Genomic DNA, 57,671 nt, shown 5'->3' with positions numbered 1-57,671 from the left:
AATAAATCAATCTATTACGACTTCTAGTGTGTGCGTTTTATCTCAAATTAGCTCTTCTATTATACTCTCCATACTATCCAAAAACTAACTAGATCCGAGATGAACCTCATGAAGCGAACCCAGAAAGAAAAAAAGATAATGGAATTATTTAAGCCTGAGAATCTTGCATGAGTAGCTGGTGAAATAGGCTCCCCTCCTTTTGAGGTTTCTGATGTAGCTTAATGCTTAAAGGATAGGATTCTTTTAACAAGAAAAAGATTCTCGAATCTACTTACAAAACACTAGATGGTGTTGTTAAGGATGGCTTATTAGAAAAGATATCCCGTTACGAGAGGCGACAAAACAAATACCGAGACTAAGTAATTCATCCTGATGTTCATTATGTCATTAGTCGTTATGGATTGCAGGGGGAATGCCATGTTGTGAAATATGAAAATAGCGGAGGAGATTTTATTGAAGGCGAATGTGTTAAGATTAATTAAATAACTGACTTTTTTTAGTATTCACTTAGAACAAAAAGCCTCCGTTAAGAGGCTTTCAAAACGATACTAGTTAATATTATATACGTTTGTTCATTACCACTTATCACGGTAATCAAATGCTACCTGGTAATCGTATTTATTTAGCTCAATTTTATGTTTAAGGTGCTTCTGCAGATAAGGAACCCACGCAGAAATAACATCAAAACCGCCGTTATTGATGATGTTTTCTGTCGGCTTAACGGTTTGTTCAATAACCGTATCATCATCACCCAGATCTGTTGAATATTCTTTTCCAATAAAGTCTTCCGTTTTTTTATCAAACCATTGTAAATGTACTTTCAATCCCATGATATTTATTCTCCTTACAAATATTTTTTGATATTACGTTTTGGATCAGCCGGTTTTATCTGATTACCGGTTTTCGGATCAAAGGCGCCGATATGCTGTCCGTCACTGGCTCGATACCCCTCCAGTTCACCATGCTGAGAGTCCCACTCGTAGATTTTACGGCCTTTGTCTCCGAACCAGCGCGCACGTTTACCACCTCCGCCTTGTTTAGGCGTTTTCCACTTTCCTTCTTTTAGCTCACCCAACCCTTTAATTTCTTCAGTCTTCGGTGCTGGGTGATAATCATGACCTTTTTCTCTAACACCTTGGCGTTTTTTATCCTTAGCCTCATTGACCTTATCTTCAGCTGCTTTTTTCTTGCTCTCAGCTTTTTTGCGACTCTCAACTGCTATCGCTAGCGCTTTTCTCGCTTCATTTAGCGCTATTTCAGGCTCTTTAACCTTCGCGTTATAAACTAATTTGATTGCATTGGCAGGTAATGAAGAATATTTTTTTAACCACTCATCATATTCCGCTTTTTTAGCTTCATATGTTTTTTGTAATGAGGCAACATTTACCTTTAATGTATCCTCTTTCTTCTTCGCAACGTCTAACTCAATAATAGCTTCATTTAAAGCTTGTTTTGCCGCTTCAAGAGGATAAAGCGCAATCCAATCTTTTTTCGCTTGCTCTATCAGTTTTTTTTCATCTTCTTGAGAAAGTTGCTCACTAATTGAAACATATAGAGGTTCATTATCATTACCAAAATCAACAATAGCATGATAATTTTTTAGCTCAATAGAAGGAAGATACTGTGATACTGGAGGCTGAGTATTCACTACAGTTCGTTGCTTCTTCCATTCTTTTTCTTGTTCAAGCTTAATTTTTACAGGCTTCATATTAGGAATAATTTCTGCTGTATAAATACCTTGCATTCCTGTTGGTTTAGCTTGAACAATGGGTACTGAGAGTGCTCCGTTAACAGAAATAACTGTTTTCTGTTTTTGTTTAATTTCATCAAAAGCAGAAGTAATATAGGTATCAACCACAACTTGCTTTTCTTTGATAAATCTCCCTATTTCAGTAGCAATCACTGATGCAGGTAATGTCGATACCTGATAGGCCTTCTTTTCATCATAAATATGTAAAAAACCATGCTTATTTAATAATGCCATTTCCTCCTTCGTAGACATTATATTGTTATTTGGCATTAAACCTTCAATTGCAATTCCCCATGGCGTAAAACGATTTAATAATGATGCCTTACTCACTAATTGTGCGACATTATTTTTAGCAAAATTAAACGCCGTTGTAATAGCTGTTTGAGTTGCACTTAAATTACCACTAGCAATAGTAAAATTAAGTACCCCATTTTTTAGTGGGAATAGAAATACGGTACTACCTACGGGAATAACTGAGGCGGCTTCAGGGCTCTCACTTAAATTTATATTATCGTCATAATATTCGCTATAACCTCCGCTCTCTTTCTCGTGATTTCCAGTTTCATTATCTTCTCTATCATCACGGTCATTATCAGTATATTCAGAATTATCATTTGAACTACTAATACCATCAGTGATTTCAATACGAATATCATTATCATCATAGTCACTCATATAAACTCCTTTTTATATTAGAAACACATAACACCTGTATTTAAATACAGTATAAATTATGAGGCAATAATCTTATTTCGGTTATGTTCGGAATAATCATCATTAAAAACTAACTCATCCTTAAGCTAAGTAGATTTAATCAGTTATCAATTTCTGGTGTCTTATTGGTATCATGATTTTCTTCCTTTCCTTTTTGTCTGAGTTCTTCTTCCTCTTTCTGTGCTTCTTCTATCTCACTCACAATAAGTAGCACTAAAATTAAAATCGCTCATCATAAAAAGGTAAATTGACTAAAATAAAAACAGCCAAATTATTAAAAATAAGAAGCATTACCATTAAAATGGTGTAGAGATAATTTTTCATTAGGAGCTGGATATGACTAAAAAATATTATATTAATAATATGTTCTGGGGCTATTTTATGATGTTGGTGATGGTTTATCTTAATTATAACGATCACACTATTGAAGGTTTATTAATGCTAACTTTAAGCATACCTAGTGCAATTTTTTTTCCTTTCTCCAAAATGCTTATCGAAAAATTCGCATTAAAATATACAACAAAAAAATTCTGGAATACTGGATTATTTATAAATACACCAGCTAAACATGGTGGAGTAGCTCTATACCACTTATTTTGTTTTATATTTTCAATTCCATTTAGCATCATATATCTAGCTCTATATTTCACAAAAAATAGGATAACCGATTAAAATCGATTATCCTATTAGCCTACATATTAAATACCTATCGCACTGCTGACTTTTTCAACCAAAGCGTCGTCAATCAAGGCACCAACTGTTGCAATGATGAGGGCATACCCTAAAATTCCAACAGGTCCACCAATAATTAAACTAAAGGCAAAGGCTGTCAATGCCACTGCTGCCATACCAGCAGTAATTGCAGTGGCTTTAACAAAAAATGGACGCCAATTTCCCGTTTTAACCGCTTTTTTAAATTCAACAAGTAATTCCACGGCATTAATCGCGTGATTGGTATATCCAAGCCCTTTACTAAATTTACCTAAGTTTGAAGCTAACTGTTTTGCATCAATAGATTCTAATGCTTTTATAATAGCAGCTCGATCTTTGGCATTAATTTTATTATTAATATTTTGCCCATATTTTTCATATGTACGTAAAGCATCTTCTACACTTCTGATTGTTTTCCCTTTAGATTGCTCTGCTAACTCTCTAGATAATTGTGCTGCTTTTTTACCAAATTCCTGTATCACTTTCTCGTAAAATGAAATTGTAGATTTCACCCAATTTTTAATATTATTAAACTCTTTTTCCTTCTGAGGACGCGGATCTTTATCCTTAAGTTCAATTGCAGGGAAGCCCGAATAAGCATATAAAGGCGATAAGTTTGAATTTCTAGGAAACACAATAATTGCGTCATTAAATTGGTGTGGATATGGTGCTTCTATTCTTTTGTTTTCTACCTTATTAGGTAATTCTACTTTTTCTGGATATGAGAATTTTTTATTTTCATTTGAGTAATTTTGAATAACATTTCCTTGTAAACCAGGGCCGCTAGAGGAGCTAGTGGGTCTAAGCAAATATTCAATCCCCATATTCTTAATATCTACATGATAACTATTAGCAGCGTCATTAACTTCATATACAGGGACTTTTTTAGTCACTAAAACACTATCTGTGATGTAAGCAAAGCTTCTTTACGTAATCGATTTTCGTCAGCTTTACCAGAGAGAGAAAACAAACCTACTTTTCATGAAATAAGAAGCTTATCTGCAAGACTTTATGAAGAAGAAAAAAGCGCTGAGTTCGCTAAAAAAATATTAGGCCATAAATCCATGCAAATGACTGATAGATATTTAGATGATAGAGGTACTGGCTATACTGAATTGTGAGCTAATAGTGAGCTTTTGTGAGTGTGTAAAAGTAACTTATTGATATACAGTGATGAATATTTAAATAACCTTTTACACAAATAGTTACGAACTATTGTTAATTTTTGTGACAAAACTCGACAATCTACTTAACATTTATTGGAATACATGTTGTTATCTTATTTCTGGTCGTTATCAAATGAAGCTTTTTACACAGAGATAACTTGACTTTTTTGAGATGGTATTGATAATCATTATCAATTGAGAAAATAACTCTGCAACTATAAGGCAATAATAATATGGATATATTTCGCTCTGTAAACAAACTTTCACTTACGGCTTTATGCCTTATGGCATCCGTATTTTTAACAGCACCTACACAAGCAAAAGATAAACTAAAAGTCGTCACCACATTTACTATCATTCAAGATATCGCTCAAAATGTAGCTGGAGATGCAGCTATTGTCGAATCAATCACAAAACCTGGTGCTGAAATTCACGATTACCAACCTACTCCTAAAGATATTGTAAAAGCTCAAAAGGCTGATCTTATCTTATGGAATGGCTTAAACCTTGAACGTTGGTTTGAACGCTTTTTTAATGAGTTACGTAACGTACCTGCTGTTGTTGTCACTGAAGGCATCACACCAATGGCAATTAGTGAAGGTGCTTACAAAAACAATCCTAACCCACATGCGTGGATGTCACCGAATAATGCATTAATTTATATTGAAAATATTCGCAAGGCACTTGTTGAACACGATCCCGATAATGCGGCTATTTATAATCAAAATGCGGCACGCTACGCAGAAAAAATTAAACAGCTTGACGCACCATTAAGAGAAAGACTATCCCGTATTCCACAAGAAGCGCGTTGGTTAGTGACCAGTGAAGGTGCATTCAGCTATTTAACTAATGACTATGGCTTTAAAGAAGTTTATTTATGGCCCATCAATGCAGAAGAACAAGGCACACCACAACAGGTTAAATATGTGATTGATACCGTTAGAGAACACAAGATCCCTGTTGTCTTTAGTGAAAGTACAATTTCAGATAAGCCAGCTAAACAAGTAAGTAAAGAAACTGGCGCAAAATACGGTGGTGTTCTTTATGTTGACTCACTTTCCGCTGAAGGTGGCGAAGTTCCTACTTATATTGATTTGATTACTATTACAGTAGATACAATTGCGAAAGGATTTGGGCAATGAGCAATATAAAAGCTAATCCTACGTTGACTGTTGATAATGCCACAGTGACTTACAACAACGGTCATACGGCTATTTTCGATGCAAGTTTCTCTATCACTGGTGGCACTATTTGTGCCCTAGTGGGTATCAATGGCAGTGGTAAATCCACACTATTTAAAACCATTATGGGGCTGGTAAAGCCCTCTAAAGGAAAAGTGACGTTAAACGGTAGCCCAATCCAGCAGGCGTTAAAACAAAATATGATCGCCTATGTTCCACAAACAGAAGAAGTTGACTGGAATTTTCCCGCCCTCGTTTCTGATGTTGTAATGATGGGACGTTATGGAAAAATGGGATTTTTTCGTATTCCTTCAAAACGTGACCATAAAGTTGTTGAAGCATCATTAGAGCGCGTTGGCTTGTCAGGCTTAGGGCATCGCCAAATTGGTGAACTTTCTGGCGGTCAAAAAAAACGTGTTTTCTTAGCTCGAGCAATGGCTCAAGAAGGTACTGTTTTATTACTCGATGAACCTTTTACTGGTGTCGATGTTAAAACAGAAAATGCCATTATCGAGCTGCTACGCAATTTGCGCGAAGAAGGCCACTTAGTTTTAGTTTCAACTCATAACTTGGGAAGTGTACCTGAATTTTGTGACCACGTTATTTTAATCAATAGAACAGTGTTAGACAGTGGTCCAACTGAAACGACATTTACACAGAAAAACTTAGAGCACGCATTTGGTGGTGTGTTACGTCACATTAGCCTATCGGGTTCTGATCTTCATGATGATGACGATCCTCGTTCACTCACTGTCATTACCGATGATGAACGTGCTGCGGTCTTTTATGGTCATCAAGAAGAACACACTCCAGCGCACCAAAGCCAGCGCAAACAAGGAGATTAGCCATGCTAGATTTACTCCTACAGCCTTTTGAATATAACTATATGGTGAAAGCGATTTGGGTGAGTGCCTTAGTCGGTGCTGTCTGCGCTTTTCTTTCATCCTATCTTATTTTGAAAGGTTGGTCGTTAATGGGGGATGCCCTTTCCCACTCAGTTGTTCCCGGTGTTGCAGGGGCTTATATATTAGGTTTGCCTTATGCAGTTGGTGCTTTTTTTACGGGTTTGCTTGCCGCATTATCAATGACATTTATTCGTCATATCACACGCCTTCGTGAAGATGCCGTTATTGGTTTTATTTTCTCCACTTTTTTTGCCTTTGGTCTGTTGCTGGTTTCGCTTAAACCGACAGCCGTCAACGTTCAGACCATTATCCTCGGAAATATTTTAGGTATTGCTGATGAAGATGTATGGCAAGTTGTGATTATTACAGGTGTCTCTTTCTTAGTTTTATTTTGTATTTGGAAAGACTTGCTGGTGGTTTTTTTTGATGAAGTTCATGCAAAATCAATCGGTTTATCACCACTAAAATTAAAAATTATCTTTTTTACTCTTTTGAGCGCATGTACTGTTGCGGCTCTTCAAACTGTTGGCGCCATTCTTGTCATTGCTATGGTAGTGACTCCTGGTGCAACGGCTTATTTACTCACAGACCAATTCAAACGACTTGCCATTATTGCTATCTGTATCGGCACAATCACAAGTGCAGTAGGTGCTTATCTTAGCTACTTCTTTAATGGTGCAACAGGTGGTGTGATTGTCACAATGCAAACATCACTCTTTTTGTTGGCTTTCTTATTTGCTCCTAAACACGGTATGTTAGCCACTCGCCGTCGTGCTCGTCAGAGTTCACAACAGTTGATTACACAATCTCATCAGCATAAAGGATCAACAAAACCAGAAGAGGTGAAACTATGAATGAGTTGTTGGCGTTTTTCATTGAGCCTTTTCAATACCCGTTTATGCAACGCGCTATTATTGCAGCCATTATCATAGGTATCGCCTGTGCTATTTTATCTTGCTATATGGTATTAAAAGGCTGGTCTTTGATGGGAGATGCAATCTCTCACGCTGTTTTACCCGGAGTTGTTCTTGCTTATGTCACCGCAATCCCGTTAACAGTAGGCGCCTTTCTTTCAGGTCTATTTTGCTCTTTTGCCACGGGTTATTTAAAAGATCACAGTCGCATTAAAGAAGATACTGTGATGGGAATTGTGTTCTCAGGTATGTTTGCAGTGGGTTTGGTCATTTTTGCCAGTGTCGATACAGACCAACATTTAATGCATATTTTATTTGGTAATATTTTAGGCATTACACCTGATGTATTAACTCAAATTAGTATTATCTGTGTAATCACCATCACTATTATGCTTGTTAAGCAAAAAGATTTTATGCTTTATTGCTTTGATCCTAACCAAGCAAGGATTATTGGTTTACCTGTCACATTATTGCACTATGGATTGTTGTCTATTTTGGCATTAACTATTGTTGCTTCAATGCAGGCTGTTGGGATTATTTTAGTGGTCGCCATGCTTATTTCACCAGGGATCACCGCGTATTTATTAACACGCAGTTTTTCACGCATGATTATGTTAGCAATTGTATTTTCTGTCGCATCTAGCGTTATAGGAACATTTATTAGTTTCCATATTGATGGAGCAACAGGCCCATGTATTGTGCTAACGCAAGCTGTATTCTTTATTATTGCGTTACTCTGTAATCAGATAAAATTGGCAAAAATAAAGCGACAAATAAAACCCGCTAACGCCTGATAATATTCTTTATCTTCGCAAAAACGGGATAATCATCCCGTTTTTTAGCTTTATACTTTATTGGTTTAATTAAAGTGTTATTGTCATAGTATAAACATCGCTCGTTATTATTTTATTTGGGTCTACTAAGTAAACAACTTTGCGAGGTGTAAGTATGTGGCAGAATATAGGTCGTTTACTGGAATCAAACTTAGGATTTTCAGCAAAGATAAACGAAAAAATCCACCTTTCTAGTGGCGATATTCATCATACATGGAAAATTTATTATGGTGAAACGCCAGTTTTTGTGAAATCTAATTTGCGTGAATTTCTGCCTAATTTTAAAAATGAAGCAGAACAACTCGAAATGTTGGCAAAAAGTCAAACCATTCGAACACCTCGGGTTCTTGGTATCGGTAATAGTAAAGATGCCAGTTTTCTACTCCTTGAATTTTTGCCTGTTCAACCATTTACACCTCATAGCGCCTACTGTTTTGGACAACAACTAGCAAGACTACATCAGTGGGAAGATCAACCTAGCTATGGCTTTGATTTCGACACCCAAATCGATACAACACCTCAACTCAATAGCTGGGAAAAACGCTGGAATCACTTTTATTCTGAAAAACGTATTGGTTTTCAGCTACAACTAGCTTCCGAGAAAGGCATGATTTTTGGGGATATCGACGAGATAATTCAAATCATCAATCATCGCCTTGCTGATCATAATCCACAACCCTCTCTGCTTCACGGCAACTTATGGCCTAAAAACTGTGCTGCGATTGGTCAATCAGAAGGTACAGTATTCGATCCTGCTTGTTATTGGGGTGATCGAGAGTGTGATATCGCGATGTTACCACTTTGCACAGCAGTGCCTGCGAATATTTTCGATGGTTATCAAAGCGTTTGGCCATTATCAGATAAGTTTTTATCACGTCAGCCTATTTACCAACTCTATTTCTTCCTCAACCGTTGTAATTTATTTGGGGGCGAAGAAAATTATTTAGAAGTCAGAAAAATAATTGATGACCTATTAGCAACACCTTAATAGGAAAAGAAAGAAATAGCTCTGAGATTAAGATACGTAAACTAAAAAATATAACCTCGCCAGATTCAGTTGTGCGAGGTTTATTTTTCCCTTCAGTTAATATCAATGAACCGTCCTCGTTCACTTTAAAGCAGTATTACCATCCTAAAAATTTCATCAAGAAATAACCTATTGCAATAACAACTAAAGGTGACAGATAAAGCACCATAATTTGAGTAAAGATAGTATGTCGCGGTAATTTGATATTTTGTTGCAACTCCTCAGCCGTCACACCACTTTTCATTGCACGTTCGATAATAAGCTGATCTTGTATATTTTCTTTCAAATATTTCACTTGGCGATAAATTCGTAATCCTGATGCGCTGAATGCTAAACCAATAAACATAAAAAGAAAAATGACAAAAAAAGTGATATTTTCTTGGCTAAATCCCATTTGAGTATTAGGGATAGGTGAATTTCTCCAGAAAAAACCTAAAAAAGGTGTGTTAAATTGCACCATTTCCGCTAATACACGAAAAAAGTCATTAATTACGGCATTTACACCATCACCACTTGGGCGTTGTATTGCAGCCAACCCTGTCAATGATACGGCTGTCGAAATAAAGGCAGGAATAAAAATAAGCCAGCCAAGTACACGCTTTAAAATGGCATACAATCCTGCATATTGATAACTCATCACATCCTCACTAGTAGAATTCGTCAATATTTATCTGTTTTGTTTATCGTAGTCTAATTAACGGCTAATACGACAATAAATTAATAGTAGCTATTCTCTCTATTTATTTTACAAAATAAATAAGAAACTGATTAAAAAGATTTTCCTTGTAACTCTTGCTACAATCGCCACTCGACAACATAGACCTTATTTATGGAGAGTAACATGTCTTTTAAATTCCCTATTGAAGCTGCAATATTTGATATGGATGGTTTATTAATCGACTCTGAACCATTTTGGCAGCAAGCAGAACATGAGGTCTTTGCTGAATTAGGCGTCGATTTATCCCTTGCATCGGCAATGCCCGATATGGTTGGGTTAAGAATAAATGAAGTCATTGATTTATGGTATAGAGCATCACCTTGGCAAGACGTTTCAAAACAAGAAGCAAAACAAAAAATGGTTTCTCGTGTTGTCAAATTGGTTGAAGAAACAAAGCCACTATTACCGGGTGTTGAATATGCCTTAGAGCTTTGCAAATCATCGGGGTTAAAAATTGCACTTGCTTCAGCATCTCCTGATTTTATGCTTGAGCGTGTACTTGAGTTGTTTAATATTCGTCATTACTTCTCAGCCGTCGTGTCTGCTGATGAATTACCACACAGCAAACCACACCCTGAGGTTTATCTAAACGCAGCTAAAGCACTTAATCTTGATCCTATCCACTGTGTCTCATTAGAAGATTCTCGCAATGGTATGATTGCTTGTAAAGGCGCAAGAATGCGCTCTATCGTTGTACCAGCAACAGAACAATTTAATGATAAACAATGGGGCTTAGCTGATGTAAAAATTGCATCACTCAATGAGCTAACACAACTGCATTTATTAGGCTAATTTCCATAAATAAAAAGGATATCTTGCCTTGTCAGATATCCTTTTTGTTCTATTTTTAATGTTTATCGCCTCGCGAACCATTTTCTACTTTTAAGTATTCCTTTTATATATTTTGCTTACTGCCATTCGCTGTTATCTCACTTTTTAGTTTCTTATCCTAAATTCGATCATTTTTAAATCAATCAAATAAAATATCCCCGTTATTCCTTAATATTTAAGACAATTTTTATCTTTTTTGTCTGTTAGTTATCGTCAAAACCTTTTATACTTCATTACTGTATAAATGAACAGCAAACGAACAGATATGGAATGACAGCAGAAGGACATCTACTTTTTTCTGTGGCAACACTTGTGTTAGCACAGAAGCTTGAAATAACGCCAGCTCTTGCTGATGGTGATTGGTTTCACATGATCCCTGCTGTCTTATTAGGCTCACTTCTACCTGATTTAGATCACCCTGGCTCTATTCTCGGACGATTATTCCGTATTATTTCTCTGCCGCTATCAAAGCTCTGTGGTCATCGAGGTTTTACGCATAGTTTACTTGCGTTTTGTGGTTTAGCTATTTTGTGGGAAACCCAAGTTTCACCACGTTGGGATATTTCTGCCGATATCTTCCATGCCCTTTTATTGGGTTATCTTAGTCATCTCATTGCAGATATGTTAACTCCCGCTGGCGTTCCTTTCTTGTGGCCTTTGAAAATACGTTTTGCATTACCTATTTTAGGTAAAAAGAATAATAAAAAAGGCGAGAGATTTATCTCTGTTTTGATCCTTGTTGGCGCACTTTTTTTACCTCCACACCTTACTGTTACACTGCCTTCGCAAGTCAACAACTGGTTACAGATGTACCACGATAAGCGCACTAATTTTTAACACCCCCTGACAAAACCCTACATTTTTCTATTTATTTATAAATTCTTACATCTTTTTATGCCTACTTTCCTTGTTTTTATAACCAAACGATTATATAAAATAATAATTAATTATAAAAAGTTATTAACAATCCTGTTACCATATAACGAATTGATGCTGTTATATCCTTTCTTATTACCTAAGAACTCATATCGCATCCAATCGTTGAAATTATATAAATAAAGATCTCGTTGGAGAGTTAAGATGAATTTTCCGTTAATCATTAACGTACTCGTCTTTGTTGTGCTATTACTCATCTTGGCTAAATTAAGTCAACGTCAGTGGAGCCTTTCAAAGAAAGTTCTTGTTGGTTTAGTTTTTGGTGTCGCTTTTGGACTAGCACTACACGCATTTTATGACTCACACGATCCTATTATTAAAGAATCTATTCTTTGGTTTAATATCGTGGGCAATGGCTATGTACAGCTGTTACAAATGATCATTATGCCATTAGTATTTGCCTCTATTCTTAGTGCTGTAGCTCGTTTGCATCAAGCATCATCACTAGGAAAAATCAGTGGCCTAACTATTGGTACACTGTTATTTACCACCGCTATTTCTGCCTTAATCGGTATTGTTATTGCTAACCTATTTGGCTTAACAGCAGAAGGCTTAGTACAAGGTGAACAAGAATCACAGCGCTTAATTGCGCTTGAACAAAATTACATGGGCAAAGTTTCTGACTTAACGATGCCACAGCTTATTTTGTCATTTATTCCTAAAAATCCATTTGCTGATTTAACAGGTGCAAGCTCAACATCGATTATTAGCGTTGTTATCTTTGCAACTTTCTTAGGCATGGCTGCATTGAAATTACTCAAAGAAGACCAGCCTCGTGGTGAGAAAGTTTTAGCCGCGATTGATTGCCTACAATCATGGATCATGAAGCTGGTTCGCATTGTTATGATGCTAACACCTTATGGTGTAATGGCTCTGATGACTAAGGTTGTTGCAAGCTCAAATATGCACGATATCATTCAATTAGGAAGCTTTGTTGTTGCCTCTTATGTTGCTATTGGCTTAATGTTTGTTGTTCATGGATTACTGGTCAGCTTCACGGGTTTAAATCCTATTAAATTCTTCAAAAAAGCGGGACCTTTATTAGCATTTGCATTTACAAGCCGCTCAAGTGCTGCAAGTATTCCGTTAAATATTGAAACTCAAATTAAACGTGTTGGTGTACCTGAATCTATCGCAAGCTTCTCATCGTCTTTTGGTACAACCATTGGTCAAAATGGTTGTGCGGGTATTTACCCTGCGATGTTAGCTGTCATGGTTGCGCCTACCGTGGGAATTAACCCATTAGATCCAATGTGGATCGCAACTTTAGTGGCTATCGTGACTGTTAGCTCTGCTGGTGTTGCTGGCGTGGGTGGTGGTGCAACATTTGCAGCCCTTATCGTTTTACCTGCAATGGGCTTACCAGTGACATTAGTTGCTCTGTTAATCTCAGTAGAGCCGTTAATTGATATGGGACGTACAGCATTAAACGTTAGTGGCTCAATGACAGCGGGTACAATCACCAGTCAAATTATGGGACAAACGGACAAAGCAGTCTTCAACCAAGATGAAGAAACTGAACTTACCGTAAAATAAACGTTATCTACCTCTATTGATAAAGCCAGTTCATTTGAACTGGCTTTTTTTTGTATCTATATTAAGTTACCTATCTTCTATCTATGCAATTCACCAATATCAATAAAAAACCTATAAATATAACAAGGTAAAATCGTGCAAAAAATTATGCGAGTTTTACGTAAACTCTATAAATATGAAAATAGCCAATATGAACCAGAACGCCAAGTTTCACTGTATCCCCTTGATGTTCTTTCAGACAAAGAACAAACCTTGTTATCTGAGGCCAATTGGCAACCTAATATCATAGAAAAATTTGCTGATCACACTGATGTTATTTCGAAATTAAATAGCTTAAAGAATGATCCATTACTCACCCAAAAGCGTTGCTTAGATGCTTTTGTTGCGGGTGTTGGAGGCAGTTATCTTAGAGGTCGTTCTGTTCTAGGGGCTTTTCATAAATTACAAAATCTGCCATTACATAATTATGAAGAAAAACCTCAATATGCCTGCTGTTGGGTTTGTAGTGATGGGGATCAGCAAAAACATATTAATGACAGCTATTTTCAATATTGCCTCTATTACGGTAATTCTTATACGGGCAATCCTTCCTATGCTTACTTGAATTTAAAACATCTACTGACCGTCGCTCCAGTCAGTCCAACACTCGCAGATAAAGAGATCTTTAAGCAATTACTCCATTTATTACGCCAAGCTCCTGAAGATGAAACTCCGGGTAAGTTTGAAAAGCGGTTAAATGAAGCTAAATTAATTTCTGGTGATAAATATACCAAACGAGGTATTTTGCACTCACTTGCCTTAGTTGGTGTTATTCCCAATGCCTATATTCCATTATCTTTGGATCATTGGGCTAATTTCGGCGATATTACCATTGCAGAAAATCAACTTAATAACACAAAAGGTCGCTCTGATATGGAAATGCCGTGGGCGGGCTGGAAAGGCAGTCTTAAAATTGATGAGGAAAAAATGGTGACATACTTTGGCGAGTATTTAGATTAAAGCCCTATTCTTCACAAATAGAAAGCGCCCAATACTTTCATATTGAGCGCTTTAATTTTTTGAGAGTTGGCGATTAAACTCTCAATCTTATTTCAGATACTCACCATTGCGCAGTGCTTCAATACGCTTATCTAATGGCGGGTGAGATAAAAATAACTCGCTGAATGACTTATTACGGCCATTAATACAGAAAGCCATCATGCTACTTTCTTCTTGCGGCTCGTAACTCGTTTTCAAACGTTGTAATGCAGCTATCATTTTCTCACGGCCAACAAGCTTTGCAGAACCAGCATCCGCATGGAATTCACGATAACGAGAGAACCACATTGTAATAATGCTGGCAAGAATACCGAATACAATTTCCAGAACCATTGAAACTCCCATATAGACCCATGGGTTTCCATTGCTATTTTCACTCTCTTCATCATTAGAAATAAAGTTAGCAACAAATTGAGCGATGATACGAGAAATAAAGATAACGAAGGTATTCACAACACCTTGCAGCAAGGTCATGGTTATCATATCACCATTAGCAACATGGCTAATTTCGTGGGCAATAACCGCTTCTGCTTCATCACGGCTCATACTAGCTAACAAACCAGTACTCACGGCCACCAGCGAAGCATCACGACGAGCACCTGTCGCGAACGCATTAATATCAGGTGCGTCATAAATTGCTACTTGTGGCATTTTAATACCGACTTGTTCAGATTGTCGTCTTACCGTATCTAATAACCAACGCTCTACTTCTGAAGTTGGGTTTTCAATAACTTGACCACCCACTGAACGTAATGCCATCCATTTTGACATTAATAGTGAAATGAATGCACCACCAAAGCCAAATAAGCCTGCCATGATCATCAAGCCTTGAACACTACGACCTTGTATACCTGTTAAAGATAAGATGATCCCAAAAACAAACATAACGGCTAAGTTTGTTAACAGGAATAAAGCAATTCTCATCATATTGATACTGTTCCTATTTTATCTAATTATCACATTGCTAAAGCTGTCTTATAAATAAGGCTTTTTCAGATTTTATCAAGCCTTTTAACTTATTTAATATTAAAAACGATATAACTTTACATTTTGATAAAAAAATAGCCAGTGAACACCTAATATTAGGCATCATTTAAAACTTAAGTATAAAGTGTGATTAATAATAGATGATATGAATTTTCTGTTTTGTCGAACGGAAGGAATTTATTTAAGAAAGGCTTGTATTGTTTAATATCATAACAATGGGTTTACCATAAAAAAACAGCGCAAGTTGGCATATAGACGCCATCTTTTACGATAATCGATAGACCAGCTATCTCTGTATTTTTATGCACGACTCACAATGTATGCAAGTCGTGCATCTGATACGAGCAATAAACTCAATTAACGCTATAGATTACATTTTAAAACGATATGTTGTTGTCATAGAGCCAGACAATGAGTGAGCTCGTTGTGAGTGACCATCATAAAGTTTTGGTGTGGTATAGTCGTTTTCTTGCTGGTGGTGCCAGCCAATACCACCGCTTAAAGAAACAGAAAGATTCGCGGTTGGTTTCCAGTAGCTAAATAAACCAAACTGTCCTTGTTTTAATCTTTCGCCAGAATAGCTGAATTCACTATAGTTGGTACGCGCGCCAATAGACAGCTCTTTGCTAACTCTGTATTCAGCTTCCAATGCACCCATAACCTCACCATCACGTACATAGTCGATATCGGCGTAAGCTGGTGAGTTAAAGCGTCCACGGGTATTACCAATTGGGTTACGAGCAAATTGACCAACACCATTAGCTTTTTCTGCATCGGTATACGTCACGCCTGTACGTAATGTCCATGGTGACTCAGGAATGCGCCATTCCATAGTACCTGCAAAGTGCCATGCGTCATTATCAAAGTTACGTTTACCCTTATTGGCATCACTTAATGTACGTTTACCATCACTGCCGTAATCATGATAATAAACAACACCGCCAACAGTAACATCTGAGGTTAATTTATATTTTGCTTCTAAACCATGTTGACGGAATACATCATCCGCTTGACCATAGAAATAAAATACTTTTAACGGTTTGGAGTTGTAGTTAATGCCACCCGTAAGAACATGATCGATATTATGTCTAACACCATTACCATCACTGAAATACATTCTGTCGATATTTGGGCTATCACGACGCATTACTTTTCCGTCAAGGAATAGTAAATCTAAGCTCCAGTCGCCCATTGCTGTATTAGTTGCATAACCATTGTAGCTGTTTAATGATAAACGCTGTGAGTTTGTAAAAATACCGGTATTTTTCAGTGTAAACCACCCTGCTTTACCGTTAATTAATACAGGATCTAAATCGAATTTAACTTTTGCAAAACGTTGACCAATTTTGTTATAGCCTTTTGCATCGCCATCATCATTATATAAAATTGCACGAGAGGCGAAGTCTTTACTTGCACCTAATTTGATACCACCATAATAAGAGACATCAAATCCTAGAATGCCACCTAAATAACCTGATCTGAAATCAGCTTGGAAGTTTTGCCCCCAAGCATTAGCAACTTGCTTTCTGTAGCGTTGCTCTTCTTTATCAAAACGGTTTTCAGTTTTCAAGTATTTCCACATATTGATTGTAGAAAGTTCAAGTTCTGAATCTGAAATAAACGCACTTTCTTTAATTGAGTCTTCCCAATTCGCAGCATTAGCAGCGCTTACCGCTAAGAAGCAAGGAGACAACATAAACAATACTATTTTTTTTACTTTCATTTAAATGCAACCTGGTTAATAAATATTTGAATTAAGTTATACTGACTTATATTCAGCAAGTTTAATAAAACACCATTTCTTTATTTAGCTAAAAAATAACCTTTGATTAAATTTATAGTTGCACCATTTTCAAGCAATAGAGTCATTTTTTGGCGTAAAAAATCCAATATGGATATCTCACCATATTTATATTCACTTATTTTTTTGCAATAAAATCCTATAAGCAAATTATAGATTATTTGCCTTTAGTCATTATCCCTTACGTAGAGAACCTTACTCTGAAAATATATTATTTTAGTTATGATATGTTGCTCTAAAAATATATTTTTGAACTTATAGAATAAAGATAACTCATCATTTAGGTAAGATTTTAGCTAACGCGTCAATATCCAAAAATGACGCAAATATTTCATAATCTGTATACTATAGTAATCTTATGTCAATTTTAGAGATCATTGTCACAACATGTTACATTTATTACAATAGATATGCCTTCAAATGAGATCTTAATCACAATAAATAATCCCTTTATCTTTTCATTCCACTTATTAGATAAGAAACTCACTTCTTATCTAAAAATTAACCTAGTATTCTCTCTATAGCTTACAAAACTTATTCAAGATATATTTCGAATTAAAAATTAAGTGACATAAAGTAAAATTTAAATATCCATTTATTAATAATTATTTATATTACTGGTAACTTAATATAGTGAATAACTAAAAATATGAAGGGTCCTATCCAAGAAGATATTATTGGTTTTGTTAAGAAGATTTTTGATGAAAAGCCTGATGAGCATTGATTGGCAATGATAATCTTATATCTTGATCAATATAAATACAAAACCCCCCAGCAATTGGTTATCCAACTATTGGGGGGTTACTTTAAGTATCCGTTGTTATAACTGATAACTTAATTTAATAATTTCTTAGGCTTAAGCACTTTTGAGAGATCAACCGCGATTGCAGCAGTTTCATCTAAATAAGGATCTGGCCCCTCATAATCCTTAGGCAAATCATCGAGTGATTTCAACGCAGGCTTACCCTCTAATTTAAAACGCTCATTAATGCGGTTTAATTTAATGGCTTCCAGCTCTTTGTTTTCTTTCTCTCTTTCAGCGAAGTTTAAGATAACAAATTTATCTTCACCTTTTGCTTTAGCATCGTTATAACGCTGAATATCAGTAAAGATGTATGAAAACTCTCTGTCATTTGCAATACGCTTAGTATGCTGTTCAGTTAATGGTGCTAACGCCGCTTTCAGCTTGTCTGAATACTCAGATAGCTGATAGCTTGCTGGAGAGATACTATCCCAAGGCAATGCGTTATCTTCAAAACTTTCACCCATTTCAGCACTATCAAAGCTTGGTAACAGCAAATCAGGTGTTACCCCTTTAAGTTGAGTACTACCACCATTAATTCGATAGAATTTTTGAATAGTGTATTGCACTGAACCTAAACCAGGCCAATCAGGGCTTAGCATTTGATCGTAAACACGGGTTAATGGGCGATATTGCTGAACTGTTCCTTTACCGAACGTTTGCTCACCGACAATTAATGCTCGTCCGTAGTCTTGCATTGCAGCAGCAAAAATTTCAGAGGCAGAAGCACTAAAGCGATTCACGATAACAACCAGTGGCCCTTTATAATACACGACATCATCTTTATCGAAATCTTGTCGTACACGACCATTATTATCTCTGACTTGCACAACGGGACCACTTGGAATAAATAATCCTGAAAGTGAAATCGCCTCGGTTAATGCTCCACCACCATTGCCACGCAAATCAATGACTAAAGATGAAACATTATCTTTCGCCACTTTTTGTAACTGTGTTTTTACGTCATTGGTTAAGCCAACATAGAAGCTTGGAATATCCAAAATTGCAACTTTATCACCGTTAATTACTTTTTCAGTTAGCTTAACAGCTCTGTCTTCTAAACGGATTTGCTCTCTGACTAAAGTGATTGTTCTTGGTTTAGCGCCTTTCTCATCAGAAATAACTTCTAATTTTACTTGGCTACCTTTCGGCCCTTTAATCAAAGCAACGATATCATCAAGTCGCCAGCCGACAACATCAACCATCGTTTTATTTTGTTGCCCTACAGCAATAATTTTATCGCCAACTTTCAACTCTTTGCTTTTTGCAGCGGGACCACCCGTTACCATAGAGTTGATCATAGGATAATCATCATCCATCTGTAATACAGCGCCAATGCCTTCTAAGGATAGACTCATTTCAGAATCAAAGGCTTCGGTATTTCTTGGTGATAGATAACTTGTATGAGGATCAATTTCGCGGGCGAATGCCGACATAATGATTTGGAAAACATCTTCGCTTTGGCTTTGCGTTTGACGACGTAATGCAGCTTTATAACGCTTAGTGAGTGTCTCTTTAACTTCGCTATCTGTTTTTTCAGATAGTTTCAGCGTTAGCCAATCATATTTTACTTTTTCATCCCAAAGTTTATCTAGCTCAGCTTGAGTTTGCGGCCACGGCGCTTTTGTTCTATCTAACTCAAACTTATCTTGACCAGTTAAATCTATGGGTTTATCTAGGCGGTTTAAAGCATATTGAAAACGTTCAAAACGTCTTTTTTGCGCTAAATTAAAAAGATCATAAAGGGGCTGAAGCTCACCTTTTTTCAGATATTCACCTACTTTGGTTTTTTCTTTATCAAATTGGGCAATATCTGATGCTAGCAACACATTGTGGCTATAATCTAATAAATTAAGATAGCGATTAAAAATCTTTTCAGAAAAGCTCGCATCTAGCGAGAACTGACGGTAATGAGAGCGTTCAAAACGAGAGGTTACTCGCTCGCTCACGGTAGAATGCTGTGGCTCTTGCTTTAAGTCGGGTAACTGATCAATAGTTACCATTGCTGGAGTGGCTGGTTTTTCAGCCATCACAACAGAAGTGCCTGTTAACGTTAATCCGATTGCAAAAGCCACATTTAAAAGTTTGTTCATGCTCTGGTTGGCCTCCGTATCAGAACTTTAAATGTTCCGTGCGTACATTCATTGCCAAACCGTTAGGCAATTGTACACGTACACCCTCTTTCGCTATCTCTAGCACTGTCGCGTCCATCACGCTGCTACCAACGTTAACTTTCAGCGATTGACCTACAGTAAGAACTGATGTGTCTTTCACTGGAATTAACTTTTCAGTATTTTGGCGTGGTGGTGCTTTACGAGGTGCTTGAGTCGCTTTTTGAGGACGAGGCTGCCGTTTTTCACCCTCTTTAGGTGGCTGACGACGCGTATTATTTGGCTTTTTCGCTGCCGGACGTTTGCTGGTCTCCTTATCACCTTCAGCTTCGCGCTTCTTAGCACGTTGTTCTGCTCTCTGAGCTTGAACGCGCGCCTTAGCTTCTGCTAATTGTGTACGAGCATGTTCAATATGCTCAGCTTCCAGTTCGCCGCAGTCATTACCATTCAAATCGACACGTTTTGCTCCTTCTTTAACTCCATAAAGGTAGCGCCAACTTGAGGTATATAAGCGTAATGCCGAACGTAACTGTGTTTTACTCAGTTGAGTTTCATCTTTTAGATCTTCAACAAGATCTTGAAAAATGCCAACTTTCAAAGGGCGAGCTTCGCCCTCAGCAATAAAACACTTAGGGAAACGTTCAGCTAAAAAAGCGATGATTTCTTTACTACTATTCAACTTAGGTTGATTTTCCATGAAATTTCCTGATTACAACGGTTTTGCCAACCAGCGCAGGCATGAACAAGCGACATTATAATAGTGTTGCCAACAATTTCTATGGCAAACGCCTGTTAACTTACACAAAATTCACAATATTTTGCTGTATGACAAGTTTTTAAATGCTCGCAGAGCACGTCACACAACGCTTTAAGCCCATTTTCATCTTTTTTATCAAAACGATCAAAAATAGGACTATCAATATCGAGAACGCCGATAATTTGTCCATTTACTTCTAACGGGAGAACAATTTCAGACTGACTTGCACTGTCACAAGCAATATGACCACTAAATTGGTGAACGTCGCTTACTCTTAAAATTCTGTTTTCAGAGTATGCAGTTCCGCAAACTCCTTTCCCAAAACCTATTCTGACACAAGCAATTTTGCCTTGAAATGGGCCAAGGACTAATGAATCACCATCATTAAGATAAAACCCAACCCAATTTATCGTATCTAACTTCTCGTAAAGAAGCGCGCTGGTATTAGCAAGTGATGCGATAAGATCATTTTCACCAGACAACAAGGCTGACAAATTATCAGTGAGTTCCTGATAAAAAAGCGATTTTGGCATCATTAAACCCTATTTGCGTAACTAAAATAGATAACATACTCGTAATTTAGCCTATTTTATCTTGAGGTTGAATACTCCATTTTCAAGAATTGGGTAAAAAAACGATAATATTCACTTAACACCCACAAAAAAAATCAGACACTTTGTATTGTAAAATGAAAGGCATAAATATAATAAAAATGATAACTTGTGAACCATTGAGTATAGGTACTTTTTTTTAGCTTAATCAAACGATAACTCTTGAGAAAACCAACTTAGGCGAATTAACGAGCAACATAGTGAACAATATCGCAACAAAGGAAAAAAAATCAATACGCTGTCAGGAGTGTGATCACCTCGTGACACTACCTCTCACATTGAAGCGTGGAGAGGATGCCTATTGCCCACGTTGCCAAGCCAAACTCGCATCTTATCGATATTGGTCATTAACTCGTCTACTTATTCTCTCTATTACAATGCTTATTTTGGCATCAATAGCATTTACTCAGCCACTAATTAAAATTCATCTATTAGGCACGATGATAACGGCGAATGTGCTTGACGGTATTCGCATGATGTCAGAGCAAGGCTCTCCTCTTACAGCAACGATGGTAGCTTTTTGTGCTATTGCTGCACCACTTAGCCTCCCCATCGCTATTTTATATCTTCATTTAGGATCTCGCTTACGCCTTAATCTTCGCCCAGTCTTATTAATGTTAGGGAAATTAAAAGAATGGGTAATGTTAGATGTCTATTTGATTGGTCTTGGTGTTGCAACAATAAAATTAGGTGACTATGCAACCGTCTATATTGGCAATGGCTTAATTGCTTTTGTTTCTTTAATGATACTCAGCTTATTAATGCTAATTAACATTAATATGGACCAACTTTGGCAACGCTTTTATCCACAAAAAGAAATAGAAAAAAGCCCTGCGACTTGCCATGCTTGTCATTATCATTTTAAAAGAACACCATCAACACACTGCCCACGTTGTAAATCTTGCTATACCCCAAGACAACCAATGAGTTTACAAAAAACATGGGCGGCATTAATTTCAGCAATAATTTTACTCATACCTGCAAATTTATTACCTATTTCTATTTTCTATTTAAATGGTCGACGTAGTGAAGACACTATTTTTTCAGGTGTGCTTTCCTTAGTGAATTCAGGCAATACTCCGATCGCAGTTATTGTTTTTATTGCCAGTGTTTTTGTGCCTTTTTTCAAAATTATAATTATGCTGGGCTTATTATTAAGCATTCATTTTAATTCTCGTATTGACCCCCTACTTCGAATGAAACTATACCGTTTTGTCTCTTGGATAGGTCGATGGTCAATGCTTGATCTCTTTGTGATTGGGCTGATGATGTCATTGATTAATCGAGATCAATTGATGACTTTCACAATGGGACCAGCGGCTTTTTATTTTGGTACTGCGGTTATTCTTACTATCCTTGCCGTTGAATGGTTGGATAGTCGTTTACTATGGGATACTTATGCAACAAGAAGAAAACGACGTTCAGGACACACAAGCCCAAATACGCCGTAAGCGTAAAATTTCGACATTTTGGCTACTCCCTGTTATCGCCATTTTTATTGCTAGTTGGTTGCTTTTCCAACATTGGCAAGATAAAGGCGTACAAATCACGATTGATTTTCAATCCGCATCAGGAATTGTCTCTGGCAGAACACCTATTCGTTATCAAGGCGTTGATGTGGGTCTTGTTAAAGATGTCACTTTAAGCGATGACTTACGTCGAGTTATTGTTACAGCTGATATCCGCAAAGATCTCGCGACTACACTGCGCAAAAACACACAGTTTTGGTTAGTTACACCTAAAGCCAGCCTTTCTGGCGTATCTGGGCTCGATGCTTTAGTTGGTGGTAACTATATCAGCATGTTACCGGGTGACGGTGAAAAGCAGTTTAAATTTATTGCTCAGGAAGTTCGTCCTCAAGCTAATATTGATAAAAATCAGCAGTTAATAACGCTAACGACAGAGAAACTGGGATCACTCAATGTTGACTCTCAAGTTTATTATCGCCAAGTTCCTGTTGGTAAAGTATATAGCTATGCGATTCGCCCTGATAATCAAGGCATTTTTATTGAACTTAGTATTGATAAACAATACGCCCACTTAATTCGCCAAGATAGTCATTTTTGGAACGTCTCGGGCTTTCAAGGTAATTTCAATTTAAAAAGTGGCGTATCAGTGAAAATGGAAAGTGTTTCTGCTTTAATCAATGGCGCAATTGCGTTTGATTCCCCAGAAAACAGCCCTCCAGCACAAGAAAACCAGCAATTTGTTTTACAATCAGCAACCTCCGTAGATGCGGGTAAAGCAATATATGGCGAAGATGGATTAATCATTTCTCTAACCAGTGAAGAAAGTTGGGGCGTCGATGCAGGACAACCTATTCTTTTTAGAGGAATTACTATTGGACAAATCATTCAGCGTAATATGAGTGATGATGGGGTTATTTTTGATGCAATTATTGCCCCTGAATATAAACATTATATTTATGAAAATAGTAAATTTGTTGCCAATAGCCGAATTAACGTCAATATGGGTCTAAATGGCATTGAAGTTCAAGGTGCGACACCTCAAGAATGGCTTGAAGGAGGCATTCATCTTATTCAAGGTACTAAAGGAACACCTAAAGAACAGTATCGCCTTTATCGTAACGACTTTTTTGCTAAAGCCAGTGTTGATGGTAATGAATTACCCGTGACACTCACTTTAAAAGCATCAAGCCTTCCTGGGATACAAAAAGGTTCAGTGGTTCTTTATCATCAATTCCAAGTCGGTGAAATTACTGATGTTCGACCTTTGATGGATGAATTTGATATTGATGTTTATATTTCAAAGCAATATCGCCATCTGCTTACAGAAAAGAGTGTATTTTGGACTGAAGGGGCAGCTAAAGTCTCTGTTAATGGCTCAGGATTAACTGTTGAAGCAACACCACTAAATCGCGCATTAAAAGGCGCAATCAGTTTTGATAATTTCGAAAATATCAATAATAACGTTTCACGTTACAAACTCTATCCATCAGAAACTAGCGCACGAGCTATCGGTGCTCAAATTACTTTAAAAACATATGACGCAAGCAAACTCTCTGAAGGAATGCCTATTCGTTATTTAGGCATTGATATTGGACAAGTCGAATCATTAATCCTTTCACCAGATAGAAAAGCAGTGACTGTATCTGCTGTTCTCTACCCTGATTATGTCAAAACCTTTGCGAGATCAGGCAGTCGCTTCGCTGTTGTTACTCCCGAATTAACAGCATCAGGATTAGATAACTTAGATTCACTTATACAACCTTATATTAAAGCAGAACCAGGCAATGGTGGCGTATATCGTCAATTTGAATTGCAAACATCTAACATTACAGACTCACGCTATCTCGATGGATTAAACCTTGTGTTAAATGCCACTGAAGCGGGTTCGGTACAAATTGGTACACCAATTTACTACCGTGGTCTTGAAGTTGGCGCCGTAACAGGTCTTGAACTAGGAAACATGTCTGACAGAGTATTAATTCACATCCGTATTAGTAAAAAATACCAATACCTAGTTCGAAATAATACTGAGTTTTGGCTCTCATCGGGATATAACTTCTCGTTTGGTTTAACTGGCGGCGTTATTCGTAGTGGTACATTCAAGCAATTTATACGCGGGGGGATCACTTTTGCAACCCCCCCTTCCACACCATTACAAGCGAAAGCAAAACAGGAACAGAATTTCATTTTAAATGATAAAGAACCCAAAGATTGGGATGAATGGGGAACAGCAATACCTAAACCTTAAAAATTAGACAATTCTGCCCTATTTCAGATAATTTATTTAAAGCGGATCACAAAAAATGATCCGCTTTTTTTATTTCCAAAAAATATTTTGGAAATAGATTCCATTTATACTATGCTTAATTTTGTTCGGTCAAAAAGCATTCTTTAAAATAAATGCCACCAACAAAACACAACAGAACACAACACGACATCGCTTAATCCGGAGTTTTATTATGAAAAAGACAACGTTGAAAATTGCTTGCTATGAAATTGAAGATATTACTTTGAAACACTCTTCTGATAACCAATTAACTTATATTCATATTCCATGTGATTATGACAAAGAGTTTTGCATGCAATTAGATGGATGGGATGAAAACACAAGTATTCCAGCCCAATTAAAAGATAAAAATATTCTGCTTTATCGTCATGCTTATGATAAAGATAATCACCACTGGATCTTAAAAGTGGCATAACGAGATGCTAAAGCGAAATAACATAAAAAAAGCCAGATAAATCATTTATCTGGCTTAGGGAAATGGCTCATTGCGAGCCGTGCGCTAAAAAGTAATTGTTGATTACTGCATAAACAAAAATCGAGGACTAACTCAGACTTTTCTATCTCACAACCTACTGTTAAATATTAGCTAACAATATGTAAAGATCCAGTAAACAAACTAGTAGCACACCATTTTCTATTCAAAAAATCTTTGCTTTTAATTTTTATCATTTAAATCAATACGATAAAAATAAAAAATCTTAGTCATATTATCAATCACTTGATTAATTACTCTCACAGAGCAACTTAATCGCATTCTGTATCACTTCTACTGATTTTTTCTTTTCAGGTGCATTAGGATCTGGCAGTAAAATAACATCAATTAACTGTGCTTTTACTTTCCCACTTTCCATTTGTTTCATTGCAATTTCATTAAGTGGATACTGCATCAGTGTTGCTGGATTAATCACAAACCAAGCACCATCAGCACGGCAATTGAGCATCACTTCTTCTCGAGTAAATGGCCAATCGTCACCAAATTGAAGTTTACTGACCGTTGAAATAGGTGCCGCCGAGAATGCTTGAAAAGAGAAAAGCATTAACATTCCCGCTAATAAAAAACGTTTCATGTGGATGTCTCACTTAAGAAATTAGGTTTTTTCGATTATATAACAATCTATACGGGTGAGTTAATCGCAAAGATGGCTACAGTAAAAATAACCATTGTTCCAAGTAATAGTTCAAACCAACTATTTACTAGCAACCATTGAAAGTTATTTTTCTTACGGATATGAGGAACTAAGACATAACGATTGATTACAGCTAGGCCAAGCATTAACACCACTAAGCTAATTTTAAGCCATAACATACTTTGATATTCAGATGATAATTGTACTGCTGGCCATTCTGGAATTAACATAACGGCACTGATAACACCAGTAATAATAACCAATAAAACAGCAATATGACCAAAAAGTGAAAACCGCTTCATTGTACTAATGATAGGTTTGATCATTCCATCTGCAAGCTCGTCTTTATTCCGTAAAAATTGCAAACAAGCGACAAATGGCCATAAACCACCAAACCAATAGGCAGCACTAATAAGATGAATACTTTGGTTAACTTTGTAAAATATCGCTTCTGATCCTGCAAACATGGCACCATGACCAATTGATGCATGTAAGATCAACATAATTGAAGCAACAATTAATAAAGAGAAGTTACGTATATAACGTTGGTGTATAAATAAAACGGCTAATGCAACGATTGCTAATACCAATTGCCATTGCCAAACTTGACCAAATGAAGTACCTAATACCGCTTTCCATATTTCGAATGACCAAGCGTCTTCCCATCCATTTCCCATAATACCAGATTGCACAACCATCCATAAATAAGTCGTAATAAAGACAGTGACAGTACTAATGGCTAATGCAGGGCGCAAACGGACTTGAATAAGAGGAATAAACTTATCTTTTGCAAGAATGGCAGCCGAGAAGCTCAGTCCGAACATAAACATGACTGCCACGAAATGGAAAAAACGGCATAAAATATAAACGTCTTCAGGTGTCATTATTTTACACTAAATTGATAAGAACCTTTTGTCTTGTGCCCATCAACAGAAACAACGTTCCAATTAACTAAATAATTACCTTCTGCTAAATCACTTTCTAAAGGCAATAATAATTTAGTGTTGTTAACAGGATCTAAACTCAGTTTTCCTACGGTAATTTCTTTACCGTCGCTATTAGTGACTTTAATTTTGCTAAAGGCTAATTCAATACCTTCAGAAAAGTCTAGTGTGATAACTTTAGGCGCTTGCGCTTGTTCAATAGCAGCACCTTCAGCAGGTAACTGTGATTTTAAGTGTGCGTGTGCTAATGCTTGTTGGTATGACATACCAAGGAATAAAACAGCAATAGCCGATAATTTACCCCAAGATGTCTTAAGTGTATTTAATGACATAATAACCTCTTAAATTACAGGTGATTTTTTTATTTATGAAAATATTTTATAGCAAATTTACGTCAAGATCTTCGCTTCTTGATATTAGAAATAAAAGGTTGTGAACTAGCACTCAAAATATATGTTATTTAGACCAGTTTCTGTTTCAAATATCACCCATTTTTACACTTTGAGAAAATATAATACCCATATTGACAGTCTAAACAGTTCAATACATAACCAAATACAACTAAAAGTAAAATAACCACTCTGTATAAATAACATGGGGTAGGTATTTTTTAGGGTAAAAAACAGACAATGTAAGTAAGAGAAGAGATAAGAATAGCAACAATAGAAAGGGAGGTAATATAGAAGAATAAAAAACGCCCTGCTATTCATTCACAGCAGAGCGCAATAATTCATTTATTAATTTAAGCTATTTAAAGCTTTATTAATAATTAGACATGTGCAGATGTTGATAATGTGTTCAGATCTTTATCTAACAAGAATAAAGCTTTTCCACTGTCACCAACCATTGCTAATTTATCAAGGATTGATTTGAATAATTTTTCTTCTTCATGCTGCTCTGCAACATACCATTGTAAGAAGTTAAATGTTGAATAATCCTGAGTTGTCATTGCAACATGTGCTAATTTATTAATCTCAGATGTAATATGTTTTTCATGTTCGTAAGTTTTATCGAATAACTCAGATAATGATGAAAACTCAGCAGGTGGAGCTTCAATCGCCCCAAGTAAAGGCATTGCACCTGTATCACTTAAGTAATCAAATAAGCGGTGCATATGTTCCATTTCTTCACGAGAGTGAGCTTTTAAAAATTTAGCAGCCCCATCAAATCCTTTATCGTCGCACCAAGCACTCATTTGCAAATACAGATTTGCCGAATAAAACTCTAGATTTAGCTGTTCATTCAATTTGTTGATCATATCTTGATGTAACATATTTTACGTCCCTTGCGATGAAAATTAACATTATGGATATTATGCACAGTTAAAAATAAAAATATAGCTATTTAAGTGTGCTTTTATTTATTTTTTTCAATTAACTAGCCGTAATAAAAATAAAAACCAATCTCATTTGTAATATGTTTTTAATACTATTAAAAAGCTAAATAGTATTTATTATCATTAAGACAAAACATGTATTTAATCATTGCATAAAACAACCTAACGCATTGAAATATATAAATATAATATTTAACTTTTGACTTTTAATTTTAGCTTTTATATTTATTAACTTTTTCTTTATAATCCAAGAAATTAAAATTAGCATTAAATAAAAATCATATTCCAATCATTAAAAAATATTCAAAAATAAGCTTTACCCTATATCAATAAATATATACAACGTAATATCTACAATAATCATCATTAGAAAAATAAAATATCCTTCTATTACTTGTTATCATTCCCTATTTTTTTATGATTTCTATTTGATATTGCTACATATTTATTTTTCAGACAGCAGTTTTTTTCACTCTTTTCACGTAAAAAAATACATAACTCTCAAAAAATAAAAATAATTCCAATTTTTGTGCAGTTTTTCATTTTGACTGATAAGATTAGTAGGTAACTCATATTTGTATGCACAAAAAGTTAATATAAAAGCCCTAATCATAATAAAAGGTTAATTAGGAGCCACTATGACAAAAACAGTGTTAGTACCCGTTGATTTTACAGAGCTTGGTTTATTAGACAAGGTTGTGTCTCATCTAAAAGCATTGTCTGTCGCTGACAAATTGAATATTCATTTTTTATCAGTCATTCCAAGTTATGAGTCTTTTGTCGGATTTGCATTCGCAGGCCAAGATAGACTAGCAAGTGACAAACAACGTATTGAAATTGCATTATCCACACTAAAAGAAAATTTATCGCACATTGATATTCCCAATAGTACAACTCAATTTTACGTGTCTATAGGCAATCCTCGCGATAAAATTTTAGAAACCGCAAAAAAAATTCAAGCAGAGCTGATTGTCATTGGTTCTCGTAATCCTGGTATGAAAACTTATCTTCTAGGTTCTACCGCATCTTCAGTGGTTAGTTACGCAGAATCATCTGTATTAGTCGTGCGTTAATCACCCACTTCCTGCTTCCATAAGAAATCTGGTATTCGTCATAAGCCAGATTTCTTATTCTTTTCACCATAAAATCCATTCAAAATGATATTTTATTTTATCCTGTTTATTTTTAAGAGTAATTATTAAAAATATATTCTGAAGCAATAAGATAATTATTAAAAAATGGCTAGAAATACAGTCACTTTAATGCTTTTTATATAAACTCTTATATTAATAATCTCTTAATAAATTTATATTGTTCATGATGTTAAATTATGTAAAGATACTTTTCTATTAAGGCTAAATTTAATCAACAGAGTAAAAGGAATTAAAATGAATAAAGAACTTTCTGAAAAATGGCAAGAGCGTTTTTCATTTTTTGATAAATATGGCTCACCTAAAACGCCAGAATTTAAAGCTGCTTATAAAGAACTCTCCTTTGGTAAACGTATTCTTATTGGAATGAATATCTGGGCATTTTTCTTTGGTTTTATTTACTTTCTTATTTTAGGTTTATGGCGCAAGGCATTAACATTATTTGCTATTAATATTGCCATTTTTACTATTATTGGTTTTTTACCTGTAAACAATGGTGTTATCAATGCTGTGGGTATCGCAGTTAACATTTTATGGGCGATAACAGCCAACTATGCATACTACTTAAAAGAAACCAAAAATGATCAAAGTTGGAACCCGTTCGAAGGTGTTCTGTAATAATAAAGGGGCAACGCCCCTTTATTTTCCCTTATATCTTTTTTTTTAATAACACTATATCCTCTTATCCTTATTTCATAGTAATTTTATCCATTACTCTATTTAAATATTTTCATCTAATTTACTAAAATAGAAAATAATGAAATAACACTAAAAGTTCGTTTTTATCTCAGAAGAGCACCTTGTTAATGCGCTATAATTCATTAACGCTAAATTGGGGAAAACGTATGTCTGAACACTTTCAAGGTAAATTTGAAGCTGAACTAAAATATCACCTTCAAAATCCACAAAATTTTATTAATGAATTAAAAAAATCAGGAGCCACATTATTTACACCTGAGAATAAAGAAACAGATTGGTACATGGAACATGATAATACTGAATTTTCAACTGCAACCATCAGTTTATGCGTAAGAAAAATGCTACCCTCAGGAATAAATCTTCTTATCGTTAAAGGCCCTGATTTATCACAATGTGAAGCCGTTCGCATCGAAGATGCAGAAAAAACAGTCTCTATGTTTACGACACTTGGCTACCATTGTATTCTCAATTATACAAAATCAAGAGAAATCTATTTTCTAGATGAGTTTCATATCACGATTGATAAACTAGATAAATTAGGCTCATTTGCCGAGTTTGCTATCATGACGGACGACCAAAGCAAACTATCACTCTACACGGATCAATTAAGACATTTAGCCGCAAAATTTGGTTTTACAGAAAAAGATCTTGAGAAAGATAACTATAAAACACTCATGTTAAACAACCTCAAATCATAAACAATTTTATTCAGTAAACATCTCTATAAAAATAATTAAAAACTTTCTCATCTAAGCATCGATATGCTATCAACAGATATTGATGCTTTGTCATTTCTAATGCTTTTTATCTTACCCACTAACAATAAAAAATGGGGTTTAAATAGAAGATTTATTTGAATCCTATATTTATTACATTTATCCAATAATTTTATTTTCCTTATCTTAAATAAACCTCACTCTTAGTCAAAAAATGTCATTTAGATCTAATTTTAAAGATATTTTTGCAATACCACTTATATTAATACACTGTTTTTACTAGAATTAGTAAAAAAATATATTAACAGGAGGGTTTATGCTTGAAAATTACCTTAATATCTTTATTAAGGCAACTTTTGTTGAGAATATGGCATTAAGTTTCTTTTTAGGAATGTGTACTTTTCTTGCTGTTTCTAAAGAAGTAAAAACCTCATTAAAACTAGGTCTTACTGTTACTGTCTTACTTATTATTGCTACACCTATCAACAACTTAATCTATCATTTTATCCTAAAGAAAGACGCGATAGTTGAAGGTATTGATCTTAGCTTTCTTAGATATATTACTTTTATTGGCGTTTTAGCGGCACTAGTTCAAATTTTAGAAATGTTTTTAGATAAATTTATCCCTTCACTTTATCATTCATTAGGGATCTTTTTGCCTTTATTGACTATTCATTGTGCTATCTTTGGTGCCACCATTTTTATGGTTGAACGTGATTACACCTTTACTGAATCAGTGATATATGGTGCAGGATGTGGCATAGGTTGGTTACTTGCAATTATAGCTCTCTCAGGTTTACGTGAAAAAATGAAATATTCAGACATTCCGAAAGGATTGAGAGGATTAGGGATCACATTTATCACAGTAGGATTAATGTCACTTGGTTTTATGTCATTCTCTGGCATTTCACTTTAATAACTTGTTTTTATCTTTAATATTATGTGAAATTTTCATACATCATTAGGATCATTCCCGATGTGATCTTTATTTATAGGCGGAGGGATTATAGCCCTTCCGCTTATAGCGATTTCGTCTGATTTCTTATTTTTTATCTATTTCAATCTTTTTATTTCTCTCTCATTTATAACGTTAAGTTCTCTTATTTGTTCTATTAAATAAACAAAAAATAATTTAATTTATTGCTGTTTTAATCATTATTAATTTTTTATTTTATAAATAGAAACACTGGCATTATTTAAATCTAATTGTTCAAAAATCAACTAGTCAATCACATAAAGTTAATAATAAATCAACAGGTTAACTATATTCCACGAAGGTGATCTCTTTTATATCATTTTTATTATTTATCTTTAACTTTTAATATTTAAGAAAAATTAATTAAAAATCAAAGTGTTACAAAACAAATAAATACATTTAATAAATTTATTAATCAGAACAATAAATAAGCATAAAGAATATTTATAAAATGCCGATACTATTTTTTAGTATTTGAAAAAATCAAAAGGATATATGGCATTAAATCAAAGAGTGACCTAAAAACATATTTTCATTTGTTTTTTAATTCTTTGTCTATACCAGTTACAGGAAGTAAAAATAAAACTTAAAAATCAATAAATTACACAGTTATATTTTTATGAAAAAGGAAATAACATTACATGTTTAAGAACTTCAAACAACGTTATTTGCCAAACGTCTCTTTTAATATGTCGAGTTTAAAAACAACCACCCTAGTTTGGCTTATTACAGGCTCTTTAATCTTACTTCTTGGGCTAGCTTGTGTTTTATTTCTCTCTTCAGTTAATGATTACAAGAGAAACTTAAACACACTAAATAATATCTACCATGAACAATCACTACTAAGCAATACTTGGGAAAATCTACTACAAACACGTAATACCTTAAATAGGGCTAGTTCTCGCCACTTATTAATCATTAATAAAATGGCTACCGCAAATACTGACATCTCCTCATTATTACAACAAACTAAAGAAAAACTTCAGCACGTTGAAAATGGATGGGAAAGTTTCAAGAATTTTCCTCATAATGTTGAAGATCAAAGTTATATACAACAATTAGAGCAGAAATATACTGAGCTTAATGCCGCGCTCATTGAATTTTTAGCCTTTCTAGAACAAGGCAAAACATACGAGTATTTAAATCAACCAACACAAACCTATCAAGACAATTTTGAGCAAGCCTATACTAACTATCATCAACAGCTAGAAAATTATTACACGGCTTCATTGGATGAAGGAGAATTACTGTACGATAAAATTATTTATAGCTTAATCGCTATTTCAATATTAATTGTTATTTTTTCTTTCTTAGTTCAAGTTGTACTACGAAAAAACTTTATTTCACCTTTAAACGCTATAATGAAAAATATCGAAGATATTAGTAATGGAGAATTAGCGACCGATGTCACCACAAAAGGTCTATATGAAATAAATATTCTCACTGCCAATATTCAAAAAATGCGAGATCAGATAAAACGGATCGTCAATAACATCAATCACAGCTCAGGTCTTATTAATTCAGAATTAAGTGATATTGCTGTTATGAACAATAATCTTGCTATTCGTGTTGAACAACAGTCAGCAGCTGTACTCGAAACCTCCGCAGGAATACGACAATTAAGCGTTACATCAAAACAACATGCAGAAAATACACAAGCATCATGTGAGCTAGTAACAAAAACAGATACGATGATCCATCAAAGCAATGAAATGCTCGCTAACGTTGTTGAAAATATGCATGAAGTTGTCACGTTCTCTGAACAAATAAACGACATTACCTCTACAATCGATAATATCGCCTTCCAAACAAACCTATTGGCTTTAAATGCTGCCGTAGAAGCGGCAAGAGTCGGTGAACACGGAAAAGGTTTTGCTGTTGTTGCTAAAGAAGTAAGAGAATTATCTATTAGCTGTAATTTGGCATCAAAAGAGATAAAAGTACTTGTCGCTAATTCAAGTAAAAAAATAAATCAGTGTTTTCAGCTAGCCGCTGACGCAAACGATAATATGGTAGATATTTCTAAACATACTGAAAATATTAATGAAATGATCCACGATATTTCTATTTCTACAAATGAACAAAGTAATGGTATTGCCCAAATTGAAGATGCAATAAATCAATTAGATCAAACCACACAAGCTAACTCAACAATGACACGAGAATTAGTCAGTTCATTAGATTCTTTGCAAACACAATCAGATAGACTAAAACAAGAATTAACTGTTTTTCATCAGTAAATGTTAAGTCTACTCACAGCATAAAAGCTATCTTAATCTTAGGATAGCTTTCTTATTATTGATTTAACCCAATATTAAAAATGGCTAAATTCAGGGATCTCTTTTTTACCATGTGACTCTAGAAAATCTAATACCCTTCTTGGAGTTACATTTAATATACGCTCTTGTGGAAAATCTATTTGAGCTAATACTTCTAATACTCGATCAAAATTTCCTAGTGAAGAAGCAATGTGTGAGTCAGAGCCTAGTGCAATTAATCCTCCTGCATCACGCACTGCTTTCGCTATTTCTATGCAATTCTTCTCACTTCCTACTCTAGAATGAATAAATGATGAGTTATTCATTTCTAAAGCAACGTTGTAAGTAGCAGCTGCTTTTGCAACTTCAGCAATATCTATTGGATATTTCGGATTCCCTGGATGCGTAATCATTTGGACACAGCCACTTGCTATTGTTGCAATTAACGCTTTTGTATTATCAACAAGGCCTAATGAACTCATTACTGGATCATGAAAACCAGCAAGTACAATATCTAATTTCTTGCTCATTTTCTCACTACAATCTGTTTCACCTTTAATATTTTTAATATTCGCTTCTATACCATAAAGAATACCAACACCATCAATAATACGAGGGATCACAGGTAAGTTAGAAAAATGCCATTCATGAGGTGCATCATCCATATCTGGGCCATGATCAGTAATTGCAAACAACTGAATTCCCTGCTTTTTAGCTTGCTGGAAATATTCACTAACTGTACTGTAAGCATGTGTACTAGCAATAGTATGAGCATGTAAATCAACGGGATACATAAACAACTCCTTTCTAAAAACACCTTATGAACATCGATAAGATGGCTTTTATTGAATATAAGATCTATCTAGAATTAATTATCAATTCCAGTAAAAATACGTAATAACCAACAAGCAATGTACTATCTACTGCACTTTTTCTCACATTAGCAAGAAATGAAGATAAATTTTAATAAATATGCTTTAATCTTTAACATACTATTTAATATCAAATAGATAAATAGAGTTTCACTTTAGTACTATACACAGGGATTTTGAAAACACATTATATTGTGTAATTTCATGTTAAACCTAGTTTTCAACTTTATAAAAGGCTATTTATGTTCAACTATCCAGCAGTCGCTCATTTTGATAAAGAAAGTGAAACTTACGAAATTACCTACCGTGATTTTGATAATATACACGCTGTTGCTTATACAGAAGATGATATTGAACTAGAAGCCTCTGATATTTTACATGTGGGTCTTGAGGAGTTTATTGCGAGTAAACAGCCTATTCCTGCTCCATCCAAAGCCCAAGATGGTGATTTTATTGTCTACTTACCTCTTATTAGCTGTTTAAAAATTGCATTACATAATGCGATGTTAGAAACAAAGACAAAAAAATCCGATCTTGCAAGAAAGATGAATTTAACGAGTGCGCAAATAGAGCGTTTACTTGAAATTAATCAAACCTCAAAAGTAGATAGTCTAGAGCAAGCACTTTATTTATTAGGCTATGCTATTTCTGTCAGCGTTAATAAAGATATTAACCAACAATAATAAAAAAAATAAAAATGGCTCTAAATTGATTAGAGCCATTCGTACTAGATTATTTCACAACAAGCATACAGGATAATTAAAGCTTTTTACTTGCTAAGAAATTCGCATGGTTTGTATAAATAGCGATGATATCTTCACCACGCCCTACTAACCCAGCAACCTGATTTACCATATCCAGATGATCTTCAGCATAATTATCTTTGATCAGTTTACCTAATCGCATACTTGTACGACCTACCAAGCCATCATTTTCACGCTCAGTAAAGAATGCACTTAATACACGCATTGCGGCATGAGTAGGATCCAGTAAATTACCTCTTTCACCAGCAATCAAACCTTGGATATAGCTACCAAATGAATAGTAATGAACACCATTTACGATTTCTTTACCTTCACCACCACGAACAGCTGGCAACCCTTGTGGGTACTTTTTATTAAATTCAGTTACATTTTCAGTTGTTAACGCTTCTAATGCAGCGACAGCATCTTGTGGATTGCCACGATTACCTGAAAATGCAGAAATAATAGTACCAATAGCTTTCATTACTGCATCAGCAATATATTCTGGCACACTATCCTTGCGCATAATACGTCGTACTAAATCTGCAATTTCTGAACCGTGGTTTACACCATTAACAGAAGTAACAGAAGCAATGCTCTTCGCATGTTTTGCAGCAACATAACGGCAAGCTAATGGGCCTTGGCTATGACCGATTAAATTTACTTTTTTGGCTTTCGTTTCTTTGAGAATTTTTTGCACAAATTCCCAAAGTTGTTCACCACGAACTTCGTTAGAGTTAAATGCAGAAAGAGATGCGGTGAAAACTTTATGGCCATCTTTTTCTAAGGCATCGGCGATACCATAAAAATAAGGATAACCGACGATATCATCAAAACCAGATAAACCATGAACTAAAATAATTGGATATGTAGTTGACATATTTTCCACTCCTTGGGTTTAAATTAATCTATTTAATTTGCTAAACATCCTATTAGCAATACTTAAAACAACACTTAGAATACAAAGTTTAAAATACAACTTTGAAGTACAAAAATTATAGTAAGCATCGTATTTTTATACCTTAATTGTTCTAAGTGTTTTTAGCTTAATCTTTATTTTACGATCGTAAAGCATTATTTTAATTTTTTATTTATAGTCTTAATTAGCACCCGAGAAAATCAGCATACCTTCAATCATACCTTCTGCTTTTTTCAGTTTTTTTCCAATATATGTATCCGAACATTGATCATATTTTGCAAGCTGAATAAACGTTTTACCAAAAACATAATAATTAATAAGCAACTGATAGTCCTCTTTATTGTGCGCCATCAATCTTTTCATTAAGTCATTAATAATATTAGCATTATGATGAGTACATTTTTTTCTTAACTTTATACGCCCTGGAATAATTTCTTTATTATTCAATAGATTAATGGCATTTTGATCATTAGCCACCCATGATCCCCACGCTTCTAAAGTTTTTGAAATATTTTCCATATTAACATCCTTATTTTCCATAAAGTAATAATCGCATCCTGCAATCATTTGATAATAATCCATTAACACTTAATGAATATTGATATTAATATAGTGAACAACGTGTAATTTACAACTCTGGTTTATAAAGATATTGAGTTTTTAACTTAATTTATTGATAGGAATGAAAAATAAAATAGATGCAACTAGCCACTTTAATTAAAAATTAAATTATTTTTAAATTATAAAAATATTTTCTCTTAAAATGGCTATAAATATAAAAGAGTAGCAATTATGGTAATACTTCTTCTGGACGTAAAGTGAGTACTTCATACCCTGTTGCTGTTACCAAAATAGTATGTTCTGATTGAGCAGATAACTTTTTATCTCTTGTTACAACAGTCCAACCATCTTTCTTAGTTTTTATTTTAGCGCCGCCTTGATTTATCATTGGCTCAATCGTAAAAGTCATGCCTTCTTTTAATTCAACGCCCTGTCCTTTTATACCATAATGTAGTACCTGTGGCGCTTCATGCATTTCTCTTCCTATTCCATGCCCACAGTATTCTCTCACTACACTATATCCATGACTTTGTGCAAAGCTTTGAATAGCATGACCAATATCGCCTAATGTCGCACCTGGTTTTACTTCCTTAATACCTTCCCACATTGCTTGATACGTTGTTTTTGCTAATTTACGCGCAATAGGAGATGCCTCTGGCATAATATACATTTTACTAGAGTCAGCAATGAATCCATTTTTTTCTAGTGTGATATCAACATTAACAATATCTTTGCTTTTAAGGCGCTCATCTGCTTTTGGTACACCATGACAAACAACTTCATTGATAGATGTATTTAGCACATACTCATAACCATATTGACCTTTACTTGCTGGTCTTGATTGAAGTTCATTGACAATAAAATCATCAACTTTATCGTTAATCTCTAGTGTAGAAACACCGGGTACAATAAAATCATCAAGCATTGTAAAAACTTTCGCCAATAAACGCCCTGACTCACGCATTAATTCAATTTCATCAGCCGTTTTAATCGTTATTTTATCCACTCTTCTTTCCTCTTATTCTACGTCTTGCTTGATGGCTTCTTTTTCCAGCATTTCATTGATAATCATTGGAAATGTCTTATCTGGGTTTAATTCTGCTTGAATGCCAATTTTTATCCAAAACTCTGCCTGAGCATTAACAGAGCGTGACATCACATTACTTGCTTTTCGCAAGTACTCATGTAATTCATCAGAAATTTTTACAATACCCACGCCAATCCTTATATACAAATCATAATAAAACATATACGTTCTATAATAGAATCAAACTCTTCTTCTTTCAATTGCTATTCAATACCGCCATAGGCATAAAATGCCTAAATAAAAAAATAAGGAGAAATAGGAGAAATAGGAGAAAATAAAAACTCAAAATAATGAGATCATTTTTTTATTTTCATCTACTTTATTACACCAACCCACAAATGAATAATATTTGGTCTCAAATTATCCTAAATTACAGCTGTTTATCTTAAATACGATTATCCTAAGAATTAGCTGAGAGACAAATTAGAAAGTAAACGCTAATTTGATATTAATAAAAATTAGAAACAAATCTCGCATAAATACTAAGGAAAGCAAGAATATGAATCTATTCAAAACAATCGCATCACTTTCGTTATTGAGTAGTATTTTAATACTAACCTCTGGTTGTACAACAATTGAGAGAAACTATCCCACTAGCTTAAGTGTTGCCAATGAGCAAACTGAAAATAGAGCCCTTTCAACAAAATGGGGAGAAAGTTTATCTTCTGTTACTGAAAGTGTTGAAGCGTATCGATTATCACAAACACCTTCACAAACAACATCTATATTTTATCAAAATGGAGCGCCTTCCAATTCTTATTCAAAAATTGTGTGTATTAGTGAAAGTCCAGTACAGATATCAATCTTGACTGAATACAGAAAGATAATGCCATTATATCACACACAGAATAATCAATATTTACTGTATGGAAAACAGAATGAGCGCTATATTATTTTCTTACATAACACTAGCCATAAAATAATATATGAAGCTGTTATTACTGTTGATGGATTAGATGTCATTAGTGGAACAGCAGGCTCTTATCAAAATAGAGGTTATTTATTAAGACCTGGAGATACTTTATTTGTTGAAGGTTTTAGAAAAAATCAGCAACAAGTTGCCGCTTTTCGCTTTGGCGCTCCTGATGAAGGATATGTAAATTATAGTGCTCAAGGTGATAAAAGAAATATGGGGGTAATTGGTGTTGCACTTTTTGAATCAGAAGAAGGCTCACAACAAATGATGAAGAAATGTAGCTATTTACCAAATCCTTTTCCAAATAGTAACTATGCACCAGAGCCTTGTATCCCTTAATCTTTATCCATTAAATTTCTTCTGCTAAAAATAGCGTAAATTATTACGCTATTTTTTTGAGCAACTATGAAATAAAGCGGCTTAAGATTTATATTAGCATTTAATGCTAGTGCACTTTTTCTAGCTCTATTTCAATCGTGTTAAATTCTAATAAGAAGCCATGATCTGCAAATCAGGTTTTTCTCCTCGCATAATAGCCCGCTGTTGTTCATGAACAGCCTCATTAATTGATTTTTGCTCTCCTGGTGTTCGAGTATTTTTACCACAAACTAATGTAGAACATACTGGACTGCCTATTCTATGGCTCCCTGAATTACCCGTACTAAAAGTAACGTTATCAGTAGTACAACCCAATAATAGAAAAGATAATAAGGTGATTGCTATGCGCATAATTTATCCATATAAAATTAAATTTTAAATTGATATTAAAATATTAATAGGCATCAAAAGTATAATGTGGCTTTTGTTTCCATTTGAATTCAACAGTTTGTTTTTTTTCATTCCAAATAGGCTCAGCAACTGGCATAGTAAAACTTATTTTTTGAATAGGCTTTAATGTTGAATTATTATTTAAATACTGATCGTTGATTGATGGTTTTTTCTCATTTAAACCAACTTTAAAAACTTGTCCAAGTCTTTGTTTTTCTTCTTGAACTTCCATTTCAAAACGAGATTGCTTTCCTAACATAAAAACCAAATTATTATTAACTGCGTGACTATCAGGAATGGAATTATCGGTGTGTGTTTCAATTAATTTAATCTGAGTTACTTTATTATTGGTACATCCAGAACTTACAAATACAGAAAGTAATAACAATAAAAAATAATGCATAAATTGAATATCAATAAGAAATAGGAGTAAATAATTATTCCATAAAATCGATTCATCAACAAAATAAATTTTCCCATTTATATAAAAATAAAGAAATCTGCTCATAAATCGATGATAGAAAATGATTTAAGCTATAAATTGATAAAAAATACAGAACAAATAAATAACTTAACTAAAATAATAAGAATAAACAAAAATATATCCAACGGAAATGTATAGTAACTAACTATATTAAATTATTACCATATAGAAATAAGAAAGGACACCAATAAGGTGCCCCCCAAATTTAATAATTGATATTTAATTATGTTTTTTATAATGTGATTTAACAAAAGAATCTAAATACACTTCTGTTTTATGATGAGTAAATTCTATTTTTTTATCATTTGGAATAAATAACGGTATACCCTCACCCAATAAAATTGGTATTCTAGTTATTATAAGTTCATCAACAAAACCTTCATTAATAAATCCTTGAACTGTTTTTCCACCGTCAACATACACTCTATTATATCCATCATCTTTAAGTCTTTTTATTATTTCATTAACATTTCCTGATAAGATATTTACATTACTAGGTAATGAGCTTGGTAATTCTTTAATGGTATTACTTAATACAAAAACAGGCTGAACATAGGGCCACTCAATATCAAAACCCATTATTGTTTCAAACGTTGTTCTTCCCATAATAATTACATCTATTTCACTAAGAAAGTCAGAAAAACCAAAGTCTAAATTTTCAGGGTTTTCAATACTGGTAAGCCAATCAATATTACCTTGCTTATCAGCAATATAACCATCTAAACTTGTTGCAATATAAACCACAATGTTCATTTTCAATACTCATTCTTAGAGAAGGCATTTGATATTAACATTAAATAAATAAAATTGAAAACAAACATAGAAGTAATGAAAATAAATTATTTTTTAATTTTAAATTAGATTTAATAATAAGATATTGCGATATAAAAAGTATTTTTATCTTTTAGTCATAAAAAAAGCCTTATAACTTTAATTATTATAAGGCTTATCGAAATAAAATAAAATTTATTGACCTGCTGACATTTTTTTCATTTGCTCTAAAGAATCTAAAGCTTGCTTACAAGTACTTTCCTGTACATCTTTAGGTAATGCTGCAAATTGTTCTTTAGCTTGAGTATATTGCGCTTTCATCGCTTCTGCTTGAGCTTTAGTTGCATCATTTTTTGCCATTAATTCGACATAAGAGTCAGTTTCTTTAAAATAGTCTTCACATGTTTTAGATAAATCAGCAGAAACAGCGATAGAAGAAATTGATAATAAACCCAAAGCTAAAATAAAATTTTTCATAAATATCCTTTAAGTATTGTTAACAGTTAGAGAGTTACTTCCATTATCTTTTAAGTCAGTATTATCTCAAAGAATAATAAAATGGGGATAAGTATTATCTTAATTAAAAAATAAAGCCTAATCTAATAATGATTATTATAATAAGTGGAATCAAAATATGATAATTAAATTTAGTTTATTATTTTCCGTATCAGCTAACACATGGATGGTCTTGCATTTCTTATCCAAGTTTGTGACGAGAAGTTTATTAGTGATGACTTGAGTGATGAAGGATATGCATTTACACAATATTATTATGAATCAGAAAATAATAGCTATTTTGAAGATTTCGAGCGTGTTTTAGCCCAAGGGTTATCTTCTTCATATTATGTTGAAAATACATGGGATAATTATGAAAAAATTGCATCTGTAATTACAGATGCATATACAAAGTGGAAAAAGAAGTAAATAGTTAAATTAATCCTTTTCTAAACATCATTTTATACTCTTCATTATTGGGAATAAGTTATTTAAACAATAATTAACTTATTGCTCATTAAATTAACATTCTTAGATTCTAAAAATTATCTTATCTAGTTTATTAATTTTGACGTGATCTATATAAAAGAATCATACGTTATTCTTATATATAGTTGCTCCGTACTTAATAGGTTCTATTAGTCAGGGGGGCTTCCCCCATCAACGGAGGCATTTGATGTCTATAAAATGGGTTTTAATCCTATCTGGATTTATTATTGGTACTCTTGCGTTACTTCTTGGCATTAACGGAAATCCACCTAATATGGGGGTTTGTGTAGCGTGCTTTATTCGTGATAGCGCAGGAAGCATGGGCTTGCATCACACCGAAACGGTACAATATCTTCGCCCAGAAATATTTGGTTTTATTCTTGGTTCTTTTATTGCCGCACTTATCTTCAAAGAATTTCAATCAAAGGCAGGTTCTGCGCCTATTATTCGTCTTACACTGGGTTTTCTAATGATGGTAGGCTGCTTAGTTTTTTTAGGTTGTCCATTAAGAATGGTACTTCGTATCGGCGCTGGTGATTTAAATGCTGTTATAGGATTAGTTGGATTAATAATAGGAATTGGCATAGGTAGTTTATTTGTCAAAAAAGGATTTTCTCTACCAAGAAATTATAACCAATCTCCTATAGAAGGTTTTATTTTACCTATTATATGTATATTCCTATTTGCTCTATTCTTATGGAATAGTGATATATTTAATGCCAGTGTGAAAGGCCCTGGAGCAAGTCATGCGCCAGTGTGGATGTCTATCATCGCAGGGCTTATTATTGGTTTTATTATTCAACGCACAAGATTCTGCTTTATTGGAATGGCCAAACATGTATTTTTATCACGCAATTACAATATGGCGTTTGGTGTAATCGCATTAACACTCGTTGTTTTTTTGGGTAATCTCTATTTAGGCAAGTTTAATCTTGGTTTTGAAAATCAACCAATAGCCCACAGCGATGGTCTATGGAATTTGCTCTCTATGGCGCTTGTAGGCTTATGTGGTGTACTCATTACAGGTTGCCCATTACGACAACTAGCTAATGCAGGTCAAGGTAACTCAGATGCAGCTGTAAGCGTCATGGGTATGTTAGTGGGGGCAGCATTTGCTCATAACTTCACTTATGCCTCAAGCCCTGCTGGAGTTACCGATAATGGTAAGCTAGTTGTTATTATTGGTTTATTGTTTGCTGTCATTGTTGCTGCTATTTATACCTATGTCGCAAATAAAGCAAAAGATAATGGAATTAGTAAAAATGGCGCATAACTATTTATTCCTTTTTCATGAGCAATACGCTGTAAAAAAACTTCAGCAACAACTCCAACAAGATAATTTTTCCGCAAAAATTATTGATGCTCCACGAAAAATATCGTCAGAATGTGAGTTAGCCATATCCATTTATTTTTCTGGCGATGAAATTTATAAACAGTATATTAATGATAACGTTAGAGCTGTTTATAAAATAGATTCAAACCATTTTGATGTACTTTGGAAAGATGAGTTTTAGCATAGTACATAACTAAGTTATTATATTTAGAACCTAGACAGTTAAAAGGCTACAATAGTAGCCTTTTCTTTATATATATAACTATATGGTTTATATAATTTTTTAATTAAAAATAAATTATCTTTCTAAAAACGAAAAACCATCCCTTTTTAGTTGGATGGTTTCTGCATCTTTATGTATTTATAGAGTAATTATTTTTTATTACTCACGCTTCTTCCGGTGGGTTTTTGAGGATCTGATGAATTTCCTCTTTCAGTTTTAGTTTTTGTTTTTTGAGCTCAACAACCTCTTCACCATATCCTCTTCTATCTTTATGTTCTAATCTAACAATTTTATGGTCAAGTTCGTTATGTTGTTCAAAAAGAGCACGAAAATGGGGGTCAGTCTGACGAAGTTTTGAAATTAAATCACGATATTCTGGAAACATAAATAGCTACCTTCCTTATTAATAGTGAATTAAATACTCTTATAATATTTACTCAAACTGATTAATCTGTCATTGTCTTTATGTTAAAAATAAGACCAACATCAATTAATATTTTTAATTCTTAAAATAGCTCAATATTTTTATATTATATACTCTCTGCATAGTTATAAAATTCAATACGTAAGAGCATATAAAAATGTAAATCTACTTAATCTAAAAATTATAAAATAATGATAAATACTTATTAATTTATCTCTTCAAACCAAACATCTTCATATCCATCTCTATCAATAATAAAATTATATCCTTCTGGTAGATAAAGATAATTTATTACTTCAGGTAGCAGTTCTTTCAAATGTTCTGTATGCAATGGTTGATAAAAGTCGTCCTTTGCACAATATTCCTCACAATAGAAAAACCAACTTATAGTACCACCTTCTAAGTGTTTTATGCGTGTACCGTAAATAGGATTACCATTTAGGTTATCCAAAGCAATCGCTACCATGTCTTCTGGCTTTTGAGGTAAAACACCATATCTTTCACACATTATGTTCTGTTGTTCTGAAATTAATAACCCATTGTTTTTATTCATATTATATCTTTAATTTTACAAAAAACACTCGAGAAAAGAGTTTATAAGTTTTTGATTATAATTAACTTATCGTTATCTACCAAGTATTGATAAAAGAGCACATCGCGCCCTCTATTCACATAGCCAAAAGTATAAAAATGAGTAGATCGACGAAACTCCACACAATTAAATAGAATGAAAAAACATCAATTTGCTTTAAAACTAGACGACGTAAAGCATAACAGCACTTTTTACTTAAAAAAAAGCATTTATTGTTAATTTATAAAATGAAAATTCACTACATTTATATCGGTCTCTAATAGTTTTTTATACCCATCTATTCGAGTCACTAAGCCCAATGCCGCCACATTGGGCTTTTTTATTGGCAATGGTTGTTGATATCATTTTCTCATTACAATTAGCTTTACATCTCTTTAACTTTACTCAAATATTTTTTTAGTTTTATTAATATCCATACCTATATCTTAAAATTAATGGGCATAAACTATAATCCATTATTACTGTTACGACTCAATTTTATTGTATAAGTAATAAAATAAGGATGCCGACTCAATTCCATTTTTGCCGGCATTTGTAACTATTTATTAGATGAAATATCTTGCTCTTGTAATTTAGAAAGTGCTAATTCTTTCATCCAATCTGCAAGTAGTGGTGCTGTTTTTATTGAATCCAATAATGCACGCTCTTTTTTTGTTAAACGAATAACAATAACTTCTGTTTTCATTGTAGACATAATAATTCCCCATTTGTAAAAGAGAAAATATTGACACAAAACAGTAACAGAACGGTCTGACTTACACTGTTTTACAAAATCATCATTTAAAGATGATTAGCAGTACATTATCGATAGGATATTTACGATATAGTTCGTTGTTTAAGTTTAGAAAAAACATTAATATATTTATGATAAATTAGTCTTTCTGATGATGGACAGTCACCGCAAGAAATTCAAAAAAGAGAATTTAATAAATTTGCAGATAAAACCGTTGATAAAGTATCTACAATGATTGGTTGTTTTGAACGATCGGAGAAAAAAAGTAAAAGCCCTAACTCTGATAAGCCTCTGCCTTATGAGAAATTAGACAATGAGTTTCTTAAGCTTACTGTATCATTCTTTCAAATTATTCAAGAAATCAAATATTCTGGCGATACAAGTCAATACGCAAAAAATAGAATTACCAGCTCATTATTTGGGATAACGCGTTGGTTAGATAATAAATACCCATTATGGAATAATGAAAGAGCTGAAGTAGAAAGAAACGGCAAAGAAATTGAGAAAAGAGTTAAAAAAGAATTTAAAGCAAAAAGATTTTATAAAACAAAATTTGCTATCCTAGCAATTGCCACTTTTTTTGCTCCCTTTATTTTTTGCTGGTTTTCTCTACAAAAAAAATATCCTAAATGGTTTAAAGTTATCAGTTTCTTATGGGCTCTATTTTTTGCTATTTTAGTATACAGAAACCCCAAAGTATAATAGCTAGGCTATTATGATATTCTCTTATTTAGCTTATGGTGTTTTTTTAAATAAAAAACACCATAAGCTAAATAACCCATCTAAGATATATTATTCTATATAGCAAATAATTATATTTTTCTTTAATAGAATTCACCTTAAGAAAGATTATATTCTAAATAAATTTTTTTACGGTTATTTAAATTGATAAAAAAAACAAATAACATAATCATTAAGCATAAATTAATTATTTTTCACACAATAAAAAATAAAAAGGTCATTTTTTATGCTATTGAATAAACATTTTAGTAAGAATATTATTACTATAAGTGTATTATCTTTCTTAGCCAGTTCTGTTTATGCAAAAGAAAATAATGTACAAGGTGTTATTCTCTCCAATAATGAAATTACTTCTAATTCTACTTACAGTGATACAACAAATCTTTATATAGATAAAAGCCACGAAATACAAAATATTACTCTTTCAAACGAGGCAATATTAAGAATGAATGGTGATAGTCTCGCGATAGGTACTATCGTTAAAGGCGATGCTACTATTAGCATGTATGCTCATGATGCAAAAAAAATAGGTATTCCTACTATTAAAGATACTATAGTAACAGGCACAAGTAATATTGATATGAGCGCAGGTTCATCATCTATAGGCAAATTATTTATAGATAAAAATGCTGAATTATATATTGATAACATTGATGCTGAATCTACTGATGTATCTAAAAATGATCCTGTCCCTTCAACTAAAATCTTTATAGAAAACTTAACACTAGCAGGTAAAACATATATTTTACCCTCATGGAACGAAGATTATGGTGATGATGGCGATGCTCCTAGACCAGAAAAACCAGGCCCAGAATTAATTACTCATATTAACAATCTAGAGATGCAATCTGGTAGCCAACTTGAAATGGAACATTATATTTCTGGCATGCAATTTAATCGGCTTGAATTGAAAACGCTCACCGGTGAAGGTACTTTTATTTTAAGTAGCAGCTTAGCCAATGGTTTAAGCGATAATATTTATATTTCAGATCATGCTACTGGGCATTTTGGATTAAAAATAAATGATAGCGGAGAAGAAATTTCTGATCCTAAAAATACTCAATTAGTTTATGTAAATAGAGGTGATGCTAATTTTAATTTATTAAATAAAGAGGGTCATGTTGAAGTTGGTGTTTGGAAATATAAACTAAATAGCAAAACTAATGATGGTCATACAGAGTGGTATCTTGTAGGTGGAAAATCAGGCGAGCCGGATACTTCTAAACAGCCTGATACTTCTAAACAGCCTGATACCTCTAAACAACCTGATACCTCTAAACAACCTGATACCTCCAAACAACCTGATACATCCAAACAACCAGATACATCTAAACAGCCTAATGTTACTCAACCTATATTAAGCAATAGTGCTCAAGCCGTTATTAATATGGCCTCAGCACCACAGCATATATTGAGTATTGAGACGAGTACTTTACGCCAAAGAATGGGCTTCTTGCGTGAAAATAATAATGATCTCGGAGTGTGGGTTCGCTATTTAAATGATAATTCTCATTTGAATGATAAAGGTTATAGTCAATTCAATTCAAACTTAAATGGAATGCAAGTTGGTATAGATAAGAAGATAGCCATAAATAATAACCAATTACTATTTGGTTTAATAACTTCTTACACTAAGAGTAAGATCAAATCTGACAATATTAATAATGGTGATATTAATAGCTATAGTGGTGGTATTTATTTAACTTGGATTAATCATTCTGGTTTTTATGTAGACTCTTTATTTAAGATGAATCATCTTCATAATGAAATCAATACTAATATGAATGAAGGTAGAAGAGTTAAAGGAAATTACAATCAAAATGCGGTTACAACGTCAACAGAAATAGGCTATCCTATTGCGTTCTCAAACGCATTAACACTGACACCATACAGCCAGATCTTTTATTCTCATATTGGTAAGTCGCATTATTTATTAGATAATGGTATGAAAGCAAACATCCACAATGCGGATAGCTTAAAAGGTGAATTAGGAACCACATTAGAAAGTAATTTACTGATTGCAAACCACAATGTTAAGCCTTACATAAAAGCAGCAATATCTCGTGAATTCATTAAAAATAACGAAATAGAAATTAATAACGTATCATTTGATAGTCGTTATTCTGGGAATACTGGTAAGTACGGCGTTGGTTTAACAACTAATATAGGTAATGATGCTCTTTTCTATACTGAAATAAACTATCAAAATGGTAATAAAATAGAAACTCCGATATATGTAACAGCAGGATTTAGAATGAGTTTTTAACTATTTTATTTTTCATTTTATAAAATTAACACATAAAAAACCTCATAACTTATGAGGTTTTCTATTTCAGTTTCATATTAGTATGTTTTTGCTGATATCAGTTCAAAACCTATTGCATTTGTTTTCTTAAAAACTTCTGCATTTCCCGTTTCATAAATATTACCGTGAACAATTTTAGCACAAATCTTTACTTCACCTTCACTTTCATCATTTATTTTTATACCAGAACATGATCTTCTTCCTTCTACGTATGAGTAACTAGACTTATAGCTACTTATTTCTCCGCTAGTAAAATAAACAATATTAGAAAGTATGAAATATACAATAATAAATATAATCATAATTAATGCTAAAGGAAAAATTAATAAATTTTTTATTTCCTTATTAAAAGTTGGTTTTTTATATATAAAGAAAAAGCATACTAACGAGGCAATAAAAGAGAACCCTAATGCTATTTTAATCGATACATTTGAAACTATAACATACTCTTTAATTTCAATTTTCCAATAGAAAAATACAGCTATAATAAATAAAATTGAAAATACATAACTAAATAACTGAGAATATGAGTATTTTTTCATACCACCTCTAACCTATTTGTTGTAAGAAAATAATTATATTTTCATATAGTGAATTATATCCATATGGTGATCGCAAGGATAAATTCGTGTTGTTGTATTCTTCTTTCTGTATAATGGTTTTTTTATCATATTTCATTAATCATATATAATAATTTTAAATTGCTATTTGATTATTTTATAATCCATTATAATTTTCTTCTTCCTCCTTAAAAATTGTTATTTGTATCAAATTTCAAATTTATCAGCTAAATATACAAAAAAAGGTCACCAAAGTGACCTCTAGTAAGAGCGCTAAATGATTTTCAATAAAAATAGTGGTAATTAACTAGCTTTGCAACCACTCAACACTGGTTTATCTTTTCCTTCGACTAAATCGGCATTATCACCTTTAGTATAAAGCTTATAAGTATAATTTTTATTCATCGCCTCATAGTTTGCACCAGAAGCCATTTTCATGATTTTCATTGGGATCATTTCATCCATTTGATTAATGATCGCATAGCTATCTTTTGCTGTATTTACATAGATAACTTCCATCACTTTATTATTTTCGCACACATAAGAAATTTTGGTTATCTCATCAGTATTATCTGCCATAACAAAACTAGAAGACAAAATACCTACTGCAAGAAAAACACTTTTAAATAAAAATTTCATATAGTCTCCTAAATATCATTAAGTTAGCGTTTATAGAGTATTCTTTTACTCTTCACTAATTTAAAAAAATCTATCTGAAACTCTAATGGGATTTATCCAATTTATAAAATTTACTATTAATCAATTAGTTATCTTTTGTTGGCCCCATACAACGACTATTATGACAACTAGCGAACCCTGCTATCGCTTTATTTGAATATACTCGAGTAAATTTGGGATGAGTCCAAACATTAGGTTGAACATATAACCTAAAGCTTTTACCTGTTGTGTAGTAATAATGTGCTTGCTGAAAAAAGTGATCATAAGAAGAGGCCCAATCTGACTTGTTAGATACTGCACAGGCGATAAATTCACCGCCATGATTCATGGCCTTAACACAAAAATACCGACCATCTTCAATTTTTCCCGAATTAAAATCCGTTAACGTAACATTAGAATAATATTCAATATTATGACTTAATGTATCTGTGGCAAATGCCGCTGGTGTTAATAATAAAAAGGTAAAAAATAGGCTACGCATTAACATACCATTCCTTAAGAAAATAAAGATAAAAGGTCTCTAATCCAGAATAATATTTCTTATTATTTTTTATTCTTCGCGGTGAACAAAGCGACAGTACCTTGTACATGAATAGAGATGTCATGAAATAAAGAGGAAAGCATTTCTTCCAAAGAGTCCACCGAATCAGAATAATTGCAAAAAATACCTTTTTTATTGTAAATAGACATTAATTTTTTACCAAAAAAATTATGTTTGACTCCCTGCCCTAAAATCGTTGTGCCATATAAAACCCCTTTTTCTGTCAGTAAATAACTTATATTTTCTATCGCTTTTTTCTTATCATCCATCGTTCCTGGTAAACAATGTAGTAAATAAAACAATGAGATAGAATTATAAGATGCATTTAATTTATTAGAAAAAGGCTGAAAAACATCATGCTGAAGGCAATTTATTAATTTATCATCAGGTATATACTTTTTAGTATGTTCCAGACTGTGCAAATTAAGATCAGTCAATGAGATTTCTTTTATATAATTTAATGATTTTTTTAAATAAAAGCCCGTTCCAACACCAATATCCATATGGCGCTCACCGAGATGATTTTTAAAATGTGGAATTAGATATTTATTCGTATCACAGTGCCATGCATAGCTATTAGAAATATTAAGCACCCACCAATCATATAGCTTCAATGACACTGGTGTATATACTTTGACTCCATCATGTGTACTTAATGTCATACAATACCCTATCATAAAATGACTATTTTATTTTTTATTTATTGTATGAATAGTTGAAAATACCGAATAATAAATCAGGAAATATTTTTAAAACATTATCTACTCACTAAGTCACTTACTTTATTTCTCTTAATTATAAAAATTTTTTTCATTACTAGAGACTATCAATAATAACAATGAGATATGATTTATTATCCTATTTTTTCAAGTAAATCTCAGTAACAACTAGCAACCATAACTTACCTTTATAATCTAAATATGATTAAGTAATAATACTATTAACTAACTTATTCTGGTGATAGTTATGTCTTGCAAACACAAAATTCCTCTTGGAATAAATGTGTTAGATGCTACTCAAACGCGAATTGAATGGTTATTTGATACTTTTGAACAAATCTCTCTCTCCTTTTCTGGAGGTAAAGATTCTACTGTTCTTTTTCATCTTGTTGCTGCTGAAGCAAGAAAACGACATCGAAAATTCAATGTCATGTTTCTTGACTGGGAAGTGCAATACTCCGCAACCATTAGCCATGTTGCAAAAATGAAATCTTTGTATGAAGACTGTACGGAGCGATTTTACTGGATTGCATTACCTATAACGACGGAAAGCGGGATCTCACAATATGAACCAACTTGGACGGCTTGGGAACCAGAAAAAAAATGGGTAAGGCAACCTCCAGAATACGCAATCACTGATCCAGACTTTTTCCCTTTTTATCATCCGAATATGATTTTTGAAGACTTCACACCTGCATTTAATCAGTGGATCACAGGAAATCATCGTAGTTCAGTTATTTTATTAGGGATCAGGACGGATGAATCATTAAATCGCTTTATTGCTATCAATAACAACCAAAAACTACGTTATGCCGACGATATCCCATGGACAACGGCATCACCCGAAGGTTTTTATTATATGGCCTATCCTATTTATGACTGGCATGTAAAAGATATTTGGACATACATTTCACGTTTTAACCTACCCTATAATTCTATTTATAGTCTAATGCACCAAGCTGGGGTTAGTTTAAGTCAAATGCGCATTTGTGAGCCATTTGGCCCTGAACAACGCAAAGGGCTATGGTTATATCATGTTTTAGAACCTGAGACGTGGAGTCTAGCCTGTGAACGAGTGAGTGGTGCTGATGCGGGTATGTTATACACCCAGCCTCGTAATAAATCAGGTTTTTTTGGACAACGTAAAATCAGCAAACCCGCCCATCATACATGGAAATCTTACGCCCACTTTTTACTAGCGAGCGTACCAGAACAAACAGCCGAACATTACCGAAATAAAATCGCAGTTTATCTCCATTGGTATACTGAGCGAGATTATCCAAATGGAATACCAGATGAACAAGAGGGTGATACTAGCAGTAAACAAATTCCGTCTTGGCGACGGATCTGTAAAACTATTTTACGTAATGATTTTTGGTGTAGAACATTAGCATTTAGTCCTACCAAATCACACTGTTATGACCGATATTGCAAGCGGATACAGGAAAAACGTAAAAATTGGCAGTTGATTTAATAAGAGGTGAATATGACTATTGAAACAGTGTTTTCTTCGCTAAAAGATTATCTGCTAAAACTAAATGATGAGCAAAAAATCGAAGCTATCAACAAAATCAAATTATTTCTTCATCAAATTAGTCCGTTCAAAAATGAACCCATAGATTGTGTTCTTTGGATAAAACAAAATCAAGTCGTAGCAAATGACTACAACCCTAATGTTATGTCTCCCACAGAAAAGAGATTACTCAAAACCTCATTGGTAAAAGACGGTTATACTCAACCCGTTGTAGTATTATCTGCACAACAAAATAAAACTAAACAATTGCAGTGGCAAATCGTTGATGGCTATCATCGTTATTTATTAAGTAAAGAAAACGCCTTAAAAAAACGAATTAATAATTATTTACCAGTCACCATCCTTGATGTTAAAAACAACACAATATCAGATCAAATAGCAACCACTATTCGTCATAATCGAGCAAGAGGACAACATCAAGTCGCAGCTATGTCAGATATAGTTAGAGATCTATCCAGATTGGGATGGAGCGATAAACAAATTGGTGATGAACTAGGTATGTCACAAGATGAAGTATTACGCTTAAAACAAATCTGTGGATTAGCAGAATTATTTTCAAAACACAATTTCTCAGAAGCTTGGACAGTAAAATAAGGCGAACAAGTCACCCTAAATACGTTAACCTCAACGTTTAAAAAAGCGAGAGATAAATGTGGGTTAACTTGGGGAAAAAGCACAGCCCCTACTTTCCATGAACAACGATCTTTATCCGGGCGACTTTATCGTGAGCAAGGAATTAATACACAAAAATTATTGAGGCATAAAACACAAAATATGACCGCTAAATATCACGATAATAGAGGCAAAGTGTGGTAATTATTGCTGTTTAATTGAAGAGTTTTGGGGATATTTTGGGGAAGAATTTTATAGTACAAAAAATAAACGGGAACTAATAAGCTCCCGTTAACTATTTATCAAATCAACAATTATATATGTTTGATAATTGCGTCACCAAACTCGCTACATTTCAGCAGTTTAGCGGCTTCTAGCTGACGTTCGAAATCATAAGTGACGGTCTTAGCAGCAATCGCGCCTTCCATACCTTTAATGATTAAGTCAGCGGCTTCAGTCCAACCCATATGGCGTAGCATTATACCCATAATAATTAGGTAACTTATTAAATAAGTTATAATTATTGTTGGTGATAATCTTTTTTTATGTGATCTTGGTTTGTATGTAACTGGTTGATTTTTAGTTTAGATTGGGGTAGTTTTGGGGAAATTATTTAAAGAATAATAATATCTATTAGTATTGACATAATAATTAAAAATAGAAATATTTAAATAAATTGCAACAAGTATAACCATCTATCGCAACACTAATAAATACATAAAGATCAATCAATGACATACGGAAAAAGCATAAAATTATTCTTAGCTGATGGCTCCATTAACGGGATCCTAACGGCTGAGGTTATAAATTGGACAGGTCATGTCTTATCAGCACCTCGTACAAAACTTGTAGAATTAATAAAAAGAGATGAATGCTCACGTACTGGAATTTATTTTTTAGTGGGATATGATCCAGAAAAAACTTTACCCAACGTTTACATTGGCGAATCTGATGATGTTGCAAATAGATTGAAACAACACAATCGCACAGAGGATGCTGGAGGTAAAGATTTTTGGGAAAAAGTATGCCTAGTTACAGGTAAAGATCAAAATATTACTAAAACTCACATTAAATATTTAGAAAGTCGTTTAATTGAAATAGCCAAATCTAGTGGACAATGTTTACTAATGAATGGCACTGCTCACTCATATAATCGACTCCCTGAATCAGATACAGCTGATATGGAATATTTTCTGGAGCAAATTCAAGTAGTACTCCCCGCTATTGGACTTACATTTTTAAAAGAAATCAAATATCCAAGTGAGCAAATAAAAACTAATTATTCATCAATAAAAGATGAAGCTGATTTTTACTTGTCTATCAAAGGAATAGAAGCTAAGGCTAAAATTATAGATGGTGAATTTTATGTTTTAAAGGGCTCTCAAGTTCGAAAAAATGTAACTGACACTAAACATACTTATGTTAAAAATCTTAGACCTCAATTATTTGATAACAACATTATTGATTCAAAGAATTATGTATTCACACAAGATTACTTATTTTCCAGCCCATCCGCAGCTGGAGCTGTAATTCTTGGTCGAGCATCTAATGGACGAAAAGAATGGAAACATATATCTACAGGTAGTACTTACGATACTTGGCAACAAAATCAAGTAGAAGAATTACTTGATTGATTTTACTTTTTATATGAATTCTATAATGCTAAATTTGGATAAAAGAATTCTAAGTTTTTCAGCTCAAGTAATATATTTGATCATATGGTAACCTACCAACTAATCTATTTTAAGGAAAAATTGGAATCGAATATGTTTCTATACTAAAACAAGATAGTTTTAGTGATAATATTCAAAAAATATTTGTTTAGTAATCGTGGAAAAATCAAGAAATAAGTACACTTAAAACAAGTGTACTTATTTTATATTAATCTGTTTTCTTATTTAAGAAAACAGATTGAAATTTATCTATCTCATGATTTACAACATCATGAATTTCATGAATTAAATCATTATATTTTGCTTTTTCTATACTTTGATCTACAAATACACGAATGAAATATTTTATACTTTGATATTGTTTAAGTTTATCACTACACTCCGTTAATTTTTTAATTTTATAAGTATTATCCATTTCTTTAACTAGTAGTTTTACTTCTGTTTTATCAATATCTTTAAATGCCGTATCTGAAACAACATCAATGGTATATTGATGTTGTTCAAGAACATCACTTAAAATAGGGAGTAATTTTGATTGTAATTCTTTTTTTAATGTTCCATCATCTCTCTTTGTAATTTCTACATTTACAATAGAATGCTTAGCTTCATAAATTTTTGACCAAGGTTTCCTATTAATAATATCATCCAATATTTTTTTATTTATACTTTCTGTTTCAGTGATTTCTATCCATTTTGCAACTTTTTCATTTAAAAAATAATCATCACTACAATCAGTATAAAATTCAACCAAATCAGCAATGCAATCATCTTTTAGATTTGCACTATCACAACATTCATAAATAATAAAATTCTCATCATTTTTACCTTTCATATTTTCACACACTTTATTTAGCATAGATGAGAATGCCCGATTAGTTTTATGAAAATAAACTTGAGAGAATAAACTAGAACGAGCCCCAATAAATTCAGCAATAGAATCAATCCCACTTTCTTTATAAGCAAGATATACCTTACCATTTTCCTCTACCGGTACAATGGACATAAACAGGCGATTATAATCATAAAGTCCGCATTTAACCCCTGAAAAATAACTATCTCTGAGTAAATAATCCATCCTATCGGCATCTATCGGGCATGATGATATTATTGACGTCATCAATGGTAAAATATCAATTTCTTCATCATTAACTTTTGATATAATAACACCATTATCATATCTCTTATCTATTATTTTAAGTACGTTGTCTATATTTATTTGATCCTTACTTTCTTGTGTTTTTAGATCGTTGTATATAACGAGACAAAATATCAAAGATAATTGTTCATGCTCAACACTTTCTGTTGGACTGTTTAAAACATTAAGAATTTTATGATATTTACTATCTAAACACTCAATTAATTGAGCTTTACTTGGCATAAAACTATCAAATTGATGAGACATTGGACCATGTCCAATATCATGCATTAGAGCTGCAAGCCTTAATTCTTGGACATTCTGCTTAGGAATTAAATTTATCTCATTAAATACACTTCCATCATGATACTTTTTACCATAGCGAATGGCATTCAAATGCAAATTTTTAAGTATTTCATTTGATAAATGGAGTACACCTAAAGAATGCTCGAAGCGGCTATGAACAGCAGAAGGAAATACTTTATATAAAAAAGAATTTTGTTTAATATTACGCAAACGCTGATATAATGGGTGATTAATAAATTCGATTTCTAATGCTGTCAAACGAATAATTCCATGGATTGGGTCAAGAATTTTTCTTGTTAACTCATCTTCAATATTCATAGTTAGAACCTTCTATATTCCTGAGTCATTTATTTTAAGAATTTATAAGATTTGTTTATGATAATTTCTCTTATTAAGACTATAAGGTCAACATATTTATTCTTTAATTTTTAAGTCTGTTATTAAGCTTAATTTGAATAAACTAGTGAAAAATAACTTACAAAAACTATCACACTCTGATCTTTATAGGATAAACTATACATACTTTTAGAATAAAAGGCTTTAATTATATATTAATTGATATTTAATAACAAAAAAAATTAATAACTATAATTTCATACCAACATAAAAATACTATTTATTTGGTGAGGTTGTTACATGGCGACCCATTTTCTCACTATTTTTTTATTGATAATCCTTAATATCAATATACTGCACTACATCATCCGTGCTTGAATTTGCACTAGCTCCCGGCAATACTGTTAATTGCCATCGTATTGGTACGATTTTAGTGCCTGAACCGCAACTTCCCACTTCAATAACGGCATGTTGATAAGGAGATATTGGTGTGGAGTAATATCCGACAACTCGACACAGTGAAGCGCATTGGATACCCACTGATAATTCATTACCAATAGGTCTACCATTAGAAAACCCTGTAATGGACTGAATTCTTAATGGTCTTGTTCCTGAGACTTGAAGCAACTGGTTATTATTAAATATCTGAATACCCCATTTTTGGGGTTTGACTTTATTATAATATGAGGCTCTAACGAATAAATAACACTCAAAAAAAACATCACCGTTTTGTTGACAAGTAATGTTCCAATATCCATCCTTTTTTATGACCGAAATTGAGGTAGGAATAACAGATTGTATTGATGTACATCTTGAAAAGACCATTGGC

At 33.4% G+C, this 57,671-nt stretch carries 61 protein-coding genes and 1 pseudogene; 30 read left to right on the top strand and 32 right to left on the bottom strand.

Annotated features, from left to right (window positions below):
* Nucleotides 1-575: 575 nt before the first annotated feature.
* Complete coding sequence (locus JEP71_RS00305; RefSeq protein ID WP_198625553.1) at nt 576-830, bottom strand: colicin E3-like toxin immunity protein; 255 nt, start codon at nt 828-830, stop codon at nt 576-578.
* Nucleotides 831-844: 14 nt separating this feature from the next.
* Entirely contained in the window at nt 845-2,425 is a 1,581-nt protein-coding gene (locus JEP71_RS00300) for a colicin E3/pyocin S6 family cytotoxin (protein WP_232797440.1), read from the bottom strand.
* A 375-nt stretch (nt 2,426-2,800) separates the two neighbouring features.
* Here JEP71_RS00300 and JEP71_RS00295 point away from each other — a divergent pair, with 375 nt between their 5' ends.
* The gene (locus JEP71_RS00295; RefSeq protein ID WP_232797439.1) at nt 2,801-3,136 is read left to right on the top strand and encodes a colicin E1 immunity protein; all 336 of its coding nucleotides are present in this window, start codon (nt 2,801-2,803) and stop codon (nt 3,134-3,136) included.
* A 26-nt stretch (nt 3,137-3,162) separates the two neighbouring features.
* Here JEP71_RS00295 and JEP71_RS00290 read toward each other — a convergent pair whose 3' ends face one another.
* A complete protein-coding gene (locus JEP71_RS00290) occupies nt 3,163-4,086 on the bottom strand; it encodes a colicin-like pore-forming protein (RefSeq protein WP_332872261.1) in 924 nt (307 codons plus the stop codon).
* Here JEP71_RS00290 and JEP71_RS00285 point away from each other — a divergent pair.
* From JEP71_RS00285 to JEP71_RS00260, 6 genes are all read left to right on the top strand, one after another.
* Complete coding sequence (locus JEP71_RS00285; RefSeq protein WP_311747406.1) at nt 4,078-4,296, top strand: tyrosine-type recombinase/integrase; 219 nt, start codon at nt 4,078-4,080, stop codon at nt 4,294-4,296. The genes JEP71_RS00290 and JEP71_RS00285 overlap by 9 nt on opposite strands.
* 329 nt (nt 4,297-4,625) lie before the next feature.
* Nucleotides 4,626-5,483 carry a metal ABC transporter substrate-binding protein gene (locus JEP71_RS00280; RefSeq protein ID WP_232797469.1) on the top strand — a complete coding sequence of 286 codons (858 nt, stop codon included), beginning with the start codon at nt 4,626-4,628 and terminating at the stop codon, nt 5,481-5,483.
* Entirely contained in the window at nt 5,480-6,367 is an 888-nt protein-coding gene (locus JEP71_RS00275) for a manganese/iron ABC transporter ATP-binding protein (RefSeq protein WP_198625551.1), read from the top strand. Before JEP71_RS00280 ends, JEP71_RS00275 begins: the two co-directional genes overlap by 4 nt.
* Nucleotides 6,368-6,369: 2 nt before the next feature.
* Nucleotides 6,370-7,281: a metal ABC transporter permease gene (locus JEP71_RS00270; protein WP_198625550.1), complete on the top strand. Its 912-nt coding sequence runs from the start codon at nt 6,370-6,372 to the stop codon at nt 7,279-7,281.
* Nucleotides 7,278-8,135 carry a metal ABC transporter permease gene (locus tag JEP71_RS00265; protein WP_198625549.1) on the top strand — a complete coding sequence of 286 codons (858 nt, stop codon included), beginning with the start codon at nt 7,278-7,280 and terminating at the stop codon, nt 8,133-8,135. The genes JEP71_RS00270 and JEP71_RS00265 overlap by 4 nt, the downstream gene beginning before the upstream one ends.
* 154 nt (nt 8,136-8,289) lie before the next feature.
* Nucleotides 8,290-9,162, top strand: coding sequence for a fructosamine kinase family protein (locus JEP71_RS00260; protein WP_109372525.1), 873 nt, complete (start codon nt 8,290-8,292; stop codon nt 9,160-9,162).
* 136 nt (nt 9,163-9,298) lie between these two features.
* On the opposite strand, the gene JEP71_RS00255 is transcribed toward JEP71_RS00260, so the two are convergent.
* Complete coding sequence (locus JEP71_RS00255) at nt 9,299-9,838, bottom strand: YniB family protein (protein ID WP_109372526.1); 540 nt, start codon at nt 9,836-9,838, stop codon at nt 9,299-9,301.
* Between the two features lie 204 nt (nt 9,839-10,042).
* On the opposite strand from JEP71_RS00255, the gene hxpB reads away from it, so the two are divergent.
* The 4 genes from hxpB (at nt 10,043) to JEP71_RS00235 (ending at nt 14,221) form a co-directional block, all read left to right on the top strand.
* The gene (gene hxpB / locus JEP71_RS00250) at nt 10,043-10,711 is read left to right on the top strand and encodes a hexitol phosphatase HxpB (protein ID WP_198625548.1); all 669 of its coding nucleotides are present in this window, start codon (nt 10,043-10,045) and stop codon (nt 10,709-10,711) included.
* Between the two features lie 309 nt (nt 10,712-11,020).
* Nucleotides 11,021-11,587 (top strand): metal-dependent hydrolase, encoded by a 567-nt coding sequence (locus tag JEP71_RS00245; protein ID WP_198619647.1) that lies wholly within the window; start codon nt 11,021-11,023, stop codon nt 11,585-11,587.
* 243 nt (nt 11,588-11,830) lie between these two features.
* Nucleotides 11,831-13,222 carry an L-cystine transporter gene (locus JEP71_RS00240; protein WP_198619648.1) on the top strand — a complete coding sequence of 464 codons (1,392 nt, stop codon included), beginning with the start codon at nt 11,831-11,833 and terminating at the stop codon, nt 13,220-13,222.
* 135 nt (nt 13,223-13,357) lie between these two features.
* On the top strand, nt 13,358-14,221 hold the full coding sequence (locus JEP71_RS00235; protein WP_311747382.1) for a hypothetical protein: 864 nt from the start codon (nt 13,358-13,360) through the stop codon (nt 14,219-14,221).
* 87 nt (nt 14,222-14,308) lie between these two features.
* Here the strand turns inward: JEP71_RS00235 and htpX are convergent, their stop codons facing one another.
* The 5 genes from htpX to JEP71_RS00210 form a co-directional block, all read right to left on the bottom strand.
* Nucleotides 14,309-15,187, bottom strand: a complete 879-nt coding sequence (gene htpX, locus JEP71_RS00230; RefSeq protein ID WP_088495802.1) for a protease HtpX — start codon at nt 15,185-15,187, stop codon at nt 14,309-14,311.
* 430 nt (nt 15,188-15,617) lie between these two features.
* Entirely contained in the window at nt 15,618-16,970 is a 1,353-nt protein-coding gene (locus JEP71_RS00225) for an OprD family outer membrane porin (RefSeq protein WP_198619649.1), read from the bottom strand.
* Nucleotides 16,971-17,882: 912 nt separating this feature from the next.
* Nucleotides 17,883-19,943: a carboxy terminal-processing peptidase gene (gene prc / locus JEP71_RS00220; RefSeq protein WP_109372531.1), complete on the bottom strand. Its 2,061-nt coding sequence runs from the start codon at nt 19,941-19,943 to the stop codon at nt 17,883-17,885.
* Nucleotides 19,944-19,962: 19 nt separating this feature from the next.
* Entirely contained in the window at nt 19,963-20,658 is a 696-nt protein-coding gene (gene proQ / locus JEP71_RS00215; protein ID WP_023582406.1) for an RNA chaperone ProQ, read from the bottom strand.
* Between the two features lie 95 nt (nt 20,659-20,753).
* Nucleotides 20,754-21,251 carry a GAF domain-containing protein gene (locus JEP71_RS00210; protein WP_088495806.1) on the bottom strand — a complete coding sequence of 166 codons (498 nt, stop codon included), beginning with the start codon at nt 21,249-21,251 and terminating at the stop codon, nt 20,754-20,756.
* A gap of 278 nt (nt 21,252-21,529) precedes the next feature.
* Here JEP71_RS00210 and yebS point away from each other — a divergent pair, with 278 nt between their 5' ends.
* From yebS to JEP71_RS00195, 3 genes are all read left to right on the top strand, one after another.
* Complete coding sequence (yebS, locus tag JEP71_RS00205) at nt 21,530-22,780, top strand: membrane integrity lipid transport subunit YebS (protein WP_198619650.1); 1,251 nt, start codon at nt 21,530-21,532, stop codon at nt 22,778-22,780.
* Nucleotides 22,728-25,046, top strand: a complete 2,319-nt coding sequence (locus tag JEP71_RS00200; protein WP_198619651.1) for a PqiB family protein — start codon at nt 22,728-22,730, stop codon at nt 25,044-25,046. Before yebS ends, JEP71_RS00200 begins: the two co-directional genes overlap by 53 nt.
* A gap of 211 nt (nt 25,047-25,257) precedes the next feature.
* Nucleotides 25,258-25,500: a DUF1480 family protein gene (locus tag JEP71_RS00195; protein WP_023582410.1), complete on the top strand. Its 243-nt coding sequence runs from the start codon at nt 25,258-25,260 to the stop codon at nt 25,498-25,500.
* 307 nt (nt 25,501-25,807) lie between these two features.
* Here the strand turns inward: JEP71_RS00195 and JEP71_RS00190 are convergent, their stop codons facing one another.
* The 4 genes from JEP71_RS00190 to ftnA form a co-directional block, all read right to left on the bottom strand.
* A complete protein-coding gene (locus JEP71_RS00190) occupies nt 25,808-26,152 on the bottom strand; it encodes a YebY family protein (protein ID WP_109372534.1) in 345 nt (114 codons plus the stop codon).
* Nucleotides 26,153-26,199: 47 nt separating this feature from the next.
* Nucleotides 26,200-27,096, bottom strand: coding sequence for a copper homeostasis membrane protein CopD (copD, locus tag JEP71_RS00185; protein ID WP_198625547.1), 897 nt, complete (start codon nt 27,094-27,096; stop codon nt 26,200-26,202).
* A complete protein-coding gene (gene copC, locus JEP71_RS00180) occupies nt 27,096-27,488 on the bottom strand; it encodes a copper homeostasis periplasmic binding protein CopC (protein ID WP_023582413.1) in 393 nt (130 codons plus the stop codon). Before copC ends, copD begins: the two co-directional genes overlap by 1 nt.
* 437 nt (nt 27,489-27,925) lie before the next feature.
* Nucleotides 27,926-28,429 carry a non-heme ferritin gene (gene ftnA / locus JEP71_RS00175; RefSeq protein ID WP_075673382.1) on the bottom strand — a complete coding sequence of 168 codons (504 nt, stop codon included), beginning with the start codon at nt 28,427-28,429 and terminating at the stop codon, nt 27,926-27,928.
* A gap of 701 nt (nt 28,430-29,130) precedes the next feature.
* On the opposite strand from ftnA, the gene JEP71_RS00170 reads away from it, so the two are divergent.
* The 5 genes from JEP71_RS00170 to JEP71_RS00150 all read left to right on the top strand — a co-directional run bounded on the left by JEP71_RS00170 (nt 29,131) and on the right by JEP71_RS00150 (nt 34,274).
* Nucleotides 29,131-29,565, top strand: a complete 435-nt coding sequence (locus JEP71_RS00170; protein ID WP_072062602.1) for a universal stress protein — start codon at nt 29,131-29,133, stop codon at nt 29,563-29,565.
* Between the two features lie 315 nt (nt 29,566-29,880).
* Entirely contained in the window at nt 29,881-30,261 is a 381-nt protein-coding gene (locus JEP71_RS00165) for a DUF2628 domain-containing protein (RefSeq protein WP_023582416.1), read from the top strand.
* Nucleotides 30,262-30,449: 188 nt separating this feature from the next.
* Nucleotides 30,450-31,040, top strand: coding sequence for a class IV adenylate cyclase (cyaB, locus tag JEP71_RS00160; RefSeq protein ID WP_232797438.1), 591 nt, complete (start codon nt 30,450-30,452; stop codon nt 31,038-31,040).
* A gap of 334 nt (nt 31,041-31,374) precedes the next feature.
* Nucleotides 31,375-31,974 (top strand): NADH:ubiquinone reductase (Na(+)-transporting) subunit E, encoded by a 600-nt coding sequence (gene nqrE / locus JEP71_RS00155; RefSeq protein ID WP_109372536.1) that lies wholly within the window; start codon nt 31,375-31,377, stop codon nt 31,972-31,974.
* Nucleotides 31,975-32,675: 701 nt separating this feature from the next.
* Entirely contained in the window at nt 32,676-34,274 is a 1,599-nt protein-coding gene (locus JEP71_RS00150) for a methyl-accepting chemotaxis protein (protein WP_198625546.1), read from the top strand.
* Between the two features lie 74 nt (nt 34,275-34,348).
* Here the strand turns inward: JEP71_RS00150 and JEP71_RS00145 are convergent, their stop codons facing one another.
* Complete coding sequence (locus JEP71_RS00145; RefSeq protein WP_109372537.1) at nt 34,349-35,086, bottom strand: phosphatase; 738 nt, start codon at nt 35,084-35,086, stop codon at nt 34,349-34,351.
* A gap of 320 nt (nt 35,087-35,406) precedes the next feature.
* On the opposite strand from JEP71_RS00145, the gene JEP71_RS00140 reads away from it, so the two are divergent.
* The gene (locus JEP71_RS00140; RefSeq protein WP_109372538.1) at nt 35,407-35,847 is read left to right on the top strand and encodes a hypothetical protein; all 441 of its coding nucleotides are present in this window, start codon (nt 35,407-35,409) and stop codon (nt 35,845-35,847) included.
* Between the two features lie 76 nt (nt 35,848-35,923).
* Here the strand turns inward: JEP71_RS00140 and JEP71_RS00135 are convergent, their stop codons facing one another.
* From JEP71_RS00135 to JEP71_RS00120, 4 genes are all read right to left on the bottom strand, one after another.
* Nucleotides 35,924-36,787: a lipase family alpha/beta hydrolase gene (locus tag JEP71_RS00135; RefSeq protein ID WP_109372539.1), complete on the bottom strand. Its 864-nt coding sequence runs from the start codon at nt 36,785-36,787 to the stop codon at nt 35,924-35,926.
* 219 nt (nt 36,788-37,006) lie between these two features.
* Entirely contained in the window at nt 37,007-37,345 is a 339-nt protein-coding gene (locus tag JEP71_RS00130; RefSeq protein WP_198625545.1) for an antiterminator Q family protein, read from the bottom strand.
* A gap of 271 nt (nt 37,346-37,616) precedes the next feature.
* Nucleotides 37,617-38,393 (bottom strand): type I methionyl aminopeptidase, encoded by a 777-nt coding sequence (gene map / locus JEP71_RS00125; protein ID WP_100158067.1) that lies wholly within the window; start codon nt 38,391-38,393, stop codon nt 37,617-37,619.
* A 12-nt stretch (nt 38,394-38,405) separates the two neighbouring features.
* On the bottom strand, nt 38,406-38,603 hold the full coding sequence (locus JEP71_RS00120; RefSeq protein ID WP_109372589.1) for a ParD-like family protein: 198 nt from the start codon (nt 38,601-38,603) through the stop codon (nt 38,406-38,408).
* A gap of 370 nt (nt 38,604-38,973) precedes the next feature.
* Here JEP71_RS00120 and JEP71_RS00115 point away from each other — a divergent pair, with 370 nt between their 5' ends.
* A complete protein-coding gene (locus tag JEP71_RS00115; RefSeq protein WP_198625544.1) occupies nt 38,974-39,729 on the top strand; it encodes a hypothetical protein in 756 nt (251 codons plus the stop codon).
* Between the two features lie 147 nt (nt 39,730-39,876).
* Here the strand turns inward: JEP71_RS00115 and JEP71_RS00110 are convergent, their stop codons facing one another.
* The 4 genes from JEP71_RS00110 to JEP71_RS00095 form a co-directional block, all read right to left on the bottom strand.
* A complete protein-coding gene (locus tag JEP71_RS00110) occupies nt 39,877-40,119 on the bottom strand; it encodes a hypothetical protein (RefSeq protein ID WP_198619656.1) in 243 nt (80 codons plus the stop codon).
* Nucleotides 40,120-40,162: 43 nt separating this feature from the next.
* Nucleotides 40,163-40,666 (bottom strand): hypothetical protein, encoded by a 504-nt coding sequence (locus tag JEP71_RS00105; RefSeq protein WP_198625543.1) that lies wholly within the window; start codon nt 40,664-40,666, stop codon nt 40,163-40,165.
* A 195-nt stretch (nt 40,667-40,861) separates the two neighbouring features.
* The gene (locus tag JEP71_RS00100) at nt 40,862-41,395 is read right to left on the bottom strand and encodes a dihydrofolate reductase family protein (protein ID WP_198625542.1); all 534 of its coding nucleotides are present in this window, start codon (nt 41,393-41,395) and stop codon (nt 40,862-40,864) included.
* Between the two features lie 213 nt (nt 41,396-41,608).
* Nucleotides 41,609-41,890: a DUF5339 domain-containing protein gene (locus tag JEP71_RS00095; RefSeq protein ID WP_196533314.1), complete on the bottom strand. Its 282-nt coding sequence runs from the start codon at nt 41,888-41,890 to the stop codon at nt 41,609-41,611.
* Between the two features lie 201 nt (nt 41,891-42,091).
* Between JEP71_RS00095 and JEP71_RS00090 the strand changes: the two genes are divergently transcribed.
* From JEP71_RS00090 to JEP71_RS00080, 3 genes are all read left to right on the top strand, one after another.
* Nucleotides 42,092-42,337, top strand: a complete 246-nt coding sequence (locus tag JEP71_RS00090) for a DUF7832 domain-containing protein (RefSeq protein ID WP_232797436.1) — start codon at nt 42,092-42,094, stop codon at nt 42,335-42,337.
* A gap of 247 nt (nt 42,338-42,584) precedes the next feature.
* A complete protein-coding gene (gene yedE, locus JEP71_RS00085; RefSeq protein ID WP_232797435.1) occupies nt 42,585-43,670 on the top strand; it encodes a YedE family putative selenium transporter in 1,086 nt (361 codons plus the stop codon).
* Nucleotides 43,645-43,911, top strand: a complete 267-nt coding sequence (locus JEP71_RS00080; RefSeq protein ID WP_198625540.1) for a putative Se/S carrier-like protein — start codon at nt 43,645-43,647, stop codon at nt 43,909-43,911. Before yedE ends, JEP71_RS00080 begins: the two co-directional genes overlap by 26 nt.
* 205 nt (nt 43,912-44,116) lie before the next feature.
* Here the strand turns inward: JEP71_RS00080 and JEP71_RS00075 are convergent, their stop codons facing one another.
* The 3 genes from JEP71_RS00075 to JEP71_RS00065 all read right to left on the bottom strand — a co-directional run bounded on the left by JEP71_RS00075 (nt 44,117) and on the right by JEP71_RS00065 (nt 45,663).
* Nucleotides 44,117-44,338 (bottom strand): DUF465 domain-containing protein, encoded by a 222-nt coding sequence (locus JEP71_RS00075; protein ID WP_109372547.1) that lies wholly within the window; start codon nt 44,336-44,338, stop codon nt 44,117-44,119.
* A 244-nt stretch (nt 44,339-44,582) separates the two neighbouring features.
* Nucleotides 44,583-44,930, bottom strand: a complete 348-nt coding sequence (locus JEP71_RS00070; protein WP_198625539.1) for an immunity protein Imm33 domain-containing protein — start codon at nt 44,928-44,930, stop codon at nt 44,583-44,585.
* Nucleotides 44,931-45,507: 577 nt separating this feature from the next.
* A complete protein-coding gene (locus tag JEP71_RS00065) occupies nt 45,508-45,663 on the bottom strand; it encodes a hypothetical protein (RefSeq protein WP_194952313.1) in 156 nt (51 codons plus the stop codon).
* Nucleotides 45,664-45,933: 270 nt separating this feature from the next.
* On the opposite strand from JEP71_RS00065, the gene JEP71_RS00060 reads away from it, so the two are divergent.
* Nucleotides 45,934-46,404 (top strand): hypothetical protein, encoded by a 471-nt coding sequence (locus tag JEP71_RS00060; RefSeq protein WP_198625538.1) that lies wholly within the window; start codon nt 45,934-45,936, stop codon nt 46,402-46,404.
* 265 nt (nt 46,405-46,669) lie between these two features.
* Entirely contained in the window at nt 46,670-48,709 is a 2,040-nt protein-coding gene (locus JEP71_RS00055) for an autotransporter outer membrane beta-barrel domain-containing protein (protein WP_198625537.1), read from the top strand.
* 77 nt (nt 48,710-48,786) lie between these two features.
* Here JEP71_RS00055 and JEP71_RS00050 read toward each other — a convergent pair whose 3' ends face one another.
* From JEP71_RS00050 to JEP71_RS00035, 4 genes are all read right to left on the bottom strand, one after another.
* Nucleotides 48,787-49,290 carry a hypothetical protein gene (locus tag JEP71_RS00050; RefSeq protein ID WP_198625536.1) on the bottom strand — a complete coding sequence of 168 codons (504 nt, stop codon included), beginning with the start codon at nt 49,288-49,290 and terminating at the stop codon, nt 48,787-48,789.
* Nucleotides 49,291-49,611: 321 nt separating this feature from the next.
* A complete protein-coding gene (locus JEP71_RS00045; protein ID WP_198625535.1) occupies nt 49,612-49,947 on the bottom strand; it encodes a c-type lysozyme inhibitor in 336 nt (111 codons plus the stop codon).
* 124 nt (nt 49,948-50,071) lie between these two features.
* Nucleotides 50,072-50,467 carry a subtilase family AB5 toxin binding subunit gene (locus tag JEP71_RS00040; RefSeq protein ID WP_198619664.1) on the bottom strand — a complete coding sequence of 132 codons (396 nt, stop codon included), beginning with the start codon at nt 50,465-50,467 and terminating at the stop codon, nt 50,072-50,074.
* A 62-nt stretch (nt 50,468-50,529) separates the two neighbouring features.
* Nucleotides 50,530-51,189 (bottom strand): class I SAM-dependent methyltransferase, encoded by a 660-nt coding sequence (locus JEP71_RS00035; protein WP_196533324.1) that lies wholly within the window; start codon nt 51,187-51,189, stop codon nt 50,530-50,532.
* A 304-nt stretch (nt 51,190-51,493) separates the two neighbouring features.
* Between JEP71_RS00035 and JEP71_RS00030 the strand changes: the two genes are divergently transcribed.
* From JEP71_RS00030 to JEP71_RS17450, 3 genes and pseudogenes are all read left to right on the top strand, one after another.
* A complete protein-coding gene (locus JEP71_RS00030; protein ID WP_198619665.1) occupies nt 51,494-52,720 on the top strand; it encodes a phosphoadenosine phosphosulfate reductase in 1,227 nt (408 codons plus the stop codon).
* 12 nt (nt 52,721-52,732) lie between these two features.
* Entirely contained in the window at nt 52,733-53,374 is a 642-nt protein-coding gene (locus JEP71_RS00025) for an IbrB-like domain-containing protein (RefSeq protein WP_198625534.1), read from the top strand.
* Nucleotides 53,375-53,596, top strand: a pseudogene (locus JEP71_RS17450) (integrase); the annotation flags it as partial.
* Between the two features lie 110 nt (nt 53,597-53,706).
* On the opposite strand, the gene JEP71_RS00020 reads toward JEP71_RS17450, so the two are convergent.
* Nucleotides 53,707-53,883 (bottom strand): isocitrate/isopropylmalate family dehydrogenase, encoded by a 177-nt coding sequence (locus JEP71_RS00020; RefSeq protein WP_332872260.1) that lies wholly within the window; start codon nt 53,881-53,883, stop codon nt 53,707-53,709.
* Nucleotides 53,884-54,123: 240 nt separating this feature from the next.
* Here JEP71_RS00020 and JEP71_RS00015 point away from each other — a divergent pair, with 240 nt between their 5' ends.
* Complete coding sequence (locus JEP71_RS00015) at nt 54,124-55,026, top strand: GIY-YIG nuclease family protein (RefSeq protein WP_115370338.1); 903 nt, start codon at nt 54,124-54,126, stop codon at nt 55,024-55,026.
* 247 nt (nt 55,027-55,273) lie between these two features.
* Here JEP71_RS00015 and JEP71_RS00010 read toward each other — a convergent pair whose 3' ends face one another.
* On the bottom strand, nt 55,274-56,824 hold the full coding sequence (locus tag JEP71_RS00010) for an HD domain-containing protein (protein ID WP_198625533.1): 1,551 nt from the start codon (nt 56,822-56,824) through the stop codon (nt 55,274-55,276).
* A 345-nt stretch (nt 56,825-57,169) separates the two neighbouring features.
* Nucleotides 57,170-57,469 carry a hypothetical protein gene (locus JEP71_RS00005; RefSeq protein WP_198625532.1) on the bottom strand — a complete coding sequence of 100 codons (300 nt, stop codon included), beginning with the start codon at nt 57,467-57,469 and terminating at the stop codon, nt 57,170-57,172.
* Between the last annotated feature and the right edge of the window lie 202 nt (nt 57,470-57,671).

The sequence above is a fragment of the Proteus sp. PR00224 genome (assembly GCF_016238105.1).
Taxonomy (GTDB): domain Bacteria; phylum Pseudomonadota; class Gammaproteobacteria; order Enterobacterales; family Enterobacteriaceae; genus Proteus.
This window is presented reverse-complemented; position numbering and strand designations above follow the sequence as displayed.

Coding starts and splice junctions, on each gene's coding strand:
- JEP71_RS00305 (WP_198625553.1), bottom strand. CDS start 830: ATGGGATTGAAAGTACATTTACAATGGTTTGATAAAAAAACGGAAGAC.
- JEP71_RS00300 (WP_232797440.1), bottom strand. CDS start 2,425: ATGAGTGACTATGATGATAATGATATTCGTATTGAAATCACTGATGGT.
- JEP71_RS00295 (WP_232797439.1), top strand. CDS start 2,801: ATGACTAAAAAATATTATATTAATAATATGTTCTGGGGCTATTTTATG.
- JEP71_RS00280 (WP_232797469.1), top strand. CDS start 4,626: ATGGCATCCGTATTTTTAACAGCACCTACACAAGCAAAAGATAAACTA.
- JEP71_RS00275 (WP_198625551.1), top strand. CDS start 5,480: ATGAGCAATATAAAAGCTAATCCTACGTTGACTGTTGATAATGCCACA.
- JEP71_RS00270 (WP_198625550.1), top strand. CDS start 6,370: ATGCTAGATTTACTCCTACAGCCTTTTGAATATAACTATATGGTGAAA.
- JEP71_RS00265 (WP_198625549.1), top strand. CDS start 7,278: ATGAATGAGTTGTTGGCGTTTTTCATTGAGCCTTTTCAATACCCGTTT.
- JEP71_RS00260 (WP_109372525.1), top strand. CDS start 8,290: ATGTGGCAGAATATAGGTCGTTTACTGGAATCAAACTTAGGATTTTCA.
- JEP71_RS00255 (WP_109372526.1), bottom strand. CDS start 9,838: ATGAGTTATCAATATGCAGGATTGTATGCCATTTTAAAGCGTGTACTT.
- hxpB (WP_198625548.1), top strand. CDS start 10,043: ATGTCTTTTAAATTCCCTATTGAAGCTGCAATATTTGATATGGATGGT.
- JEP71_RS00245 (WP_198619647.1), top strand. CDS start 11,021: ATGACAGCAGAAGGACATCTACTTTTTTCTGTGGCAACACTTGTGTTA.
- JEP71_RS00240 (WP_198619648.1), top strand. CDS start 11,831: ATGAATTTTCCGTTAATCATTAACGTACTCGTCTTTGTTGTGCTATTA.
- htpX (WP_088495802.1), bottom strand. CDS start 15,187: ATGATGAGAATTGCTTTATTCCTGTTAACAAACTTAGCCGTTATGTTT.
- JEP71_RS00225 (WP_198619649.1), bottom strand. CDS start 16,970: ATGAAAGTAAAAAAAATAGTATTGTTTATGTTGTCTCCTTGCTTCTTA.
- prc (WP_109372531.1), bottom strand. CDS start 19,943: ATGAACAAACTTTTAAATGTGGCTTTTGCAATCGGATTAACGTTAACA.
- proQ (WP_023582406.1), bottom strand. CDS start 20,658: ATGGAAAATCAACCTAAGTTGAATAGTAGTAAAGAAATCATCGCTTTT.
- JEP71_RS00210 (WP_088495806.1), bottom strand. CDS start 21,251: ATGCCAAAATCGCTTTTTTATCAGGAACTCACTGATAATTTGTCAGCC.
- JEP71_RS00200 (WP_198619651.1), top strand. CDS start 22,728: ATGCAACAAGAAGAAAACGACGTTCAGGACACACAAGCCCAAATACGC.
- JEP71_RS00195 (WP_023582410.1), top strand. CDS start 25,258: ATGAAAAAGACAACGTTGAAAATTGCTTGCTATGAAATTGAAGATATT.
- JEP71_RS00190 (WP_109372534.1), bottom strand. CDS start 26,152: ATGAAACGTTTTTTATTAGCGGGAATGTTAATGCTTTTCTCTTTTCAA.
- copD (WP_198625547.1), bottom strand. CDS start 27,096: ATGACACCTGAAGACGTTTATATTTTATGCCGTTTTTTCCATTTCGTG.
- copC (WP_023582413.1), bottom strand. CDS start 27,488: ATGTCATTAAATACACTTAAGACATCTTGGGGTAAATTATCGGCTATT.
- ftnA (WP_075673382.1), bottom strand. CDS start 28,429: ATGTTACATCAAGATATGATCAACAAATTGAATGAACAGCTAAATCTA.
- JEP71_RS00170 (WP_072062602.1), top strand. CDS start 29,131: ATGACAAAAACAGTGTTAGTACCCGTTGATTTTACAGAGCTTGGTTTA.
- JEP71_RS00165 (WP_023582416.1), top strand. CDS start 29,881: ATGAATAAAGAACTTTCTGAAAAATGGCAAGAGCGTTTTTCATTTTTT.
- cyaB (WP_232797438.1), top strand. CDS start 30,450: ATGCGCTATAATTCATTAACGCTAAATTGGGGAAAACGTATGTCTGAA.
- nqrE (WP_109372536.1), top strand. CDS start 31,375: ATGCTTGAAAATTACCTTAATATCTTTATTAAGGCAACTTTTGTTGAG.
- JEP71_RS00150 (WP_198625546.1), top strand. CDS start 32,676: ATGTTTAAGAACTTCAAACAACGTTATTTGCCAAACGTCTCTTTTAAT.
- JEP71_RS00145 (WP_109372537.1), bottom strand. CDS start 35,086: ATGTATCCCGTTGATTTACATGCTCATACTATTGCTAGTACACATGCT.
- JEP71_RS00140 (WP_109372538.1), top strand. CDS start 35,407: ATGTTCAACTATCCAGCAGTCGCTCATTTTGATAAAGAAAGTGAAACT.
- JEP71_RS00135 (WP_109372539.1), bottom strand. CDS start 36,787: ATGTCAACTACATATCCAATTATTTTAGTTCATGGTTTATCTGGTTTT.
- JEP71_RS00130 (WP_198625545.1), bottom strand. CDS start 37,345: ATGGAAAATATTTCAAAAACTTTAGAAGCGTGGGGATCATGGGTGGCT.
- JEP71_RS00115 (WP_198625544.1), top strand. CDS start 38,974: ATGAATCTATTCAAAACAATCGCATCACTTTCGTTATTGAGTAGTATT.
- JEP71_RS00110 (WP_198619656.1), bottom strand. CDS start 40,119: ATGCGCATAGCAATCACCTTATTATCTTTTCTATTATTGGGTTGTACT.
- JEP71_RS00105 (WP_198625543.1), bottom strand. CDS start 40,666: ATGAGCAGATTTCTTTATTTTTATATAAATGGGAAAATTTATTTTGTT.
- JEP71_RS00100 (WP_198625542.1), bottom strand. CDS start 41,395: ATGAACATTGTGGTTTATATTGCAACAAGTTTAGATGGTTATATTGCT.
- JEP71_RS00095 (WP_196533314.1), bottom strand. CDS start 41,890: ATGAAAAATTTTATTTTAGCTTTGGGTTTATTATCAATTTCTTCTATC.
- JEP71_RS00090 (WP_232797436.1), top strand. CDS start 42,092: ATGGATGGTCTTGCATTTCTTATCCAAGTTTGTGACGAGAAGTTTATT.
- yedE (WP_232797435.1), top strand. CDS start 42,585: ATGTCTATAAAATGGGTTTTAATCCTATCTGGATTTATTATTGGTACT.
- JEP71_RS00080 (WP_198625540.1), top strand. CDS start 43,645: ATGGAATTAGTAAAAATGGCGCATAACTATTTATTCCTTTTTCATGAG.
- JEP71_RS00075 (WP_109372547.1), bottom strand. CDS start 44,338: ATGTTTCCAGAATATCGTGATTTAATTTCAAAACTTCGTCAGACTGAC.
- JEP71_RS00070 (WP_198625539.1), bottom strand. CDS start 44,930: ATGAATAAAAACAATGGGTTATTAATTTCAGAACAACAGAACATAATG.
- JEP71_RS00065 (WP_194952313.1), bottom strand. CDS start 45,663: ATGTCTACAATGAAAACAGAAGTTATTGTTATTCGTTTAACAAAAAAA.
- JEP71_RS00060 (WP_198625538.1), top strand. CDS start 45,934: ATGATTGGTTGTTTTGAACGATCGGAGAAAAAAAGTAAAAGCCCTAAC.
- JEP71_RS00055 (WP_198625537.1), top strand. CDS start 46,670: ATGCTATTGAATAAACATTTTAGTAAGAATATTATTACTATAAGTGTA.
- JEP71_RS00050 (WP_198625536.1), bottom strand. CDS start 49,290: ATGAAAAAATACTCATATTCTCAGTTATTTAGTTATGTATTTTCAATT.
- JEP71_RS00045 (WP_198625535.1), bottom strand. CDS start 49,947: ATGAAATTTTTATTTAAAAGTGTTTTTCTTGCAGTAGGTATTTTGTCT.
- JEP71_RS00040 (WP_198619664.1), bottom strand. CDS start 50,467: ATGCGTAGCCTATTTTTTACCTTTTTATTATTAACACCAGCGGCATTT.
- JEP71_RS00035 (WP_196533324.1), bottom strand. CDS start 51,189: ATGACATTAAGTACACATGATGGAGTCAAAGTATATACACCAGTGTCA.
- JEP71_RS00030 (WP_198619665.1), top strand. CDS start 51,494: ATGTCTTGCAAACACAAAATTCCTCTTGGAATAAATGTGTTAGATGCT.
- JEP71_RS00025 (WP_198625534.1), top strand. CDS start 52,733: ATGACTATTGAAACAGTGTTTTCTTCGCTAAAAGATTATCTGCTAAAA.
- JEP71_RS00015 (WP_115370338.1), top strand. CDS start 54,124: ATGACATACGGAAAAAGCATAAAATTATTCTTAGCTGATGGCTCCATT.
- JEP71_RS00010 (WP_198625533.1), bottom strand. CDS start 56,824: ATGAATATTGAAGATGAGTTAACAAGAAAAATTCTTGACCCAATCCAT.